Origin of the sequence: Chitinophaga niastensis (assembly GCF_003014755.1) — a bacterium.
GTDB lineage: Bacteria > Bacteroidota > Bacteroidia > Chitinophagales > Chitinophagaceae > Chitinophaga > Chitinophaga niastensis.
The window spans coordinates 576715-634385 of record NZ_PYAW01000004.1; the positions used below are offsets into that span (position 1 = coordinate 576715).

At 42.0% G+C, this 57671-nt stretch carries 47 protein-coding genes (1 of these 47 running past the window's edge); 19 read left to right on the forward strand and 28 right to left on the reverse strand.

All coding sequences use genetic code 11. The annotated features are described in order from the left end of the window. Window positions 1-57: 57 nt before the first annotated feature. The 8 genes from CLV51_RS20860 to CLV51_RS20895 form a co-directional block, all read right to left on the reverse strand. Window positions 58-2715 carry a hypothetical protein gene (locus tag CLV51_RS20860; RefSeq protein WP_106530014.1) on the reverse strand — a complete coding sequence of 886 codons (2658 nt, stop codon included), beginning with the start codon at window positions 2713-2715 and terminating at the stop codon, window positions 58-60. Between the two features lie 466 nt (window positions 2716-3181). Then, the gene (locus CLV51_RS20865; protein WP_106530015.1) at window positions 3182-3949 is read right to left on the reverse strand and encodes a M57 family metalloprotease; all 768 of its coding nucleotides are present in this window, start codon (window positions 3947-3949) and stop codon (window positions 3182-3184) included. A gap of 307 nt (window positions 3950-4256) precedes the next feature. Then, a complete protein-coding gene (locus tag CLV51_RS20870) occupies window positions 4257-5846 on the reverse strand; it encodes an amidase (RefSeq protein ID WP_106530076.1) in 1590 nt (529 codons plus the stop codon). Between the two features lie 96 nt (window positions 5847-5942). Continuing rightward, window positions 5943-6449 (reverse strand): molybdopterin-dependent oxidoreductase, encoded by a 507-nt coding sequence (locus CLV51_RS20875; RefSeq protein WP_245898865.1) that lies wholly within the window; start codon window positions 6447-6449, stop codon window positions 5943-5945. A 5-nt stretch (window positions 6450-6454) separates the two neighbouring features. Further along, window positions 6455-7531, reverse strand: coding sequence for a cytochrome-c peroxidase (locus CLV51_RS20880; RefSeq protein WP_106530017.1), 1077 nt, complete (start codon window positions 7529-7531; stop codon window positions 6455-6457). Window positions 7532-7615: 84 nt separating this feature from the next. Then, window positions 7616-7831 (reverse strand): GDCCVxC domain-containing (seleno)protein, encoded by a 216-nt coding sequence (locus CLV51_RS20885; protein WP_106530018.1) that lies wholly within the window; start codon window positions 7829-7831, stop codon window positions 7616-7618. A gap of 20 nt (window positions 7832-7851) precedes the next feature. After that, window positions 7852-8445, reverse strand: coding sequence for a mercuric transport protein MerTP (gene merTP, locus CLV51_RS20890; protein WP_106530019.1), 594 nt, complete (start codon window positions 8443-8445; stop codon window positions 7852-7854). Then, entirely contained in the window at window positions 8442-8822 is a 381-nt protein-coding gene (locus CLV51_RS20895) for an ArsR/SmtB family transcription factor (protein ID WP_106530020.1), read from the reverse strand. The genes merTP and CLV51_RS20895 overlap by 4 nt, the downstream gene beginning before the upstream one ends. A 232-nt stretch (window positions 8823-9054) precedes the next feature. Here CLV51_RS20895 and CLV51_RS20900 point away from each other — a divergent pair, with 232 nt between their 5' ends. Beyond that, window positions 9055-11226 (forward strand): TonB-dependent receptor family protein, encoded by a 2172-nt coding sequence (locus CLV51_RS20900; RefSeq protein WP_106530021.1) that lies wholly within the window; start codon window positions 9055-9057, stop codon window positions 11224-11226. A gap of 64 nt (window positions 11227-11290) precedes the next feature. On the opposite strand, the gene CLV51_RS20905 is transcribed toward CLV51_RS20900, so the two are convergent. The 6 genes from CLV51_RS20905 to CLV51_RS20930 form a co-directional block, all read right to left on the reverse strand. Next, window positions 11291-12718 carry a cation diffusion facilitator family transporter gene (locus CLV51_RS20905; RefSeq protein ID WP_106530022.1) on the reverse strand — a complete coding sequence of 476 codons (1428 nt, stop codon included), beginning with the start codon at window positions 12716-12718 and terminating at the stop codon, window positions 11291-11293. Window positions 12719-12801: 83 nt separating this feature from the next. Then, window positions 12802-13116: a hypothetical protein gene (locus CLV51_RS20910; protein WP_146151338.1), complete on the reverse strand. Its 315-nt coding sequence runs from the start codon at window positions 13114-13116 to the stop codon at window positions 12802-12804. 128 nt (window positions 13117-13244) lie between these two features. Continuing rightward, window positions 13245-14360 carry an efflux RND transporter periplasmic adaptor subunit gene (locus tag CLV51_RS20915; protein WP_158267086.1) on the reverse strand — a complete coding sequence of 372 codons (1116 nt, stop codon included), beginning with the start codon at window positions 14358-14360 and terminating at the stop codon, window positions 13245-13247. Further along, complete coding sequence (locus CLV51_RS20920; RefSeq protein ID WP_106530025.1) at window positions 14344-17493, reverse strand: efflux RND transporter permease subunit; 3150 nt, start codon at window positions 17491-17493, stop codon at window positions 14344-14346. The genes CLV51_RS20915 and CLV51_RS20920 overlap by 17 nt, the downstream gene beginning before the upstream one ends. Before the next feature lie 13 nt (window positions 17494-17506). Next, window positions 17507-18883, reverse strand: coding sequence for a TolC family protein (locus CLV51_RS20925; protein WP_106530026.1), 1377 nt, complete (start codon window positions 18881-18883; stop codon window positions 17507-17509). A 256-nt stretch (window positions 18884-19139) separates the two neighbouring features. Beyond that, window positions 19140-19655 (reverse strand): DUF6252 domain-containing protein, encoded by a 516-nt coding sequence (locus CLV51_RS20930; protein ID WP_146151339.1) that lies wholly within the window; start codon window positions 19653-19655, stop codon window positions 19140-19142. A gap of 345 nt (window positions 19656-20000) precedes the next feature. Between CLV51_RS20930 and CLV51_RS20935 the strand changes: the two genes are divergently transcribed. From CLV51_RS20935 to CLV51_RS20950, 4 genes are all read left to right on the forward strand, one after another. Next, on the forward strand, window positions 20001-20810 hold the full coding sequence (locus CLV51_RS20935) for a helix-turn-helix domain-containing protein (RefSeq protein ID WP_106530028.1): 810 nt from the start codon (window positions 20001-20003) through the stop codon (window positions 20808-20810). 44 nt (window positions 20811-20854) lie between these two features. Beyond that, window positions 20855-21646, forward strand: coding sequence for a helix-turn-helix domain-containing protein (locus CLV51_RS20940; RefSeq protein ID WP_106530029.1), 792 nt, complete (start codon window positions 20855-20857; stop codon window positions 21644-21646). Window positions 21647-21756: 110 nt separating this feature from the next. After that, window positions 21757-22212, forward strand: coding sequence for a carboxymuconolactone decarboxylase family protein (locus CLV51_RS20945; RefSeq protein ID WP_106530030.1), 456 nt, complete (start codon window positions 21757-21759; stop codon window positions 22210-22212). A gap of 160 nt (window positions 22213-22372) precedes the next feature. After that, window positions 22373-23707 carry an MBL fold metallo-hydrolase gene (locus CLV51_RS20950; RefSeq protein WP_106530031.1) on the forward strand — a complete coding sequence of 445 codons (1335 nt, stop codon included), beginning with the start codon at window positions 22373-22375 and terminating at the stop codon, window positions 23705-23707. Here CLV51_RS20950 and CLV51_RS20955 read toward each other — a convergent pair. The 9 genes from CLV51_RS20955 to CLV51_RS20995 all read right to left on the reverse strand — a co-directional run bounded on the left by CLV51_RS20955 (window position 23704) and on the right by CLV51_RS20995 (window position 33356). Beyond that, window positions 23704-24174, reverse strand: a complete 471-nt coding sequence (locus CLV51_RS20955) for a heme-binding domain-containing protein (RefSeq protein ID WP_106530032.1) — start codon at window positions 24172-24174, stop codon at window positions 23704-23706. The genes CLV51_RS20950 and CLV51_RS20955 overlap by 4 nt on opposite strands. A 151-nt stretch (window positions 24175-24325) precedes the next feature. Beyond that, window positions 24326-24955 carry a DUF3347 domain-containing protein gene (locus CLV51_RS20960; RefSeq protein WP_106530033.1) on the reverse strand — a complete coding sequence of 210 codons (630 nt, stop codon included), beginning with the start codon at window positions 24953-24955 and terminating at the stop codon, window positions 24326-24328. A gap of 38 nt (window positions 24956-24993) precedes the next feature. Next, on the reverse strand, window positions 24994-26217 hold the full coding sequence (locus tag CLV51_RS20965) for an efflux RND transporter periplasmic adaptor subunit (RefSeq protein ID WP_106530034.1): 1224 nt from the start codon (window positions 26215-26217) through the stop codon (window positions 24994-24996). A 4-nt stretch (window positions 26218-26221) separates the two neighbouring features. Next, window positions 26222-27529, reverse strand: coding sequence for a heavy metal-binding domain-containing protein (locus CLV51_RS20970; RefSeq protein WP_106530035.1), 1308 nt, complete (start codon window positions 27527-27529; stop codon window positions 26222-26224). Beyond that, window positions 27507-28760 (reverse strand): TolC family protein, encoded by a 1254-nt coding sequence (locus tag CLV51_RS20975; protein WP_106530036.1) that lies wholly within the window; start codon window positions 28758-28760, stop codon window positions 27507-27509. The genes CLV51_RS20970 and CLV51_RS20975 overlap by 23 nt, the downstream gene beginning before the upstream one ends. Then, window positions 28744-30678 carry an efflux RND transporter permease subunit gene (locus CLV51_RS20980; RefSeq protein WP_106530037.1) on the reverse strand — a complete coding sequence of 645 codons (1935 nt, stop codon included), beginning with the start codon at window positions 30676-30678 and terminating at the stop codon, window positions 28744-28746. The genes CLV51_RS20975 and CLV51_RS20980 overlap by 17 nt, the downstream gene beginning before the upstream one ends. Window positions 30679-30680: 2 nt before the next feature. Then, a complete protein-coding gene (locus tag CLV51_RS20985; protein ID WP_106530038.1) occupies window positions 30681-31970 on the reverse strand; it encodes an efflux RND transporter permease subunit in 1290 nt (429 codons plus the stop codon). 149 nt (window positions 31971-32119) lie between these two features. Further along, window positions 32120-32518, reverse strand: a complete 399-nt coding sequence (locus tag CLV51_RS20990; protein ID WP_106530039.1) for an HYC_CC_PP family protein — start codon at window positions 32516-32518, stop codon at window positions 32120-32122. Between the two features lie 121 nt (window positions 32519-32639). Beyond that, window positions 32640-33356 carry a Crp/Fnr family transcriptional regulator gene (locus CLV51_RS20995; protein WP_106530040.1) on the reverse strand — a complete coding sequence of 239 codons (717 nt, stop codon included), beginning with the start codon at window positions 33354-33356 and terminating at the stop codon, window positions 32640-32642. A 94-nt stretch (window positions 33357-33450) separates the two neighbouring features. Here CLV51_RS20995 and CLV51_RS21000 point away from each other — a divergent pair, with 94 nt between their 5' ends. After that, on the forward strand, window positions 33451-33855 hold the full coding sequence (locus CLV51_RS21000; RefSeq protein ID WP_106530041.1) for a glycine cleavage system H family protein: 405 nt from the start codon (window positions 33451-33453) through the stop codon (window positions 33853-33855). 132 nt (window positions 33856-33987) lie between these two features. After that, on the forward strand, window positions 33988-34308 hold the full coding sequence (locus tag CLV51_RS21005) for a hypothetical protein (RefSeq protein WP_245898867.1): 321 nt from the start codon (window positions 33988-33990) through the stop codon (window positions 34306-34308). Window positions 34309-34414: 106 nt separating this feature from the next. Here the strand turns inward: CLV51_RS21005 and CLV51_RS21010 are convergent, their stop codons facing one another. Further along, window positions 34415-35026, reverse strand: coding sequence for a methyltransferase domain-containing protein (locus CLV51_RS21010; protein WP_106530043.1), 612 nt, complete (start codon window positions 35024-35026; stop codon window positions 34415-34417). 121 nt (window positions 35027-35147) lie between these two features. Between CLV51_RS21010 and CLV51_RS21015 the strand changes: the two genes are divergently transcribed. Further along, window positions 35148-35894, forward strand: coding sequence for a Crp/Fnr family transcriptional regulator (locus tag CLV51_RS21015; protein ID WP_245898869.1), 747 nt, complete (start codon window positions 35148-35150; stop codon window positions 35892-35894). Here the strand turns inward: CLV51_RS21015 and CLV51_RS21020 are convergent. The 4 genes from CLV51_RS21020 to CLV51_RS21035 form a co-directional block, all read right to left on the reverse strand. After that, the gene (locus tag CLV51_RS21020) at window positions 35868-36659 is read right to left on the reverse strand and encodes a YoaK family protein (RefSeq protein WP_106530044.1); all 792 of its coding nucleotides are present in this window, start codon (window positions 36657-36659) and stop codon (window positions 35868-35870) included. The two genes, CLV51_RS21015 and CLV51_RS21020, sit on opposite strands and share 27 nt — an antisense overlap. A 40-nt stretch (window positions 36660-36699) precedes the next feature. Next, window positions 36700-36963, reverse strand: coding sequence for a hypothetical protein (locus tag CLV51_RS21025; RefSeq protein ID WP_146151340.1), 264 nt, complete (start codon window positions 36961-36963; stop codon window positions 36700-36702). A gap of 31 nt (window positions 36964-36994) precedes the next feature. Further along, entirely contained in the window at window positions 36995-37591 is a 597-nt protein-coding gene (locus tag CLV51_RS21030; RefSeq protein ID WP_106530046.1) for a class I SAM-dependent methyltransferase, read from the reverse strand. A 294-nt stretch (window positions 37592-37885) separates the two neighbouring features. Next, window positions 37886-38464, reverse strand: coding sequence for a hypothetical protein (locus CLV51_RS21035; RefSeq protein ID WP_211302070.1), 579 nt, complete (start codon window positions 38462-38464; stop codon window positions 37886-37888). Between the two features lie 12 nt (window positions 38465-38476). On the opposite strand from CLV51_RS21035, the gene CLV51_RS21040 reads away from it, so the two are divergent. From CLV51_RS21040 to CLV51_RS21090, 11 genes are all read left to right on the forward strand, one after another. Next, on the forward strand, window positions 38477-39229 hold the full coding sequence (locus CLV51_RS21040; RefSeq protein ID WP_158267087.1) for a DUF4382 domain-containing protein: 753 nt from the start codon (window positions 38477-38479) through the stop codon (window positions 39227-39229). 784 nt (window positions 39230-40013) lie between these two features. Then, window positions 40014-40685, forward strand: coding sequence for a hypothetical protein (locus tag CLV51_RS21045; RefSeq protein WP_106530048.1), 672 nt, complete (start codon window positions 40014-40016; stop codon window positions 40683-40685). A gap of 32 nt (window positions 40686-40717) precedes the next feature. After that, window positions 40718-42133: a coiled-coil domain-containing protein gene (locus tag CLV51_RS21050; protein WP_106530049.1), complete on the forward strand. Its 1416-nt coding sequence runs from the start codon at window positions 40718-40720 to the stop codon at window positions 42131-42133. A gap of 110 nt (window positions 42134-42243) precedes the next feature. Continuing rightward, the gene (locus CLV51_RS21055; RefSeq protein ID WP_106530050.1) at window positions 42244-46074 is read left to right on the forward strand and encodes a DUF5977 domain-containing protein; all 3831 of its coding nucleotides are present in this window, start codon (window positions 42244-42246) and stop codon (window positions 46072-46074) included. Window positions 46075-46138: 64 nt separating this feature from the next. Then, the gene (locus CLV51_RS29460; protein ID WP_106530051.1) at window positions 46139-50536 is read left to right on the forward strand and encodes a DUF6443 domain-containing protein; all 4398 of its coding nucleotides are present in this window, start codon (window positions 46139-46141) and stop codon (window positions 50534-50536) included. Between the two features lie 28 nt (window positions 50537-50564). Continuing rightward, a complete protein-coding gene (locus CLV51_RS21065; protein WP_211302071.1) occupies window positions 50565-50789 on the forward strand; it encodes a hypothetical protein in 225 nt (74 codons plus the stop codon). Between the two features lie 591 nt (window positions 50790-51380). Further along, a complete protein-coding gene (locus tag CLV51_RS21070) occupies window positions 51381-52241 on the forward strand; it encodes an RHS repeat-associated core domain-containing protein (RefSeq protein WP_106530052.1) in 861 nt (286 codons plus the stop codon). 4 nt (window positions 52242-52245) lie between these two features. Then, window positions 52246-52809 (forward strand): hypothetical protein, encoded by a 564-nt coding sequence (locus CLV51_RS21075; RefSeq protein ID WP_106530053.1) that lies wholly within the window; start codon window positions 52246-52248, stop codon window positions 52807-52809. Between the two features lie 121 nt (window positions 52810-52930). Next, window positions 52931-56428: a DUF5977 domain-containing protein gene (locus CLV51_RS21080; protein ID WP_106530054.1), complete on the forward strand. Its 3498-nt coding sequence runs from the start codon at window positions 52931-52933 to the stop codon at window positions 56426-56428. 104 nt (window positions 56429-56532) lie between these two features. After that, window positions 56533-56658, forward strand: a complete 126-nt coding sequence (locus CLV51_RS29800; protein ID WP_281261533.1) for a hypothetical protein — start codon at window positions 56533-56535, stop codon at window positions 56656-56658. Between the two features lie 58 nt (window positions 56659-56716). Continuing rightward, on the forward strand, window positions 56717-57671 hold part of the coding region annotated (locus CLV51_RS21090; protein WP_245898871.1) for a DUF6443 domain-containing protein (this coding region is incomplete at its 3' end). 648 nt of the annotated region lie beyond the right edge of the window; 955 of 1603 annotated nt are visible.

A 57671-nucleotide genomic window follows, 5' to 3' on the forward strand; every position in this document is an offset into this window, starting at 1 on the left:
TAGATTGGCTTTATCGTGATGCCAGTTATGCATTAAAGCGGGAGACTTCCCCGGGGATTATTTTATTATTGCACATTTTGCAGTATCCGCCAGTCGTACGCATGCTGCATTCAGCAGGAAAAATTTGTTAAGATCATTCACCTCCCTTTTTTTCCATTTATCTTCTATATCATTTTTAAGATTATTAAGACTGGTGGCAGATAATACCCAGTTCAGCGGCACCTGGCTACCGGATTTACTTAACGACAGCGTGATTAACCTGCCATGAAGCTCCTGCTCGGTGTATCTTTTAAGTTGCTCCATGGCCATCGTTGAACGCCCGGCCCTGGTATCATATATACCGTCAACAATTTCCATTACTTCATTACCAAGATTAATATTCTGGAATTCGTCATCTTTTTCATCACTGAACTTCAGGACAAATACAAACGGAACTACTTCATCATTTTTGAAATAACTGGATCTTGCCTTCAACGATTGTAATATTTCAAACATAGTGCCCGCGCCTGTATTTTCGGCATACCCTCCATCTATATAATGCAATTTCATATTTTCGTTTTGCCTGACGTTTGCTGCAGGAGAAAAAAGCGGGAACCTGGAACTAAAGTTAACCATCGTACTGTAGTTGATGCCACCCTTTAATTTTCTTAAAAACAGGTCGCGCTCATCTCCAAAATACATACCGCTATCCGGTTTTACATTACTTAACCAGCACTGTAAACCACTTTCTACTTCTGTTGTATTAACAAACATGGCAGGGTGAATATGTGTACTATCATATTGCCCCAGGTAGTCATCAGAGAAAATATCTGTTGCATTTGTAGTGATGGTTTTCAGGTATCCGTTTTCCCAACTTTGTTCCAATGCGATGGCCCGGTCGAAACGTTTAATATGAAAGGGAATAAAAAGATTCAGGAAATCTCCGTAAAACATTTTACCTATCACGGGCGACAAGTAATCCTGGTTAAAAAAGGTATTCGTCAATTGGGAGAGGGAATCGCTTTTGTGTTTGTTATCCGGCGTAAGATATGCAATCGCATTAAAGAAAGCCAGCCCCAAAGCACCTCCGGATACACCGGAGTAAGCATAAACGGCTTTTTTAAAAGTACTTCCAATATCTTTTCCCGCTATTTTCCGCTGATAATAGTCGGCCACATTGGTAGCGGGCTGATTATTATCAAGCGCTATTTTGTCATTCTCCACCGCCCTTTTATAGATAAAAGAATCCTTTTCCCTTACGAAATTATCTTCTAAAAAACTGAGTGTCTGCGCCGCAAAAGCGCCTGTCCTTAATGCACCTCCCTCGGCGCAAACAAATATAACAGGGTATCTTGTTTTCGTGTCTTTGATCCATTTGAATTGATACCTTGTATGAAAGGAGTCTCCCTTGTAGTTTTCAAACCATTTGTCGAAATGATTGGATAATACTGGCCGTCTGTCAACAAGACCATGCTCGTTATATCTTACCTGGTGATCATTATTCAGGAAAGAACTTGCGATCAGTAAAACAGTTAAAAAGAAACGCATGGAAAACTTTGCTTTCCGCAACACGGCGTAATCAAGGTACAGCAATCCTATATACATACCACTCCAACAAGTAAAGGCAATGATCACCAGTCCCGGCGCACCTATATATTCATAGGCATATACCGGCAGAAAGCAGATAACAGTAAAAATAAAAATGCTGGTAAGTACAATGACTTTTAGTTGCTTATGCAAACTGGCATAAAAGCTAAGCGGAATTTCATAGACCCACTTGTACAGCTCATCATTTTTGTTCTGATTGTAACTGGATACCTTAGGTATAAAGCTATCAGGCACAATGGTCTCAGCCGTCATATTCTCCGGTTGCTGCAGAAATCTATCCTGTCCTTCTTTATCCAGTTTTAAGAATGTCTCCGCAAATTCCTTTATAGGTTTATTTATTTGTGCGGAGAAACTGGAAGGCTTACGGAGCGTAAACAGGTATTCATTGTAAATACCTATCAATTTATTGCACCAGCGTTGTTCAGCAGGCAGCAGCTGCATAAAAGACATGAACCCTGATGGTTTCTTCTCCGTTGCTGTATATTCAGTTTCTTTTCCTGCACTGTCCTCATATAATGAGCTATCTACGCTCTTTTTTTTCAATGGTATACCACTGAAATAAGCCCTGGCCAGCACATTTAATACAAAATACAGGCAGGCAACCGGTATGCCGAAGCCCCAGTTTTTCTGTGTAGTTGTAAGTGTATTATCCCGTAGGTAATTGATCAGGAAACTGGCAAATACAATTAAAAAAGGCACGAGTAAAAACATATTTGCAACCGTTTCCTGTACGGCCTTCCTCCATCTAACCCTTTCTTCCGATAAACTTTTACCTGAATTATCCGTTACATAAATAGCGTACCTGCTGCCATATTCGGATACAACACTCCATAGGAATACACCGCCCAGCAACCAGAATAAATTGCCAATCCGGTGTTGAATGGCTATTTCTTCCACTATTATCAGCAGTACATCCCTGCCCTGAGGTAACATGGTGAAAACAAAAAATGCAAGAATATTCAATATGGAAAACATACCACAGCTTCTTAATACACTGAAAAAATCGGACACCAGGTAACGCAATGGGATTTGGTCCTTTGCACCCGAAAGCTTTTCAAAAATGACCTTGAAGTGGAAGAATAATAATGCGAACAAACTCTTCAACAAGTCTAATATCTTCGTTTGCATGCTGTCAGTTTTTATTGTTAAAGACGTTGATTATTTGAATTCGCCCACCTGTTGGGTGGAATAGTGGTGTTATTGTAAATGGTTTTGATAGTTGCCGGTGTTGGGGCATCGTATTGGTCGATACAGTGAAAATTAGTAATATGAAGTGTGCTCAATAAAAAAATTATGAAAACCAATCAGGATGTAACATAAGGGGACTTGACAAAACATTCTTTGGGGCCCGACAGCTGATACTTCAACTCATTAGATGGAAGTTAATATAAAATAATAACTCCTCCAAGCAATCCGATACCCTATTTTAGCCGGCATTTCTTATGTTGCGGGATCAATCATGTAAATTCTAAAAGAATTCAGAATTGCCCTGTATTTTTGAATCATGAAGGTATCAAATACAAAAGGCATTATACCATAAGATATAATGCCTTTTGTGTTTCATAGAAAGCTGTACCTATCCGGCTGTTTGTTATCAGGGGTATAATGCGGATGTAGCTTGTTTATCTTTTGTAGATAATACTGTAGCGCCACTACCACACTGACCACCATTCATAATAGAGGAAGCATCTGTTCCGCCTACACCTGGTACTGCGGCAGCAAAGGGCTCACCAATAGCTGCCCAGTTGGTGTGCCTGAATGATATGCAGTGCCCCATTTCATGTGTAATGGTTCTTTGGCGTTGTGCAAAACTGTTTCCGGCAATTTGTGCTATGTTTATTCTGATCAATCCGCCTGCAGCACCTCCGGATGGGAATGTACCCTGTCCGCAAATACCGGAGCCAAGGTTCGCATTCTGGATGTATACATCATAAGAGGTGCCGGTAACAATGGTCCAGTGGATAGACGTTGCGGGAACAGTGTTCCATTGGTTGATGGCCGAATTGATCTCAGCCATCATACTGTTCATAGAAGGGTCTACTTTCAAACGGATATTCATACTGTTGGCAAGAGTCAACAGGGTACTGGCACCGGTATAGTACTGTTCTGTTTTAGGCTTACCATCATCAACCGGTACCTTCATGTTTTTCGGGAAGAGGATATCTTCTTCAACAATGTATTCATTTTTGTTTTCCTGGATACTGGAAGCGGGGAATCCTAAATGCTGAATGTACGCCAGTACTTGTTTTGAATTATCCTGCTGAAGTTGAGGAACAACAGGTGTTTGGTTAGATTTAGAACACGCAGTAATCATAGTTACTGCGAGGGCCAGAATCGCGAGAGATTTGATGTTTTTGCTCATGCTAAGTTAATTTTGGTTAGATAGATTGATGGTAATAAGCAGGATAGTGCTACAGCTTTTTATGCACTTTAAATACGCGTGAACAGATTTTGGTATTACCTGCAATTTTACAATAAGTAAAACAGGAAAATATTTTTTTAGACAAAAGTGAAATTTCATTCGACCAATAAAAAACACGTATAACCAATACGCATAACGATCCGCCCCGGATACCAAAAGCGGGGGGAATGCTACTTTTACTAAGTTATAAAAGTACGCTGCGAAAAATAACCTGATTTTTATTTTAGACGATGATGATGATAAATTTTTAACCCGGCAGATCGGTTTTAAACGCGGGTATGGTACGTTTATGCGAAGCCTGTTCATACGCATAAGCCATGGAAATAAGTTGTGGCTCGGTGTAAGCAGTTGCAAAAAAGGATATACCGGCCGGTAATCCATGTACAAGACCCATGGGCACCGTAATGTGAGGGAAGCCGGAAATAGCGGCAGGAGTGGACAGGGAGGGGCCATTATCATAGTCCCCGTTTACAAGGTCAATACAACATGCAGGGCCATTAGTAATGCCCGACAAAGCATCCAGTTGATGCTGCGCCATCAGCTCAGCAATGATCTTCCGGGAACTGAGTGTCAGGGTTAATGCTACTGTATATTCAGGGCTGCTAAGATCGCCTTTATTGTTGCTGTCAGTCAATGTTTCCTGTTTGAAAAAAGGCATCACCTGTGCCGCATGCGCTTCATTAAAAGCAATGACATCTTTCAGTGAACGGATAGTCAAATCTGTACCGGATAAATAACGATTTACACCGTCTTTAAATTCATAGAGTAAAACAAGAAATTCTGAGCGGCGGCCGATGGGCTCCAGGGCTTTCAGTAAATCCACTTCTACTATCGTGGCGCCCTGTGCTTCCAGCACAGTCATGGCATCCCGTAAAAGTTGTACCAGATCGGGGTTGGCAGTGAAATGCGATTTTTCAATACCGATACGTTTTCCTTTCAGGCCATTTTTATCCAGGAACTTTGTATAATCTTTCAGCGCCTTGCCCTTACTTTCATTTGTTACGGGATCTGTTGCATCAACACCGGTAAGGGGACCTAACAAAATGGCGGCATCCTTTACACTACGGGCCATAGGGCCGGCGGTATCCTGTGTAGCTGAAATGGGAATGATACCGGAACGGCTCCACAAACCAACAGTAGGTTTGATACCCACTAATCCATTGATGGAAGCAGGAGATACAATGGAACCATCCGTTTCTGTACCAATGCTCACGGTACACAGATTGGCAGCAGTGGCTACAGCAGAACCTGCGCTGGAGCCGGAGGGGTTACGGTCTAATATGTATGGGCATTTGGTTTGCCCGCCGCGACTACTCCAGGCACTGGTAGCGTGTTCTGACCGGAAATTAGCCCATTCACTCAGGTTGGTTTTACCCAACAGTACGGCACCGGCTAAACGCAGTTGACGAATAATAAAGGCATCTGCCTTCGCTTTATTGCCGGACAATGCCAGCGAGCCGGCAGTGGTCATCATCTGATCGGCAGTATTAATATTGTCTTTTATCAGCACCGGAATGCCATGTAAAGGACCTCTGATACGGCCTTGTTGCCTTTCTTTGTCCAGGGCTGCTGCAATGGACAGGGCATCGGGATTCAGCTCTATCACTGCTTTCAGGGTGGGCCCTTTTTGATCAATGGCCAGGATCCGGTTGATATATGATTGGGTAATGGATACGGAGGTTTCCGATCCTTTTTGCATGTTTTCCTGTAACTGTGTAATGGTGGCTTCCTCCAGAGGATGCGATGTGCCGGTAGTTGCAGCCCAGCCTGAAAGTTTGGCGGCCATTATGCCCAGACTTGTTAGGGAACCTGCATGCAGGAAATTTCTCCGGTTCATATGGGGTGAGTTTGTAATGAAAATAAGGTTTTTTGCGCCAATAATTTGCGGCATTTGGCGAAAAACCTTTACAGCTTTCTTACAAAGCTGCTTTAATTACTCCTTCGCAAATTTTACCACAAATTCAGTTACCTGGAAACTGCTGCGGGCAGGTTTCTTTTCACCAGGTACTACCAACCTGAAAGGCCCTTTGCCATTGGGCAGCGGAGCCCCCTCCGTTTTATCTGCAAGGATCACTTTACGATCCGTAAAACTACTGTCCAGTTCCGCCAGGGAAAATAACACTTCATAGCCGTCAGCACATTTTACCATGAGGTATTTGGTGAGATTTTCTCCCCGTAGTTGTTTACCTGTAGTAACACCCGCCCGTTCCAGGATGTCCTGTATGGCAACACCTGTGTAACTGTGTTCTTTGCCGTCGCGGTCTTTCATGATAACAGTGCTGTGCTGCATTTTTGTAATATCATCCGCGTATAAAGTCAGCGGAGTAGTTACTTCTCCCGACACTTTTAAAAAAGGCTTCGCCGGATTTTCCTGTGCAGTAGCCTGCCGGGAGAGCATAAATAAAAGAAGTAAGGAGGTAGGAAAGGTAAATAGTTTCACAGCTGTTAATTTAAGAATGGATTTGAAAAACGTTTATCCCTAATAAAGGAGGAATCTGTAAGCATATGCAGAAAGGCAATAAGATCCCTTTTCTCCTGGCTGTTTAAATCCAGTGATGTACCATTAACTGAATTTGAATTGCCTTGTAAAAAAGGACTCAGCGTGTTGCTTTGCGCTACATGTTCATTATAATGTGCTACTACTTCTTCCAGTGTGGTAAAACGGCCATCGTGCATGTAAGGTGCAGTGAGTGCAATATTTCTTAGCAACACTACCCTGAACCTGCCGCTGTCGTAAGCCTGACCGGTAATTTTTTCACGACCCGCATCTTTCGGAATAATGTCAAGCCCATTGTTATGGAAAAGATCACTGAATGTTTTTGGTCCTCCGTGGCAGTGGCCGCAGCCGGCACCACGACTATGCCTGGTTGGTTCCGGGCTGCTATAAAAGAGCGCAATGCCATGTAGCTCCGATGCAGTAGGTTGATATTCGCCACGCAGATATTTATCATAGTTGGAATTGGCAGATACCAGTGTCCGTTCAAACTGTGCAAGGGCTTTCACGATTTTGTCTCCTGTGATACTGTCTGAGCCAAAAGCGTTGCGGAATAACGGTGTATAGCGCTTTTGCAGCTTATTGGCTGATACCTCCAGTGATTGCCCCATTTCATGGGTATTAGTGAGGGGAGTGGCCGCCTGCATTTCCAGGCTGGTTGCCCTGCCATCCCAAAAGAAATGACGCACCCACAAAAGATTGGCTAGCGACATGGTATTGCGCGGTTGCAAGGTTCCGTCTACGCCCGCACTGAATGCTTTACCATCTGTGAAAGCCAGCGACTGTTGATGACAAGTGGCGCAGGAGATCTTGTTATTGGCCGACAATGCTTTTTCATAAAAGAGCATTCTGCCTAAATAAACACCCTCGCTAGTAGTAGGATTATCCGCTGGTATCATTATCCGGTTGCCAAAATAATCAGGGTAAATGATCTTTAACGGCGTAGCGGTATGATAGACTTTCCCGCCCGCCGACAGGAGGCAGACCATTACGGCTATGAAACATATTATTTGCAGCATTCGGCTCATGACGATAGCCGGTTAATTGTAGTTGCCATCCGTTAAAAATAGAAATATACCTGGATATCTGCTCCATACGTTTTAATCTTTTTATCAGCAATGGCATGTGCCGTCCTGCATGGGAGGGCATTTTACGGTTCCATAACTGCAATACACACAACAGTCGCCCGCTTTAGGTTTCAGGCGTTCCTTACAATTGGTGCATACATAGAAATACTGACAGGCATCCGTTGGCATGACTTCCAGCTTTTGAAATCCGCAATGAGGGCAGATAATAACAGATTCAGTAATTATTTGTTTTGCAGACATTTGAATACGTAGTTTAGCTATTATGGTGTAATGATGTAACCTGTTTCCTTTTGAATGTTAGCAGATAACTGTTTCGCACTGATCCTGGTACTGTCAAATTCAAGCCAGGCGAGTTGTTGCTCGTAAGATGCATTGGCTTGCGTTACTCCGGGTAAAGAAACTGCTGCTGCGGTAATGTGACCTTCACAGTCTTTGCAGGACATTCCGCTTACATGAAATACAACTTGCTGCAGGTGGGTATTATTTATTGGCTGCACCGTTTGTTTCCTGTTTGCCGAAAAATACCCGGCATAATATGGAAATGTAGAGAGCAATACAGCTATAATGGCAATACTCCAAAGCACTTTTTTTGATTGAAAAAGACTTTTCTTATCCCCGCATCCGCAATCATTTTTTTTGGGTGGAGTATAGGCTTTGTAAAAAGAGAAACCTAATGTAACCACCATCAGTCCCAGGAGATAGGGCCTTAATGGAGCAATCCAGCCAAATGCAGCACCGGCTCCGCTGATGCCACCTATAATACTTAATACAGGTGCAATGCAACAAAGACTGGAAGAAGTAGCCAGCAATAACCCGGTTCCTAAAAGGAATTTGTTGTTTTTCCCTTTATTCATAGTGGAGTAGGGTTTAGATTAGTTTGATCTATCAACTTAAAAAACGGCCGCAGCAGCTTAATATGCTCATGCCGCAGGGAATAGAATATTGTTTGCCCGGATCTTCTAAAGGTGACCATCCCGCCATCTTTTAGTTTTCGTAAATGCTGTGATACCGCCGGAATGGTCATATTCAGCATATCACTCAGGTCGCAGGGACACAATTCTTTTTCTTCATCCAGCAGATATAGGATTTTAAGCCGTACCTCATTTCCGGCGAGTGATAACAAGGATGATAATTGAGACAATGCCGTTGCTGCAACTGTAATTTTCCTACGGCCTTCACTTATCTGAACAGGATTTGCATCTTCCCTGATGCAAACATTTTCGTTTCGCATATCTGGCAGTTTTATCAGGTATTATTCAAAGGTATCATTATTTAAGCAAATGCTTAAATAATAGTTATTGCAAAAATAAATAATGTGTTGAGTGCCAATACGGTCAATATTTAAGCCAATTTTAAGCTGGTTTTAATCTCAGGCACTATTTTTCCCGATTGCGTGTTTTTTTTTCCCGATTCGATCATTGGATTGCTTAGCACTGATCGAAATTTGGGGCATATTTAATTCTATGTATAAATTATTGTTCGGGCTGCCTTTTGTTTTGCTGCCCTTTGTCGCCAGTGCACAACGACCAGCCGACTCAATCAGGATTCATTATCTGAAGGATGTAAGAATCAATGCTATCCGCACCGTTCGCGGTACAGGCCATCTGCCTGAAGAGAAAGATGGGATCATTTATTCCGGAAAAAAGAATGAAGTAATCATTGTAGACAGTTTAGATGCCAATAAAGCTATCAACAATACCCGTCAGATATTAGGCCGCATTCCGGGACTGAATATTGCGGAAACCGAAAGTGGTGGCTTTACTGCCAACGGGATCGCTACCCGCGGATTAAACCCTACGCAGAGTATTGAAATGAATACCCGCCAGAACGGGTACAATATCGCTTCTGATATTTATGGTTATAATGAAGCATATTATCTTCCACCCATGGAAGCAGTGAGCCGTATAGAAATGGTAAGAGGAGCTTCCTCCCTCCAGTTCGGGCCTCAGTTTGGTGGTTTGGTAAACTATGTGTTGAATGAGCCTCCCAAAAACAAACCTTTTGAATTTTATACTTCTGAAACTGCCGGCAGCTTCGGTATGTTCAATACCTTTAATTCCTTTGCAGGTACTATAAAGAAATGGAGCTACTATGGTTTCCTCCAGTACCGCACATTACAGGGATACAGACCCAATAGCCAGCAGTGGCAGGTTTCCGGCTTCGGCAGAATACAGTATGATGCCTCCGAAAAACTGAAAGTAGGCGTGGAATATTCCTTATTACGTAACCGCATCAAGATGCCGGGCGGATTAAACGACAGCATGTTTAATGCGGATCCAAAATCCTCCTTTCGTGCACGCAACTGGCTCAAAAGCCCGTGGAATGTGGTAACAGGATATCTCAATTATGCCATTTCTCCTGCCACGGCTTTAAATATAAAAACTACTTACCTGTTTAGCAGCAGAGCATTGGTATGGCGCAATGAAAATGGCGGTCCTGAAGCATTAGACACAATAGACCCTGCCACCGGCCAATACGTTCCGCGCGAAGTGCAGAATGAGGCCATGCACAATTCCACTACAGAAATACGTTTGCTGCACAATTATAAAATGGGTAGCACTAACAATACACTGGCTGGCGGTCTGCGTTATAGTTACGCCTGGTTTAAAAGACAAGGTGGCGGCGAAGGCACTACTGCGGCAGATTTTGACCTGAGTGTTAAGGGTGAATATGAATATAACCTCGACTTTACTACCACCAACATTGCTCCATTTATTGAGAATATTTTCCGGATCAATAAAGCTTTTTCCATTACACCAGGATTCAGGTTTGAGTACCTGAGAAGTACTGCGAAAGGTTATATCACAGATAGCGCAAAAGTTTTCACGGATAATAGCAGAAGCCGTTCCATTCCTTTATTTGGTATTGGAGCCGAATATAAAACCAGTCCTTCTGCCAACCTGTATGCTAACATCAGCCAGGCTTACCGCCCGATTGATTACGCGCAAATTACGCCTATTGGCATCACTTCCAAAATTGATCCTAACCTGAAAGATGCAGCCGGTTTCAATGCTGACCTGGGTTACAGAGGCACGGTAAATAATTACCTGAATTTTGATATTGGCTTATTCTACCTGGCCTATAACCGCCGCATTGGTACTGTATTATTAACCGATGCCAAGGGACAGCCCTATACTTACAGAACCAATGTGGCTAACAGTGTACATAAAGGTTTAGAGAGTTATGTTGAGTTTAATATCTTAAAATACCTGCATCCTGAAAGCGCAAAAGGTATCAGCATATTCGATTCCTTTGGATACACGGATGCAAAATATACTTCAGGAGAATTTAAAAACAACAGGGTAGAGGCAGCCGTAAAATATATTAACCGTGTAGGAGTTATTTATAACAATACCCATTTTTCTGCCACTTTCCAGATGAATAATGTGGGAGATGCTTATGGAGATGCTACCAATGCAAAATTCAGTACAGACCCGGTAGCTGGATACATTCCGGCATACACGGTGTACGATGTAAGCGCTACTTATAAATTTGGCAGATATGCCTGCAAAGCGGGTATTAATAATTTAAGTAACAAAGCGTATTTCACACGCAGAACAGATGAATACCCGGGCCCCGGCATTATTCCTTCTGATGGAAGGAGTTTTTATGTGGGGATCTCCGGAAGATTCTAAAAATAATAATATAAAAAAGCGGCTTAACATGTTTACATGTTAAGCCGCTTTTTTATATATTATATCAGTACACCATTACTTTCGTTAATGGCTCGGGATCAATATGGACCCTGATGATATCTGTTATCTCCGCTCTGAGTACCCGTTCCAGGTTGTACATAACAACATGTGCATCAGCTAAAGGTGTTTGACCGGGTAGGGTCATGATAAGGGTAACCACTAATCCTTCGTCCGTTAATAAAACCTCATCTATTGTTACCTGCTTATAATCTTCCATGTTCTCCAGCGCTTGGCGCACCCTGTCAAATGATGACTGGTGGCGTATCGCCGGGCGGGGTATTTCATTTCTGGGTTCAATGTGCACCGCCACTTTTATCGGAAGTGCAAACTCATTAATCAATGCTTTCTCTAAAATTTCAGATTTCGCATGGGCTTCTGTTAACGAAAGATCGTCAGATACTTCCAGATCAAGTTCTATCCTTATCTCTCCCGAAACGAGGTAGAGATTTAGATTATGAATGCGGAGGTCCAGCAAAGCTGCTACAGACCTTACAGTGATACTGTAAGGCTCATCGGTGGTATGAATAGGCTCTGCATGTACGATCACTTCTGCATTGCTGCTTAATTCATGTTTAATGGCATGCTCTATTATTTCAGTCAGCTCATGGGCTTTCTCAAAAGTTAAGCTTCTTGGTGTACCTACAGTAGCTTCCACATAGGGCTTATTGCCTACAAACCTGGTTTTGATGCTGACTGCACCACTCACTACACCTGGTAATTGCTCCACCAGTTCCTGTAATCTTGGTGCTAAATCTTCCGGCACATCATCCATCAAAGACCGGATGGCCTCTGCGCCGATACTCCACACAGACTTAAAGGCAATCACCACCACACCTAATGCCGCCAGTGCATCGGCACGCTCTACCAGCCAAACAGGCAGGGGGAGGTACCTGGCCAGAAAAATAAAAACTAAACTCAGCAATACCGCTAATGATCCCAGCATGTCATTACCAAAATGTTCGGCATCAGAAGCAAGCGCCTGGCTCTGATAATGTTTGGCGGCTTTTTTAAGTGTCCTTACTCTTAAGAAGTCAATGATGATGCTGATAATAATAATGGAAAAGGACCAGATGCTTACTTCTGGTGCGCCCGGCTCCCAAACAATCTTAACAACAGCGTGATAAAGAATAATGAGCGCAGTAGCTCCCAGTAAGGTCATTCCCGCAAGTGCGCCCAGCGCCTCCGCGCGCTCATGCCCATAAGGATGATTGGCATCCGGTGGTTTAGCCGCCACTCTTACAGCTACAAATGTAACCAGTGTAGAAAGCAGATCGAGCAGGGAATGCATACCTTCCGCAATTAAACCGAGGCTACCTGTTAATATGCCTGCAATGAATTTAATTGCCGCCAGCCCACCACTGGCAAAAATGGAAATAGTCGTGATCTTACTTTTGCGCTGCACATTATTCTCTTCAGCTGCCGTATTATGCATATCGTCTGATTAAATTTTCAAATAGTTAGTATTACCTGTGAGACACTGACAGGCGGCGAAAAATAATAAATAATAAAAAAGCCTTACGCTTTAGGAGGGCGGAAAAGTGAGGACAGGGCTGGTTCCGGCAGGTAATTATCTTTGAGGACAGGATAATTAATGGCAACCGGACTATATAACTGTTGTTTTATGGAAATTACTTTTGCTAAAGGAATAAAGGAATGATAGAGCGTGCGGATATCTACCTGTTTATAGGGAAGCTGCATATCTCTGTCGTCATCATTATCATTAATATCATGGCCCCAGTAGTGCATGCATAAAAAATCCATTACACTAATATTGCCATTTCTCTCCTGATGCTCGTGGTAATGTGCTACCAGGGTAGGGAGCTTGAGCAACTGATCTAAAGCAGTATTGTGAAGTGTAAATAAAAGGATTAATATATAAACGCAGCTTTTTTTCACCAGTGGGCAAAGATAGAAAAAACCAACGGGTTTCTTACATTCCAGGCATTAGCACACTGTTATTATTTCATTATCCAAAAACCAGTACTACCCGGCTTTCTTTCATCCGTAGCTTTTTTCAGTAAAGTATCGCCGGCCGATATATTTCCAAATATTTCAACGCCTGCATCCACCGTCATACCTTGCCTAACGTCCACCCATTCAGCTTTACCCTTGTTTACCCGGATGACGAACTTTTTTTCCTGCGTAGTAGCAACGGCAGTAAAAGGAACGATGAAAGAAGAAGTACCTCTTTCCAGGTTAATCTTTACATAAGCAAAAGCACCTGCTTTCAGTAAGTGATCACTGTTATCTACCTGGAATTCCCAGAGTTCTGTGCGGGTAGCCGGATCAATGGTTTCCGATTTACGGGTCAACACCGCTTTGAAACGCTGTGTAGGGTAGGCATCTACCCGGAAATCAATATTTTTTGAAGTGCTGGCTGCTGCCGTATATATTTCCGGCACAGCGGCACGGAGGCGCAGTGTGTGGTTATTCTGAACAGTAAGCAGCATCGCGTTGGTACCTACAAGTGCACCCGGATCGGCCTTACGCGCTGTGATCACACCATCGAATGGTGCGGTGATATATAAATATCCGGAAATTGCTTTATAGGCCTGCGACTGTTTACTGGCGGCTATATAAGTAGCACTATCGGCCAGCATTGAGTTGCGGGTACGTTCCAGGTCAACAGGGGCTACAATGCCGGGTGTTTTTGCCTGAGATGCCCGGTACAGGCGTTCATAATTATCTTTGCTGGAAGCCCACTTAGCTTTAGCTGATTGTAAGGCTGCTGCTGATTCAGCAAACCTGCTGTCTACTTCCGGCGCTTCAATAACAGCCAGCGTCTGACCTTTCTTTACATGATCGCCCAGGTCTACTTTCATAGCGCGCACAAAGCCCTGCACTTTTGCAAAGAGTTCTGCACTTTCGTAAGGGATCAATTCAGCAGTTAGTTCCACTGTTTTTTTAACGGTGTCTTGTTTTAAGATGAATACCGGCACGGTATCCTGAGCGGTACTATTATTTACTTTCTCCTGCTCCTGCTGTGCGTTTCCGCAAGCTGCCAGTATGATAACCAAATTGATGAAAGCGATGGATCGCATATGATTGAACTTGTTTTTATGATTGTTTGTCATAGTATCTGCTATTAAAATCATCCGGATCTAAAGAAACATATTTGTAGGGTCTTCTTCCGATCATCAACTGATACACATGTGGTAAAAAAAATAACACGCTCACCGCCGAAAAAAGGAGCCCACCAATTACCGCAATGCCTAAAGGAGCTGTTTGATCACCGCCTTCAGATATACCTAATGCCATTGGGATCATGCCGGCAATCATGGCAGCGCTGGTCATTAAAATAGGCCGTAAACGCGCTGCTGCTGCCTGCATATGCCCCATTTGAATGTTATCTTTCCGGTTATGTTCTGCATTGGTAATAAATAATACCGCATTGGCAATGGCTACACCTACGGCCATAATAGTACCCATATATGACTGTATATTTAACGAGTTACCGGTAATAAAGAGGAATAACAATGATCCGGCTATTACTGCCGGTATGATAGATAAAGTAGCTACTGCAACACGGAACGACTGAAAGTAAACAGCCATTACGAGGAATATAACTATCACGGCTATCAGTAATCCAAACTGCAGACTTGTTAATGTTTGTTGCAGTAATTCCGGCTGACCGCGCAGCAGGATCTTAGCACCATTGGGGAGTTTACCCATGCCGGCAATGATCTTATTTACTTTATTAAATACCGTTCCCAGATCCTGTTGATGTGCATTGGCGGTAATCGTAATGTAACGTTGCTGATTAAGACGATCATATTCACCCGCTACAATTGTGCGTTTCCAGGTGGCCACTTCACTTAAATAATGGGTATTGCCAACACCGCCGGATATAGGAATGGCCTCCAGCTGAGCGGTGCTGTTCATACGGTATTCAGGATATTGCACCTGCACCTGGTAAGCCGTACCTGTTGTTTTATCCAGCCAGTAACTGGGTGTAGTAAAACGACTGGAAGAGGTAGCCGTTGCAATAGAACGGGCGGCCTGATCGCCGGAAATTCCCAGCTGTCCGGCTTTAACACGATCCACATCTAATCTGATAGCAGGATAATCCAGTGGCGTAGCAATCTGAAGATCACGCAAAGAAGGAATGGCAGCTAGTTTTTGTACCAGTTCCTGTGCGGTTTTCCTGCCTTCTGCGAGGTTACGGTTGACTACTGCTATTTCAATCGGATTGGTGCTGCCGAGGTTCAATACCTGCTCTACAATATCTCCCGGCTCAAATGATATTTTTGCGTTAGGGATTTCTTTTGTTATCGCTGCACGTAATTTTTCTCTAAAAACTGCCATCGGAATAACACCTCTTTTTAATTTTATTTTAGTAACAGATTCATGTGGCCCGCTGGTCCATAAATGAATATAGTTGACCGGATAACTGGAAGGCTGTGTACCAATAAAAGCAGACGTGATGAGGGTATTATTTTTACCGGAAATACTATCAGCCAGTGCTAAAAGCTTTCTGGTGGCATCTTCTGTACGTTCAAAGCGGGTGCCTACGGGCAAGCGTAAACGAACTTGTGTTTGTCCGCTGTCGGTTTGCGGAAACAGTTCTGTGCCTGTAAAAGAGAAGAACAATAATACAAGTCCTGTTGAGATAACGAGAAATAAAGCCGTTACCCATCCGAAGCCGGATTGTAAACGTTGTCCTGCTGCAATATATTTTTGTTTCAAGTGATGATAGAAGCCCTTTCCTTCCTGCATTTCCTTATTGCTTAAATGCGCTTTCAACAACCAGTTAGCTACCACCGGCACAAATGTTTGCGACAACAAAAAAGAAGCGATCATTGCAAAACCCACTGCCAGCGATAAAGGCATGAACATAGCTTTGGGTACACCATTCATAAACAGGGCAGGAACAAACACTGCCAGGATACTCAACAGGATTAATAATTTTGGTCCTGCTATTTCCCGGCAGGCATCTGCTATGGCGCGTGCTTTACTTTTGCCGGCTTCCTGGTGACGATGAATATTTTCAATGGTAACAGTGGCTTCATCTACCAGGATACCCACCGAGAGTGCCAGCCCTCCCAGTGTCATAATATTGATCGTTTGACCGGTGAGATATAGCAGCGTAGCAGAAGATAGTAACGCCAGCGGAATCGTCATTATTACGATCAGCGCACTACGGCGGTCGCCGAGGAACAGTAATACCATCAAACCCGTGAGAATGGCTCCCAGTCCGCCTTCAAACAGCAGGCTTTTCAGGGAGTTGATCACATACCCCGACTGATCAAATTCATAGGTTACTTTAATATCTGATGGTATAGCTGCCTGCATATCCTGCAATGCTGCCTTTACTCTTTGCACTACATCCCAGGTGGAGGCATCGGCGCGTTTGGTAACCGGAATATAAACGGATCGTTTGCCATTGATCAGCGCATAGCTGGTGGTAACATCCGAGCCCATTGTAACATTGGCAATGTCTTTTACATACACAACAGGACCGGCTCCTAATTGCAGCGGCGTATTCTGCAAATCCTGCAGGGATTCAATAACACTGTTTTGCGGAGTGATGTAAGTAGTATCACCAATGCGCACATTACCCGCAGGAGAAATGGTGTTAAACTTAGCAATTGTCTGTACCACCTGGTCAGGTGAAAGATTGTGCCCACGCAGCTTATCAGGATCTATGGTGATCAACACCGTTTTTTGATTGCCTCCAAACGGTGGTGGTGCCGAAACTCCCGGCAAAGTTGAAAACATAGGTCGCACACGAAACAATGCCAGATCGGATATCTCCCCTAATGATTTGCTGTCTGAGCTGAAAACCAGTTGTCCTACCGGTACACTACCCGCATCAAAGCGGGTAACGAATGGAGGCACCGTTCCTGGCGGCATAAAGGCCCTTGCACGATTCACATAACCTACTACTTCCGCCATTGCCTGGCTCATATCAGTGCCTTCATTAAATTCTATTTTGATGAGCGCTGCGCCCTGTATGCTTTTAGACTCTACATATTTAACACCGGTGATGTATAAAAAATGATATTCATAATAAGAAGTAACAAAACCTTCCACCTGTTCCGGCGACAAACCACCGTAAGGCTGTGCTACATATACTACCGGCAGGCCAAGGCGCGGGAATATATCCACCTTTGCATGGCGGATAGACAGGTATGAAAAAAAGAGGATGGCAATAACAGCTACCAGTATTGTAACAGGATGCCTTAATGCCGAAATGATTAGTTTCATAAATAGTGTATCGTTATTTCAGTTTATCTGTAAAAACTTTCAGGTCACCATTTGCGGCTGCTAATTCTAACAACGCATGCCATGTTTGTAAAAAAGCAGCAGCTTCACCTGTTTCCGCTTTCAACAGGTCGTATTGCCCCTGAATCAACCTGGTAAAATCTATTAATCCACTTTCATAACTAAGTTTCAGTCCATCAAAAGCATAGCGCGCTGCCTGTGACTGGATCAACGCCTGCTGTGCTATCAACAGATTCTGATCGTAATTAAACTGTGCTGTTTCTTTTTGTTTTTGCAGGTTCAGCTTTACCTGATCCAGCTGCGCTTCATCAGATTTAAGTAACAACCGGTATTGTTTTTTTTGCAGATTGACTTGTGAAAACTGAAGGATCGGGAAACTTAATTGTACACCGGCACCATAGTTTTTTCTTGTTAAGGACCAGCCATCTGCTTTATTTACGGTGCCATCTGCGGCTACACCTGAACCACGGGCAAACGCATTGGCCCAGAGATCCAGCTTAGGCCGCCATGCGCGTTGTATTTCTTTCAGCGCTGCTTCGCTCACTTCTTTTTTAGTCTGGTAGTATTGAAAAGCAGGATGCGCTGTAAAAGGAGCAGCGGTATCGGCGCCGGATGGTAATTGATTGATCAGTGATGTATCTGACAATAAAATATCATTTGGTTTATCTGGTAAACCAGCCAACCGGGTAAGTTCGGCCATCTGTGCATAGTATTGCCGTTGCACTATCAGCAGGTCTGTTTGCGCCTGTGCCAGTACCGATTGAAACTGGGTGGTATCAATACCGGGGCGCAGTCCTTGCTGTGCATATACGAGGGATTGTTGTAGTCCTGCTTTAGTACGTTCAATATTAGCCTGATAACTCAACAATAGTTTTTGAAGATACACTGCATCCAGGTAAGTGGATATAGCTAAAAACTGCTGACGGAAAAGCGCGTCATTATAATAACTACCAGCTAGTTTGTATTGTGCTGCTGCCTTTTCAACGGATGCCTGCCGCTGCCCGAAGGTGAGCGGGTTCCATTTTACCATGGCTGCTATAGCAGTACCAGGAACGGGATCATACACGTTTCCCGTAGATGGCGGGCCGGTCATAGGTGCAATCAGCCCCGGATAACTAATGCCGATGATATTGTTGTAAGTAGCATAACCTGCCTGATAACCTGCAGTTACTTCCGGCAGGAGTGAGTTTTTCGCAAGGCGGACATTGTACTGCGCTGCCTGGGATTGCTGCTCATATGCTTTCACTTGTGGCTGCGACTGGACCAGGGATAGTAATTCTTTAATGTGGATGGTCCTTTGCTGTGCTATAACAGATAATGATAGCAGGATGAAACAAGCGCATGTTAAAACCCTTTTATGGTAAACATTCATTAATCGACTATTTTAAAATATTGCTTATCCAATCTTTTGGCAGGCTTCCGGCGTTCAGCCATATTGCCCAAATTTACAATATTAAAAAGGGGGCCACAAGCTCCTGACATTATTTTTATGCTTCAGGGGTTAAATTCTTTTATGGCGGGAAAATTACCGGGATCTTTTTCTTTCTGAAACAACCACAAAAAAGCCGCTCTCAGAGCGGCCTTTTGTGCTTTATTGATCAGATTTCAGGAATGGATATGTTTGTAAATTATTTGGACGTAGCAGGCGTAAGTGGAATACGGAAGGTGCCATCTGTTACCTGTATCGTTTTATCAGCCTGGCTACTACTCGCGGTAAAATAAAACGTGCCTTCCATCCATTGGCCGTCCTGTTTTGTAATGACTATCTGGCCTTTGGTTTTATCAAGGAGCGCTTCACCACCGTTTACAATATAAAGATCAGCGGCATTTGTTTCGTTAATGTTTAATTTTCTACCTTGTGGTTCATCTTTATTCACACCTAATCCGATATAACCTCCGTCGTCGATATAGCCTATTACCCTGTCTATGCCTTGTATGGGCATCATAGCAACAGCCACCCAATCTTTGCCATTTATTTTAGCTTTCATGGAATAGCCGGTGGCGGAAGTGGCAATTGAACCGGGGCTATGTTCCTTCACAGCGCCTTGTATGCCTGCTGCCAGCTTTTTTGCATCGCTTTGCTGTTGGCTCTGACAGGCAGTCAGCAGGCATATGGATATCATTAGTAATGAGTACAGTTTCATGGGGATTTTTTTACAAAGTTTTTCTGACATTATAATTACTGAATACGTAGTTCGATTACTAAGCAATAGCCCGATAGTACTGTTAAAGGGATAAAATGCCCCCGTAAACGGATGGCCGGTACGGGAGCCTCGTGCAGTACAGCGTATATACGTTAAAGTGCCGCTGGATTGACAATCAACAGTATCGATAACATCACCGATAAAAAATCAATGTAGTTGACCAGGCGTAGGGGCATGGCTTTTTCCAAATAATTCTTCCATAACAAAGCTACATGCCGTGTTTTTCTTAAAATTGTAAAAAAGCGCAAATCTTGATACCTTACAGCAGGAATAAACCTTTGTCTTATGCCTTCTAAATGGTTTTATCCGGCTAGCCCTCTCCGCGAATACATCTCAACATATATCCTTAGCGATTATACGGATGGGTTTGTAGGCACTACTACCTATATGTATCCTACAGGTTCGGCCGTTTTATGTTTTAGTTTAGACAGACCGGCTATATTTAAAGAAATCAGTTCGGGGCAAATGATCAAACATGCCAGGTTTAACTTCATTCACCAGTTTAAGCAACCCCGGATTTACGAGGTGATCGCATTTCCTGCTAAAGTATTGCATGTTATATTTAAGCCCTATGGTGCATACAGGTTATTGGGCATCCCTCAGAATTGTTCATTTGACGAGCACGGAACATCGCTACCTGGTATCCTTGCAGATAAAATAATACCCCTGTTAAACCAGATTGAAGACGCCGGCGATAACAGCCACCATGTAATCAGATTAGTAAATCAATGGTTGGAAGACCAGCTTATTAAAAAAGAAAAACTGGATGTTGCCCGTGTCAGACATGCCTGTATGCTGATAGAAGCCAATCAGGGCAATTTATCTATTGAACAATTAGCGAAAAAGGTATGGCTTTCAAAAAGAGCATTACAATATCAGTTCCAGGAACAGGTGGGCCTGTCGCCTAAATTGTACAGCCGCATTACGCGGTTCAACGCCTTGCTGGCAGGGATAAAGAATAATCAACTTACAGACTGGCAGGAGATTGTGTCTAAATATAATTATTTTGATCAGTCACATTTTATCAAGGAGTTTAAATATTTTTCAGGAAATTCACCTGCACATTTACCGGATATCCGGGCTATTTTAAGCTGAGGACTATCTTTACATTTAATCACAACGAATTGCAGCATCACTCCATGATCAACATAAGTACTTTATCTGCATACGAGGAAGCCAACCAGCCCAGACGTTTGATGGAATACCTGCTGATATGGTGTTCAGAGGGCAGCATCACCATCGTAGTGGATGAAAAAGAATTGATACTGCATAAACATGAGGTGCTGACAATTACATCAGGGCAAATCCATTACTTCAAAAAACGTGTTAAAGCCGAAGGATATATAATGGGATTTACCCTTAACTTTTTTTGTAAAGATGATAATGATATTGAGCTTATTTTTCATAACGGCTTATTCTGTCATTTTGATCTGAACGAAGTTATTCCGGTGAAAAACCATACTGTCATTGAAAATCAGCTGAGCCTTATCAGTGAAGAGCTCCAGGCAAAACCATATCAATACCTTATCTCCATTCATTCCAGGATTGAGCTGATGTTAATTACTATCAACAGAGAAAAAGTGGAGAGGGGAGATGAAATCTGGAAACCCGATGCCTTGTTTTTGAAGTTCCTGGATTTAGTAAGATCCAACTTCGATAAAAACTATACGGTAAAAGACTGTGCCCGGCTATTAAACACCACGGAAGCAAAGCTCAACGAACAGTCAAAAATACATGCCGGAAAAACTGCCCAGAATGTTATTTATCAATTGATCATTTCTGAGGCCAAACGTTTACTTACCTATCAAAACCTATCTGTAAAGGAGGTGGCCTATAAGTTAGGCTTCAACGATCCTTTCTATTTCTCCAATTTCTTTAAAAAATCGGCCAGCATCTCTCCCAAATCTTACCAAAGTAAAAACAATCTATAGATCTTACATGCTTTTCTGAGGATTGTCTATTTTTTGAGGTATAGGTGTGTGCTACTTTTGTTTCATCAAAACGAAACGAAGCACAGATAACTATTTCTTAAAAAAAAAGTATGAAAAAGAGAATAGATTTTAATGTTGTACAGCCTAAGGCTTACGATGCGATGGATGCACTGGACAGATATGTAAATGAATCATCCATCGGTAAACTGCATAAAGAGCTGATTAAAATAAAGGCTTCCCAGCTAAATGGATGTGCCTATTGCGTAGACGCTCATACTGCTGATGCTCAAAAGCTGGGGGAATCGCTGCAACGGATTTTTCTGATCAGCGCCTGGAGGGAATCAGGAAACATTTTCACCGAAGCCGAAAGATTACTGTTTCAGATAACAGAAGAAATTACATTGATTAGTCAGCATGGATTAAGCGAAGCTACCTATGAGCAGGCTATCGCGATTTTTGGAGAGGAAAAAACAGCAGAAATTATTATGTCTGTAGTCACTATTAATTCCTGGAACAGAATTGGGGTGGCTACGCAGCTGCGGCCGCTGAAAAGAGTGCAGCACTAAAAATATTATGTAGCAGTAAATAGCAATATGAAAGAGTGGGCACCTGGATAAATACTTCAAGGTGCTTTTTTGTACCTTGCCTTAAATAGCCTCTTGCCGGTACCTGGGTGTATGGGAAATTCCATGAAAAATTGCCTCATTAAAAGTTAAACACACAGCAATGGATATAAAACAATTCGAAGATAAAGGCCTGGCTCATTATTCTTACGCTGTTTACAGTAGTAGTACCAGTGAAATGGTGTTAATTGATCCCTCCCGGAACATTACCCCTTACCTTGATTATGCTAAGTCGCTGCAGGCAAAGATTACAGGGGTAATAGAAACACATCCGCATGCCGATTTCATCAGCGGACACCTGGAGCTGCACCATACCACCGGCGCAACATTGTATTGTTCCAAACTGCTGGGCGCTGCATATCCGCATACAGGTTTTGATGAAGGAGATGAAATAAATATGGGCGCCATAAAGCTCAAAGCCCTCCATACGCCCGGGCATTCACCAGACAGCATCAGCATCGTACTTGTGCGTGATGGCAGGGATAAAGCCGTGTTTACCGGCGATACTTTATTTATTGGTGATTGTGGAAGACCTGACCTGCGCGAAGATGCCGGAAACATCAGCACCACAAAGGAAGTACTGGCAAAAAATATGTATCACACGCTCCGTGAAAAATTAATGGTATTGGCAGATGATGTTATCATTTATCCTGCCCACGGCGCCGGTACTTTGTGTGGAAAGTCATTGAGCACAGCTAACTACAGCACTATGGGAGCGGAAAAGCTAAGCAACTGGAGTTTACAGCAATATACAGAAGCGGAGTTTGTGGGCATACTGATAGCAGAGCAGCCCTTTGTGCCAAAATATTTCCCCTATAATGTATCGCTCAACAAAAAAGGAGCACCCGACAGGGACATCTCTTTAAAAAATATTCCGGTACATTCCGGCAACTTTATCTTTGATAAAAATATAATCATTGTTGATGCCCGTCCGGCGCATATTTTTAAACAGGGATTTTTACCCAATGCTATCAATCTGCAGGATGGTGATAAGTTTGAAACATGGCTGGGTAGCATTATTGCGCCCGATGAAGCTTTTTACCTGGTAGCTGAAGATGAAGCACACCTGCAAACAGTTATGGAGAAAACAACAAAAATCGGCTACGAGCCGTTCATCGCCGCAGCGGTTGTTTTCAGTGAAGGAACAGAAAAGATGATACCTGTTCCCTTATCCGATTTCAAAGCACATCGGGAGAATTATGTTATTGTAGATGTTCGGAATACCTCCGAAGTACAGGACCATCCTATCTTTGATAATGCCATTTCCATTCCGCTGCATCAGCTACGGGAACGCATATCCGAAATACCTGTACACAAACCTGTTGTAGTACATTGTGCCGGTGGATACCGTAGTGCCGCCGGAAGTAGTATTGTAGCAAATGCGCTCAGGGGAAAAACAAATACGTTTGATCTGGGCGAAGCGATAAATGAATTCTAATGGCTTTTAGTGGTATCAATTTTATTTAATGTGCTGTCAATCCAATTCGTGATGGTTTCCTGCTGGGTTGTAGTCAATTTTGCGTCTGTATGAATCAGGGTATATGATGTGAGCGGCATATCTCCCTTTGTTATCTCTTCTTTCATTCGTTTTAATTTATTGCGTTGTCTTTTGGGAGAATAAGTACCGTATTCATTAAAATTCAGTTCCTCTTTTCCGTTGTTGATATGGCTGGCCATAAACCAGCCCACTGGCTGAATGTTCACATACCAGGGGTACCTGGTGTTGTTGCTATGACAGTCATAACAAGCGGTTTTCAGCATCGTTTGTACATCCTCAGGCATTGGATGTAACCGTGCGATATCATTTGGGGAATCGTGGCTGCTTTTATTTCTGGCCGGGCGTAAAAACTGGGCCAATACTAAAATGACTAAGAGTGAAAGTAATACGATGCTGCTTTTGCGCATACTGGATTTTTTAAATATTGATTAATAAGGGACTGATTAAAAGAGTTCACTTTCAACAGCTATGTCTGCACGCTGGGAAATCACCACCCCCGGGCTCTTGTAATCACCACCCTTCCTGACAAGGAGGGGTAGTGATTACAAGAGAATGAAATTACTGAATTACTTCTTCTACTATACCACAGGCAGGCATTTTGTTGCCGAAATAAGGGTTTTTAACCGCCCTCACTTCACTTAACCACAATGCACCTTTGTTATCATTGTACATAGGGCAATGGTCGTGATACAATGTTTGTCCGCCACCGAATGCCTTCACCAGCGCATACACATCTTCACTCATCTGGGCGAAGTGTTCACGTTGATGCGCAATATTACCTTCGTTTTTGCCGATATGCGCTGCATGTTCTTTCAGATCATCTTCATTTTCCTTGTACACTTTTTGCTGCTCGGGTGTTAATAGGGATTTGTCAACCTTTAACATAGCCGCTGCCATGGCTTTACCACCGTTGGCTGTTGCTGCTGAATTATCATCCGCCAGGCCATTTTTAATCTGAAGATAATCATCTATAACGGATTTCAAAGAAGCCACTACTTTGGCATCCACATTTGTAAACTGAGGTTTTAAGGTTGCTACAGGTTTTTCATCTGTTACTTGTTTTACGGCCTGATCGGCCATGGTAGCGGTGTCATGGTCATGTCCTTCATGGGATGTTTTGTTACTGTTATTGCAGGCGGCAAAGGTAACGGTGGCAATGGCTAAGGCACCGAGGATGATTGTTTTCATTTTTCTGTTTTTTGATTTTTATAAAAAAGATAAAAGATTTAATGTTGATGCTTTGACATATTTGCCATCGGATCAGCTCCTTTTTTAAGCATGTATTCAGCGTATAATAAATACGCGCCTGTAATTACTACATTATCTCCTGCTGTTAATCCGTCCGTAATTTCTACAGCATCAAAATTTTCCAGGCCGGTGGTTACCATGCGGGGTTCAAATTTACCCTGGGCTTTTTCAATCCATACATGTGTGCCTTTACCATCCCTGATAACTGCATCTACGGGCAGGCTCAGTACATTTCCCTTACTTTTAACAGGCAATAATATGTTTGCCTGAAGTCCGGGTTGCCAGCGGTTATCAGGGTTGGCGATACTACCACGTACCTGCATCAACTGACTGCCGCTTTGCAGTGCAGGATTAATAAACTGTACCGTCATGGTTTGCGGCTCGCTTTCCCAGCCGGCAACAATCACTTTCACGGATTGCCCTACCTGGATGGCAGAAGCTTCTGCCGGGTAAATATCTGCTTCCACCCATAACTGATGATAAGCTTCCAGGCGCATAATGGCGCCACCTTCCGTTATATATTGTCCTTCAGACACAGACAGCTCCGATATCACCCCGCTGGCAGTAGCAGGATAAACGACGTAAGGATTTACTTTTTGCAATTGCAATAGCTGATTGATTTGTGCATCGGATTGATCATACAACACCAGCTTTTGCCTGGCGGCCTTTTCAATTTGCTGAAACCGCGTATCATCCGGGAATTGTTTTACCTGTGCGGCAGCTAAAAGGTATTCCTGCTGAAGAGCAGCCAGCTGCTCAGAATAGATCTTATATAAAGGCTGACCTTTATTCACTTTCACACCGGTTTCCTTTACATATAACACTTCTATCCGACCAGGTACCCTGCTGGAAATAACAGTCGTTTTTTCAGGATCTGTTACCAGTCTGCCATTCAGCTGCTTATAATCAGATAATGCACTGATGCCTACCGTCATTGTAGTGATGTTAGCCAGGGCGATCTGGCTTTCACCTAAAGTGAGGGTGGCATCTTTGGCATTTTTGTTAAATGGCACCAGGTCCATGCCGCATATGGGACAGGTACCGGGTTTGTTCTGCACAATTTGCGGATGCATAGAACAGGTGTAGGTTTGCTGGTTTTCAGCTGTTATCTTTTTCTTCTCTGCCTCTTTACAAGCCGTCAGTAATACTGCCGGCGCCAGTAAAACAAACGCAACTGTTTTTACAAAATTTTTTCTTTTCATATGATTATTGTTGCATTTTATTATTTGTTTTAATGAAGCTTTCACTATCCACCAGGTAGGCCGCATTAGCAGCTACTTTCCAATCACCAATGTTGGTATTTACCTGTATCATATCCTTCGCTTCGATACCTGTTTCTACTTCAACAGGAACATAGGCATCGCCTTCCTTTTTAAACACAATGGATTTATTTCCTAAGCGCCACACGGCCTTTTTAGGTAACCACCAGCCATCTGTATAAACAATAGGAATGGTGGCGTTCAATAGCTGTCCTACCTGGAAATTATTATCCCGCAGGTATACCCGCGCTACTGTAAAGTTTTCGTTATTACGAAAAAGTGGTTCTATCAAATCAATACTGCCTGATTGTATGGCATTGCTGTTATTAGTAGGATAGAATGACAATTGCTGACCGCGTTTTATCCTCGCCGCCAGCTGTGGTGGAAAAGCAAATGCAGCTACCAGCGTTTTGGCCTGGTATATTGTAAACAGCGACTGACCCGCACTTACATATTGCCCTTCCCGGAGTAATACCGGTGTGGCGGCAGGTGCGGCAGGAGCGGGGCTTGCCGTTGCAGGGGAAGCGCTGCTTCCCATAGTGCCCATGCCATCAGCAGCGGCTGTAGCCACAGGAGCTACCACCGTAGCGGCGGCAGATTGCTCTAAAATATAACCATCACTGTTGCTGTATACCGGAACCCGGTACAAAATATTACCCGTTTTCAGTACCTGGTCAATCTGGCCGGGTTGCATGCCCAGCAGCTGTAGCCGCTGTTTTGCGCTGGCCAGCATTTCACTGCTGTTATGTGCTATGTACAATAATTCACGCTGGGCTGCGGCCAGGTCGGGAGAATATACTTCCATGATCAGCTGCCCTTTTCTGACTGGCTGGTAATTATATTTCACCAGCAATCGTTCAATACGTCCGCCAACCCTGCTGGAAATACCCGTTTGATTGCGGGTATCATAGGTAATAACGCCATTTACTTCAGATGAATAGGTACGGGTACCGCTCTCCGGAGCAATGGCAGGAATAGAAGCTATCACCTGCGCATTGACGGGCTTGGTTAACCTGGCAATACTACTGTCCATTATCAGCTCCTTATTGGCATCTTTCAATACCAGGTCCATGCCGCATATCGGACATTTGCCGGGCTTCTCACTTAGTATCTGCGGATGCATCGGACAGGTATATTGCTGCGCGGCTGTATGTTCCGCATGGGGGGCTTTACCGGCTTTGCCTTTGCAGGCTACCAGTCCTGATAACACAAGCAATGCCCCCAATAATATTTTAACGATATAATTGTTTCTCATAATCCACTATCATTTCGTAGAGATTTAATTTTTCATCCAGTATGTCAGACTGCATCATCGTGAGTGCTTCCCAGGAATCGATCACGTTAGTCAATGCCAGTTTGTTTTCCTGGTAATTCAGGAAATTAACATCCAGGGTTTGCTGTAAAGCGGGGATGATTTTTTCTTCCATAGCGGCAATATGATTTTGCATAGATTGTATCTCATACTGCATACCATATAACATCCCCTGTGTTTCCTGTAACATGGCAGCTCTTTCCTTTTGCATCGCCTGCACATTGTATTGGATGGCTTTGATTCCAGACTTGTACATTTTGGACGACCATGGCGCAATAGGAATACTGATCATGCCCATCGCGCTGAAAGCTCTTGGCATCATGCCATCCAGCGGTTGCATATGATCAAAACGTACTTTAAAATCTGGCTTCTTTTCCTGCTTTATACTTTCTGCATCCAATTGCATCGAACGGATACTTTCCTCCATTTTAAACACATCTTTTCTGACTGCTGCCAGTGAAGCCGTATCATAAGAGGATGCCACTTCAAACACAGGCTGATAAGAAGTATCTATTTCAAATTCCTGGTTACCCGGCGCATTCATCAGGCTGTTGAGCCATGATCTTGCCTTAGCAATCACGCCTTCCTGTAAATGGATCTTGTTATGGTTCTCTTCAATCTTCGCAGTAGCTTTATACACACCGCTTAACTGCGATTGATTATATGGGTATCTGACTTCCTCAATTTTTTTCATCATCACCATGATCTTTGCATTCTCCTGCAATACAGTAATACGCTGTTTAGCGATCAGCCAGTTAAAATAAAGCCGCTTTGCCTGTGCTTTAAAATCATTCAGAGTGATGTCCCTGGTAGCCCGTTCTATATTACCTTGCGAGGCGATGTATTTTTTCTTAGCAGTTAATTTGGCAGGATTAGGAATGTCCTGTTCCAGCTGCAACATCAGGCTGCCTTTGTCGCGGTTATCCATGATTTTTTGTCCCGGATAAGGCGTCATAAATGTTCCCACGCCTACCATGGGAGCCATCCAGGCGGTGGCTGCATCAGCGCTGTATTTGTAGCTTTCAGCTTTTAAGCCATACGACTGTAACAAGATATTGTTCCTGTCTATTCGTTGCAGGATGCTGTCCAGCGGCAATGGGGTTGCCTGTTGCGCAAACAGGTGCAAAGGCCCCCAAAGCAGTATCCATAGCATATATTTAGTGATGTACTTCATGCATTTGTAATTTTCCGTACTTACGTAATTCGTATTCTTTCGACATTAAAAAGATGAGTGGTGTAACCAGCAAAATATGTGTGGAAGAAGTGAGTACACCACCAATCATTGGTAACACAATTGGCTTCATTACATCCGTGCCTACACCACTGGCCCAGAGCACGGGTACCAGTCCGAATAAGGATACACATACCGTCATCAGTTTGGGGCGTAAACGTTTAGCCGCCCCGTAAATCACATGTATCCGCAGGTCTTCTTTAGTAATGGTTGCAGCGGAGTTGCCTTTCTGTTTGATCAGTTGCTGCATGGCATCATTCAGGTAGATCACCATTACAATACCTGTTTCCACCGCTATACCAAATAAGGCGATAAAGCCCACGGCCACTGCAACAGAGAGGTTCACGCCCCAGAAATAGATCATATAGGCGCCACCGATCAATGCAAAGGGCACTGTAATCAGACTAAGGAATGCTTCTCTGATAGAATTAAATGCGAAATACAGGGAGAAGAAAATGATCACCAGTACTATCGGAGCAATCCACATCAGGGTTTGCTGGCCACGGATCAGGTTTTCGTATTGTCCGCTCCATTCCAGGTAATAACCTTGTGGTAGTATACCTTTGGCCCGGCTCATTTTATCGATGGCTTCCTTTACGGTACCACCAAGGTCGCGGCCACGTACATTAAATAAAACAGCGCCGCGCAGCATCGCATTTTCAGAGGTGATCATCGGCGGGCCATCTACAAATTTCACATCTGCCACAGCAGATAAGGGTACTTCACCAAAGGAGGGCGACATAACAGGAATACGGTTAATACGCGCTACACTGTTACGGTAGTCCTGCGCTAGTCGTACACTGATAGAAAACCGCTGCCGGCCTTCAACGGTGTTGCCGATAGGAGCCCCGCCCAGTGCTGTTTCCACGGTTTGATTGACATCATCCACATGGAGGTTGTAGCGTGCCAGATCGGGCCTGCGAACATCAATATTGAGGTACTTACCACCGGTAACAGGTTCCACATATAAGTCCATGATGCCCGGGGTGCCTTCCAGCGCCTGCTTTACCCGCTCAGACACCGACGCAATGGTATCCAGGTTTTGGCCGTACACCTTCACGCCAACGTCTGTACGAATACCCGTTGACAGCATGTTAATACGATTAATGATGGGTTGTGTCCATCCATTTACCACGCCGGGAATCTGTAGTTTGGCATCCAGTTCATTGATGATATCTTTTTTTGTTTTGCCTTCCCGCCATTGTGCTTTTGGTTTCAGCATGATGATGGTTTCAACCATACTGATGGGAGAGTTATCGGTAGCTGTACTGGCGCGCCCGGCCTTACCCAGCACCTTATCCACTTCAGGAACAGATTTGATGATCTTGTCCTGCACCTGCAAAATGCGCTTGGCTTCTGCATTGGAAATATCGGGTAGTGTTACTGGCATAAACAATATACTTTGTTCATCCAGCGGAGGCATAAATTCGCTTCCAAGGCTTTTCAGCAGCGGGATCGTAATTACCAGCGCAATTACGTTGATAGCGATAGTGATTTTGCGCCATTTAAGTACACCTTTTATGATCGGTTCATATATCTTTTCCAAAATCCGGTTTACCGGATTGGCATGATCCGGTCTGAATTTACCTTTCATAAAAAAAGAGATCAGCACCGGCGCCAGTGTTATAACCAGGAGTGCATCCACAATCATGATAAAGGTTTTCGTATATGCGAGCGGGTGAAACAGTTTGCCTTCCTGGCCCGTGAGCATGAACACCGGCAGAAAAGAGGTAATGATAATGATGGTAGCAAAAAATACCCCACGGGATACCTGTTTGCTGGATTGTTCTATTATCTTTAACCGCTCTTCTTCAGATATCCATTGCGGCGATTTTTTAAATTTATTCTTCAGCCAGTTCATAGTTAACTATTTTTTTGTTCTTCCTGCCACTGCGCATACCGCTCTGACAGATGTTTATAGGCATTTTCACTCATGATGATCCCATTGTCAACAATAACGCCGATGGCTAGTGCTATACCGGTAAGAGACATGATGTTGGAAGAAATCCCGAAAGCATTCAGCAGGATAAAACTGGCAGCCAGTGTAACCGGAATTTGTATGATGATGCTCAGCGCACTGCGCCAGTGGAAGAGGAAAATAATTACAACAATAGATACCACCGCCATTTCCTCTATCAGCGTGTGTTTGATAGAATCGACGGATTCTTTGATCAATGCGCCGCGATCATACACAATATCAAACTTTACGCCGGGTGGAAAACCTTTGGCCACTTCTTTCATTTTGGCCTTCACCTTATCAATTACTGCTGCTGCATTTTCTCCATAACGCATCACAACGATGCCGCCTACACGCTCTCCTTGTCCGTCCTGATCAAAAATACCCAGCCGGGTTTCGCCGGTCATTTGTACTGTTGCTACATCTGCAATACGAATAGGGATACTGTTCTGCGTCTTAACAGGAATGTTCTCTATTTCCCCGATTGATTTTAAATAACCGGATGTTTTGATGATATAACCGATGTCGCTTAACTCAAATTTTCGTCCACCGGATTCATTGTTATTGGTGCGGACAGCATTAATTACCTCCGCCACAGAGAGGCGATAGTACAGTAGCTTGTTAGGATCAACTGTTACCTGGTATTGTTTCTGAAAACCGCCGAAAGACGCAATTTCACTAACGCCTTCCACATTTTGCAAGGCAAATTTTACGTACCAGTCCTGCAATGCGCGTTGCTCCCCGAGGTCCATATTGGGTGCATCCAAAGTGTACCATAACACATGCCCAACGCCGGTGCCATCCGGCCCCAGCTGTGGTGTAACGCCTGTAGGTAAGGTTTTGGATACGGTACTTAATCTTTCCAGTACCCTTTCTCTTGCCCAATAAATATCTACATTATCATTAAAGATGATGTAGATGAAACTCATACCGAACATGGATGTACCGCGTACATACCTGATCTTAGGGAGCCCTTGCAGGTTAGTCACCAGTGGGTAAGTAATCTGGTCTTCTATCAGCTGTGGCCCGCGGCCCATCCATTCCGTAAATACAATTACCTGGTTTTCCGATAGATCGGGGATGGCATCAATGGGGTTTTTCTTTACAGCAAAAATCCCCCAGGCAAACAAAGCTGCTGCCATTACCAGCACAATAAACCGGTTGCGTAATGACCATTCAATAATGCGATGTACCATATCTGTTTTTTCAAATGCGACAATTATACAGCTGTAGCCATACAGTATAAATGATAGTGTTGTGCGGATAATTATAATGGGAAGCCGGGCGTACGTTGGCTAACAGCGGAATTGTAATAAAGGAATGTAAGCCCTGAAAGATAAGGGGATCAGATACGGAAGGAGCAGTTTAATATATAGGGATGTACTTTATAACTTCGTGGCGGTGCGTTGCTGATAGGATACTCCGCTAACAGTGACAAGGCCTGAACTGCAGGAAGCGATAGGTTAGCAGCAGGAGTAGCTACTGCTGCTATTTGCTGGAAATGAAAGGCATGCTCAACCGCTTTCTGGTCTTTGTCCAGCTTCACTGTTTTATGTGCATCCTTGCAGCATTTTTTTGCGCATGCAGTACACTGGTCAGGTCCGCATTTGCTGCATTTTTTAGTTTCCTCATGCCATAATTGTACTTCCACCAGCTTTCCCATGCAGTAGTGCATGTGGAAGGTAGCGCCGGTAGATGAACCCATGTAAAGGACGGCCAATAAGAGTGTGAGGACCTTCTTCATTTCGTTACGAAAATAGAAGTAGTTGCCGGGTTAATTGTTATATAATTATGAGTTTCTTTTATATTTTAATGAGGAAACTATGTTGCGCGTTAATTTCAGGAAGTGGAAATAGCGGATTATTTTATCGTTCGTTGCCGCAGCCTGATACTTTAATTAATTTCTTTACATCACTAATGCAGATTTTTTTGCCCTGAGTAACTAATATACCTGCGAGTTTGAACTCTGTAAGAAACCGTACTATATTCTCAATACCGGTTCCCACCATATTCGCCAGATCGCTTCGGGAAACGTTGATCATAATTTCCGTACCAGGAGCTGTTTCCTCTTTAAATTTCTCGCGTAATACGATAAGTGTAATTGCCAGTCTTTCTTTTACAGATCGTTGCGCAAATACGGAGATGCTATTTGATAATACAGCAAATTCGTGACTGAGCGCTTTAAGTAGCCTGCGTGGCAGAACGGCAGATCTTTCCAATGCAGTTAAAAAATCTTCTTTGGGGATAAATGCAATGACACATTCTTCTAATGTAGCAGAGGAATCCGGATAACGTTCGTCAGCTAAAATAGCGTGGTAGCCTATTAACTCACCCGCATTGGCAACGTATATAATTTGTTCCTTTCCGACATGATCAACCTGGTATTTTTTTACCTTCCCTTTTTTAATAAAGAAGATACCCGAAGCAACAGCACCCTCCCTGAATATAATTTCCCCTTTACTATATCGCTGCTCTAACATATTGGCACAGAGATAAGCCTGTTCGTCTTCCGGTAAATTGCTTAAAATTGACTGAGATTTGAAGTTCCATTTATCAATAGGAAACAGACCCGCTAAACTCATAAATTGACCCAATTGATAAAAAAAGTGACTTTTTTCAATTTTTTAATTGAAAAGTATCAGTTAAACCTAACACCTCCAAAGGTACCTTTGCAAGATGAAAATATCAACTATTTCTCGTCCCAGGATCAATTTCACTAACAATCATGAGTGGATTGATATCAATGGGACAGTTGGGTTTGTAGGTATTTCTGCCTATAAACTTAAAGAAATTAAAAACATTACTAATATAAAGTGGCACGTTAATAAGGGCATTATTGAAAAAGGCAGCCTGATTGCCGAGATTCATACAGCCGACCAGATTATCCCGGTTCATGCCCCTGTTAATTGTAAATTCCTGGGGCAAAACCAAAAATTAGCCGGAAACCTGAACCTGATTATTGAAAGCCCACAGGACAAAGGCTGGGTATTTTTTGTAACCCCTTTGAAATTTAATAATCAGGATACGCTTCTTTCACCTGAAAGTTATCAGAAATTGATACGCGTTAAAGTTGTTAGTTAAGACCAGGAGAAAAATATTGTGATGGGAAAATCCAATTTTATTACCAGCATTTTAAGGAATAAATGCCCACGGTGCAGAAAAGGGAAATTATTTAGAAATGAGAACCCTTATCAGCTGAAGAAAGTTCTTGACATGTATGACTACTGTCCTGAATGTGCGCAGCGAACAGAATTGGAAATAGGTTTTTGGTATGGAACAGGATATGTGAGCTATGTACTGTCTGTGCTATTTTCTATATTCACTTTAATATTGTACTGGCTGATCTTTGGTATAACATGGAGAGATAACAGCATCTTCCACTGGCTTATTGTTAATGGCATCATACTCACACTGGCGATGCCTGTATTGATGCGTTTGTCCCGGACCGTATACCTGAATTTTTATGTGGGATATGATCCTGAAGCCGAAAGTATTATCAAACAACAGGAAACTAAAAAACCATTAACAGTGTAAAATCTTCAAAGGCATATTATATTGAAGACGCACGTTATGTTTTAAATGTTTTATCACTTGATGCCCGGGCAAAAAATGCAGTATACGATCAAACAGTTTATTTTGATTACACTTTGATCCAGAACTTCAGCAAATGATCTATTGCTGTATCTACCAAAAGATACCCTTCCGGACCTTCTTCCTCTGCACAATGATAGGTAGCAAGCCTTGTGCCTGCCGGCATTTTTTCCAGCTGACGGTATAAGTGCCTGTTATATTGATTATACAAATACCTGGAATAAGTAAGCTTATTATCTATTTTATAAGTACCTGGAAGATTTTCGTAAAAAGAGTTGAAAAAATAAAAATGATCATACTGACTGAAATCGAGGTCTATTAAATTACCATGAATGAAAGTAACATTATTAAAGCCTAACATTTCTTTCGCAATAGTGGCGTAAAAAACCATATCATGGCGTTGTTCAATGCCATAGAAGAAGGCTTCCGGGTTATAGTGAGATCCTCCCAGGCAAAATTTACCCGGTCCGCTGCCGATATCCAATATCCTTGCGCCGGGTACTGCTGCCAGAAATTTGGATGCCTTTTGTACCACTTTTAACGGAGTCCAGTGCTTTTGCGCTAATGCCTGTATATAAAGAGGGTAGAGGTGGTGAAAATTAAGGTCGGAATCAAACCATTTGTCCGGGTGTCCGGGTAAAGCAGGTGTTGTTAATGACATGTATTATGCTGAAATTTCTGATTTACAATTAAGCGGTATTCCATGCGGGTACTAGCTGTGTTCACATCACAAAGGTATTCCTCTATTGATCTTCCCGCGGTGAACTTTATCAGCTTAAAAAGTGAGTTTTATCAATTTAAAAGATGTTACTTTTGAAGTTATGAGTATCAAGGGGATTTTTCCAATCGATAAATGGGATTTCAAAAGTGAATCTATCCTTGTAGATCTGCCAGGGGAAGATTATGAGCTATTGACCGCCCATCAAAGCGAACAGATATATAAGAAAGGTGAAATTCTTTTTAAAGAGGGAGCTTATCCATCCGGTATATTTTATATTACTAAGGGCAAGGTTAAAAAGTATAAAGTTGATAATGAAGGTAGAGAGCAAATAGTTTACTTAGCTAATACCGGGCAACTTATAGGATATCATGCCATTCTTTCGGAAGACCGTTATCCTGATTCAGCTGCGGTGATAGAAGAAAGTACCATCGCCTTTATTCCCAAAGAAGATTTTTTGAATACGCTGGAACATTCTCCAGTATTGAACACCAGGTTGCTTAAAACTTTAAGTCATGAATTTGCGGTATTGGCAAACAGTTTGACCATGTTTGCTCAAAGAACTGTGCGTGAGCGGCTGGCGCTTCAATTAATTGTTATCAGAGAAAAATACAAAGTGAATTTAATGGAAGGAATGCCTATAGAAATAAACATTAGCCGGGAAGACTTAGCCAGCCTCGTAGGTACCGCCAGAGAAAATGTGGTAAGGACTTTAACAGAATTTAAGGAAGCCGGGATTTTGGAAACGAAAGGCAGAAAAATTATTATTGGGAACGTTAATAAGCTAATTGAAATTGCCAATTATAAATAAACTAAAGAAGGCTCCTGCTATCACTTTCCGTAATCTTACTCTTCCGGATTTTATGCGGTGTACCATTTTAGCGAACCTTACACGGAAAGCATCATAAAACATAGCAACAACCAATATGGCTGCCGGCAAATAAAATGTATAATATTTCAATTGCAGGAAAACATAGCCACCAACGATGCCTCCGCCAAGAAAAAAGAAGATGACAACCAGCCGCAACATAATTTTTTTTCTCACTTCGATGATGTTTTTACCCGCTCCTGAGATCCAAGTATACAGATCAATTCCAAGGTCCGTAAACATGCCGGTAAGATGAGTGGTTCTGACAACATATCCTGATACTGTAGATACCAGCGCATTTTGCATACCCATAGCAAACAGCAGGCTACCGGCAAAATATTCTGTCTTAATGATAGACTGATCATAGGTCTGGCCAAAGCTGCCTACCAGTATAAGGATCATAATCTCAAATATTATGGGCAATGCATAGGCATATCTTTTGTTTTGTCCTGTTTTTCCAATACAAAAACTGGAGAAAAATGCTCCGGCAAGAAAAAGCAACAGCCATAAACCAACCATTCGGGCAGCGCGTAGGTCACCTGTTGCCAGCTTATGCGCCAATAATGCTGCGTGTCCCGTTACATTGGTGGTAAGGACCGCAAACGCGAAGAAACCGGCAGCATTTACCATCCCTGCTGTAAAGCATAACAGCACTGCTAATCGTAAATTGTGTTTATAATTCCTTTTTCGTCCTATATGACGCAGCATATATTACCTCCTTTAAACAGTTACGCTCAGGCAATCCTTTTTAAACAAGTTCCATCTTCGAATACTTCCGGAGATAAATAGAAGCATAGCGTAAACAGCCCCATTGTGTGCTATTCCAATCAAGTGGCGATAAATTTTCCAGCCAGGCCAGTAGTTTTGTAAGAACAGGTGAAATCAAATCTGCTCCTTCCTTTTGCTCAATATTTGCTATTGCCCCCAAAATAATAGATTCTACCTGGCTATTAAGTACTGCCGTCTTTAATTGTTCTGCTATCAACAATACATATTTATCTGCTTTCATCATTCGTTTTTTATATCCGTGCTTTGACTATATTTTATCTTTTGATCCACATTTTTAAGAGGAAATCAACGGTAGCATCCACCATCTGATAACTGGGTGGTACTTCATCTTCCAAACTATGATATGTAACCAACCTGGTACCACTTGGTTTATCTTCCAGACCTTTGAACATATAGCGCACATAATATTGATAGAGACTTGTTGAATATTCCATCTGCTGATCAATATGCCCGTCGCTGGCCAGGTTTTCAAAGAACGCATTATAAAAATAAAAGTGATCAAAGTCCTCAAGATCAATCTGCGTAAAATTCCCGTGAATAAAATCTACATTCTTAGCTTCAGTTAATTCTTTGGCGGCAAGCGAAAAATGATATAATTCTTTTCTTTGCTCTATGCCATAAAAAGTAACATCGGGGAAATGATAGCCTCCAACAAGACAAAATTTGCCAACACCACTACCGATATCAAGAATTTTCTTTCCGGGTTCGGAAGCGAGGAACCTGGCGGATTTCTTTGCTACTTCCATTGGAGTCCAATGCCTCCTGGACAATTGTTGTATCCTTTCGGGGTATAACCAGTCAAATGCTGCATCATTTGCATACCATGTTGGTTTTGGTGTAATTTTTTCCATTTTTGTAGCTGAGTACTTTTAGAAAGGATACATTGCTGTTTGTATTTAGCAAATAATCCGGGTTAACCGGGAGATAATGCATCATTTCGCGCCACAAAGTTAACAGTAGATCCCTTCCGTTTAATTGATACATTTCAATTAAAAAGCTGCAAAAAATCACTTTTTAATTGAAATGATTATTCAATGCAGGTGTTGCATCACATGCATGCTGAGGGCAAAAAATTTAAAAAGGGAAGGATCGAAATATACCTGCTAAAAAGACCAATACTTTGAATACTGGTCTTTTTTATAATGTTAATCCTTATTATGTCCATGCCCCTGACCGTTATCATTGCCATTTCCGTGTCCATTTCCATGCCCATTATTTCCATGCCCCTGACTGTTATCATTACCATTTCCGTGGCCCTGGTTATTATCTCCATTATATTTTCTCTGGTTACCTCTTCCATTCATGGGATGACCTTTTACCGCATAATATTTCTCATCTCTGCTATCCCGGATGATTTGCTGTTGGTCATATTGCCCCTTATATCTACCATACTTATTCCTGTATATATCCGGATGCAGATAAGGTTTCGGATCATTTACAACTACCTTATAGCTCCTGTAGGGATCGTAATTATATCTTCCCGGTAATGCTGATGCAAACACCCACCTTCCTCCATTCTGATAAATGTATTGATGATTGGGTATAGAATAGTAAGCATCTGCATCCGGTAAATAATAATATTGTGCATAATCATATCCAACAGGCCCCCATACCGGCTGACTTCCAATATTTACATTCACATTTAGTTTCACCTGTGCATTCACCAGGCTTCCGTAAAAGAAGCCACTGATGAGTAAACAGATGACCAACAGTAGTTTTTTCATATAATCTTATTAGTGGCAATACTATTTGTTGCAGCCTGCAGCAAAAGTGATAATAACACTTCCGGGGATTCCCGCCTCAGTGTTTACCTTACAGATGCTCCATCCAATTACGACGCCGTTTTAATCGATATACAGGATACCCAGGTAAATAATTCAACGGATCCTGACAATGGATGGCAATCATTACACTTATTACGCCCTGGTGTATATGACCTGCTAAAATTTAAAAATGGTGTGGATACGGTACTGGCTTCAGTAGATATACCAGCAGGAAAAATTTCACAGATCAGATTGATACTGGGTGCTAATAACAGTGTTGTTATCGGGGGGGGTGCCTATCCGCTGAAAACGCCTTCTGCACAGCAATCCGGATTAAAGCTGAATATTCAGGCGCAACTGGTTGCAGGTATAGAATATAAGCTATGGATCGATTTTGATACAAAACGCTCTATCGTAGTTACCGGCAACAATAATTATATTTTAAAACCGGTTATCCGCACCTTTGCGCAGGCCACCAGTGGTTCTGTGAGAGGGATTATACTTCCGCCGTCAGGTGTTAACTGGGTGTATGCGATACAAAATATGGACACCATTGCTACTGCAAAACCGGACCTGGTAACAGGTGCCTTCCTGATCAGTGGCCTCAGCAGCGGATCTTATACTATTGCTGTAGATGCTGTGGCACCGTTGAACAGCAGAACTATTACCGGCGTAAATGTTACTATAGGTCAGGTATCAGATGTTGGTACTGTCCAGTTACATTAATTTACGGAACGGAAATAACATAAAGCCATGAAGAACTTTTAAAAGAGTTTTTCATGGCTTTGTTATTTGTCGCCCTAACCTTTATGCAGTTACCGTAACACTATCTATAAATGAGCTGACAACGCTGATAGACTGCGCACCGTTCCTTTAATTTTGAATCTTTCGATCATGATTATCCTTGATAAAAGAGGAATACTATAATTGATTTTTTTAAGCGTAAGCCAGTGGCAGTTGCGTATAAATACTTTTTTTTGAATTGTTTATATTTTATATTGCACCACTTTTATTTCTGTAACTGATCAATAGTAAAAAATAATTTAATATACTTATATCAATTGTTATGTTAGCGCAATGTTCTGTCAGATAGCATCCTTATGCCCGAATTTTGGTGAGAATGATAAGCATAGCTTATTACCGGATTCGGTTTAAGTTTTATTCCTTTTCCTGCTCCTATATTTAAGTATACCTTATACTAAAGGAGATTGCTTGCTCTTCGATATACTGTATCTTATTTATTATAACAGGATTAATGCTATTCATTTTTGATTTTAATAATGAATGTTACAAGTGACATCAGTAAGCCTTTTTCATGAAAATTGGAAAGAGATGAATGTATATGCAACCTATTCATTCAACAAGAAATATAATCAGTCAATTTGAATAAGAACAGTGGCATGCTACGCTAAAAAATAATTGATGCATATTCACCAGAAAGAATGAATAATTAGAATTGAGTAAAAAATTAAAAAATAACATAATTATCCTTGTAGCTTAAAAAGAACTAATGAAAAAATTATTATCTGTACTGTTTGTTTTAGGAAATATTGCTGTTAATGCCCAAACCAATCAATTAGGAAGCACTGGCAATGCAGGTATCGGGACCACAACACCGACAGAAAAACTGGAAATATCTTCCCTTGGCTTATCCAATATAAAACTTACCCATACCAGTGATGTACTGGGTATAGTAGGTACCCTGAAATTTAATATGTCCGGTACGGATGTAGGAAGGATCGAAGTGGAAAGGACGATTGCTTCAAATAGAATGAGCGTTATGAAGTTTTTTGTAAAAGGTGACAGTTTATCGGAGGCGATGAGAATTAACTATAATGGGAGTGTAGGCATCGGTACAACAGATACAAAAGGGTACAAACTCGCTGTAAATGGCAGTGGCATTTTTACGAGGTTAAAAGTGAAGGCGTATGGTGCCTGGCCTGACTATGTATTCCACGAAGATTATTTACTTCCAACTTTATCTTCCGTAGAGAAATTTATAACAGAAAATAAACATCTCCCGGATATGCCATCTGAAAAAGAGGTAATGGCAGACGGACAGGATGTGGGAGATATGAATCGTTTGCTGTTGAAAAAGGTAGAAGAGCTGACCCTTTATATTATACAACTGAATAAGAAAATGGATGCGCAACAAGCCGTGATTTCAGCACTGCAGAAATAAATAGACCCCTTTACCTCATTCTCTATACTTATATGAAAAATCTCTTTTTACTGTTACTTGTATCCCTTGTGTTTTGCTGTCGTGCATTTGCGCAGGATAGTGCAGTGAATAAAATACCGGATAAGTATCTTTCCCAGGCAAAGAAGAAATCTGATAAGTTGGAGAAACAGGTAACCCGGAGAACTGATAAGGCGTTACGTCGTTTTATGAAAGAGGAAGGCCGGTTGAAGAATAAACTGGCGCGTATTGATTCGACCAAAGCTAAACAACTGTTTTCCGGTTCCATTGATTCTTTAGGCAATATGAAAGCCCGCATACAAAACAAACTAACCAGGGTGAGTCGTCCTTTATCGCAGGCTGGTGGCCCATATCTGGATAGCCTGCAAAATTCACTGGCCTTCCTTAAACAATCCAAAGATCTGTTGAATCAAACTAAAGGAGCCACAGATAAATTAAATGGTTCGCTTAAATCTGTGGAACAACTAAAGGATAAACTGCAACAAGCGGAAGAGGTAAAGGCGTTTATACGGGAACGCAGACAATTACTGAATGAACAGTTAAAGCAATACACCGGTTTCTCTAAAGACCTGCAGAAAATGAATAAGGAAGCTTATTACTATGCTCAGCAGTTGAAAGAATACAAAGAAGTATTTAAAGATAAAAAGAAAGCAGAGCAGAAAGCGATGGAGCTGATGCAAAAAGTTCCTGCTTTTAATGATTTTATGCAAAAGCATTCGCAGCTGGCCAGCTTATTTAATATACAGGGTGCTGCTGCTTCCGCTCAAAGCCTGGAAGGATTACAAACACGTAACCAGGTGGAGCAACTGATCCAACAACGTTTAGGCAGTGGCGGCCCCAGTGCCAGTGCAGCAGTAAGTCAGCAAATGGCAGAAGCGCGGAGTAAGATGGATGAATTGAAAAGTAAATTCCCGGATCTCGACAATGCTGCAGACATGCCCAACTTTAGGCCGAATCAAATGAAGACAAAAAGTTTTCTGCAAAGACTTGAGTTTGGCAGCAACATCCAGTTTCAGCGTAGCAATAAATTTTTCCCTACTACTGGAGATCTGGCAGGACAGGTAGCTTACAAGTTCCATAAGAATGGGAGTACAGGTGTAGGGCTTTCCTATAAACTGGGCATGGGTACCGGCTTTGATAATATCCACTTCTCCAATCAGGGAGTAGGTATACGTTCCTTCATCGACTGGAAGTTAAAAGGCACCTTTTTTCTTAATGGTGGTTATGAACAAAACTATCAGCCCAATTATGCAGCGCTACCGGATGGAGTAGGGCAGAAATGGACACAAAGTGGGTTGATAGGGATCAGTAAAAAGTATAAGATCAATAGTAAGATGAAAGGCAATATTATTTTGTTGTTTGATTTTTTATATAATCAGCATGTACCGAAGACGGATCCTATAAAGCTAAGGACGGGTTATACTTTTTAGTGCTTACCGTAACATTAAATATTTCCTAATAAATATCTATGAATAAGACCCAAAATATTTTTTATGGGCACAGTCATACATTTTAAATGTTACAAAAAAGAAGTTAAAATATGAAAAGTAACCTGCTAATGTGGTTAAATAGAATATTAATTACATTGTTTATTAGCTGTAGCGGTATTAATTTTTCTTTTGCTCAATCAGATCAGTTAAATACTGTTATACCACCTTCTCCCCGTTCAAGAGAGTTTGAAAAATTCATTAATTACAAAGTGTCCCTATATAATGGCTTGCCCGAAATGAATATTAACTTTTATACCATTGACCTGGATGGTGTTAAAATTCCTATCGGTATATCTTACCATGCTTCGGGTATAAAATGTGGCCAAACAAGTGGCGATGTTGGGATCGGGTGGGCTTTAAGCTCGGACTATCGTGTATCAAGAACTATGCATGGGAGACTGGATGAAGCTTATAGTATGCCGGATATGAACAATTTCCCCAATGGTCAAACAATAAATGGTTATTTGAGTGGGTTTACCTCGGCATACGACCGCGACAGGTATATCGCAAGGTACATAAACCTGCGACCGGGAGGAGATGTGCCTGCTATTGCAGCGTTTCAAAATGATTACCTGGATGGACAGTATGATATGTTCACTATTGGGCTACCTGCCAATAGTGGTAATTTTATTATTACAGACAGGCAAAATCGCATTACCACTATGCTTGACAATGCGGCTTTGCAAAAAGTAAATTATACAACAAATGATATTGGTATTAACGAGTTTGATGTAACAGATGGTAATGGAGTACAATATAAGCTTGGAGAAACTGATGCCAATAATGAAAATTTCCAGGTATATATGAATGGTGCATTAAGGAAATACAATTCTGCATGGCTGCTTGGCAAAATTACGACTCCTTTCAATGACTCCATCAATTTTCAATACCTGCCATTTACAGAATCAAGTGAGGGTATGCCCGCCTATAGCAGAACCATGATAGAAGGATATTCTGGTGATAATCTTCATCGGGCTGATGGGAGCTCCTGTTACCCTACTTCATATGATTACGGTACAACCCAGCCGGCATCTGTTAATAATTATAACACTAAAATCCTTTCAGGTATCACTACACCGAATGAACAGGTTGTAGTTAGTCGCAATAGCAACGGCACTGTAGCTGCTATTTCAATTACAAATAAAAATGGAGTGCTCATAAAAAAAGCAACCTTTTTTTATAGTCAACCAGGTAGCCGTATTTTTTTGGATTCAATTCAGGTAGTTGGCAACGATAGTGTAGCTATTGAAAAATACAGTTTTGAGTATACTTCTAAGGAGGTAGATTTTCGCAATTATGACTGCTTTGGTTATGGGATTTATGATCAGGGAGGAGACTACAAGTATGCAACCTATTACGGAAGATTTGATTTTCAAAGAATAGGTAAAAATCACTATGATAATATGCAAAATCCATCTGGCAATCCGGATTACTGTTCTGGGTTAGCCATACCTGATTATATAACTTTGAATGGTCTTGATAAAAGAAATTTCCCAACTTCCGATGCCGGTATGTTGAAGACAATTACTTATCCAACCGGAGGCACACAGCAATTTGTGTATGAACCAAATCAATATGAGGCCATCGTTAATGGTAATCCTTATACAATTTCTAAAGGTGGGTTTAGGATTGCCAGCATATATAGTAATGACATCGTGAAAGGAATTGCATTAAGGAGAAATTACTATTACGGGAAGGGGATTCGCGTGTTTGATCCAACTGATCCTAAATTGTATTTAAGTGAAAAAGTTGTCTTAGGTCTTTTTTTCGGTGGTAGTAATATTCCCAATATAAAAAGCTTGCGTAAAACAACCCAATCTTCAGGATTGAATGAAGAAATAACAGCAGCTAATATGCAACCAAATAATGGTTGGTATAATGAGGTAACAGAAGATTATGGAGAAGGAAAGATAGTATATAAATTCGATATACCGTATGCGAACAAAGGGTTTAGCGCTTACCCAACAAATTCGAGTTATGTTTACTTTAATCATGAAGGTTCGCCTCAATTTCCTGCACAATATTTATCATCTTATAATTGCTGGAATAAGCCCTATTTACAGGAGAAAACTGTTTATGAAGGAAAACTAGGGGTCTATACCGCGCGGCAAAAGGAAAATTATGAATACAGTATTCCTGTTCCCAGCCCTGTAAGCGATGAATTTACAGGGTTTAAAGTAGCTGCCTTTGCTTTAGGAGATGATATAGGGGTGCAAACATTAACTACTTCTCCCTATGATCTATATACAAATTCAGGTATTCAATCAGTTTTTAATTATGCTACTTACACCATTACAAGGGGAGATGTATTACTAAAAAAGAAAATTACCACGGACTATGATGTTTTATCAGGCAGTGAATTAATAACAACCTCGGGATACAGTTATACTTCAGCCAATTTAATTGCAAGCGAACAAATAACGAATAGCAAGGGAGAGGTATTTTTGACAAATTATAAGTATCCTTTCAACTATGCGGGAGTCTCTGCTTCTGATAATATTTCAGCCGGCGTAAAAAGAATGCTGGATATAAACATGATTTACCCGGTTATTGAAAAAAGCACTTATAAATCGAATACAGATGGCACGAATAAACGGCTGCTTTCTTCTGCTTTCTTTGGCTATAAGCCTACTTTGCCACTACCGGATAAAGTTTTCAAAACTGAAACAGCTATGCCTGTTACTAACTTCTCTGAATCATCTGTTCAGGGAGGGGTTGTTACAATAGATAATGGATACAAAGAACAAATCAGTTTTGATTTATATGATACGAAAGGGAATATTTTGCAACAATCCAAAACCAACAATATAAAGGAAGTTTATATCTGGGGTTACAATTCCAGGTATCCGGTAGCCAAAATTATTGGCAGTGATTATAACACTGCGAAACAATATATTGATCAAACATTATTAGATAATGCTTCCAATTACACGGATGCAGCGGTTAGAGCAGAGCTGAATAAGCTAAGAAATAACTTACCCAATGCATTCGTATCCACTTATACCTATTCGCCCTTAATTGGTGTAACCAGTGAAACTGATGCAACGGGAAAAACTGTTTATTACGAATACGATGGCTTCAATCGCCTTAAACTTGTCCGCGACAAGGATAATAACATCCTCAAACTCTTCGATTATCAATATCAAACAGCTGTAACACCTTTATATTATAATGTTTATAAGAGCAAGAATTTTGCACGTAACAATTGCGGTTTTGGGAATGGAACCACAGTAAATTATATAGTAAATGAGCGGACATATTCTTCTTTGATAAGTCAGTCTGATGCTGATAAAAAAGCTGATGATGATGTGAATGCAAACGGGCAGGCTTATGCAAATAAATATGGGTATTGTACCTCTTATTATAATGTTACGAATAGTAAATTGTTTACCCGTAGTAATTGTACTGGTGATTTCATGGGGGAGAATGTATGGTATACAGTGGAGGCTGGAAAATATACTTCTGATATCAGTCAGGCAGATGCTGACCAAAAAGCAACAGATGATATGACTTTGAATGGTCCGGGTTATGCAAACGCAAATGGTCAATGTCTTGCCCCTATATATGCTAAAATGAAATTTGAAAATATTGTTCCAACACCTACAACAACAACAGGAGATGTTGTGATAAAGTTTTATAGTAATTCGGATTGCACCATTCCTGTTACAGTAGCAAATATTCTTATAAGGGTGAAAATCACAAAGATGACCACGCCAGATAATACATCTGTAGAAACCTATGAATGGTTTAATTGTGCTGGTTCAAGCCAGGTACTTAAGCCAGGTTTTCTTTTATCTGAACGGCAATCACAGGCCCCCGGAGCACCCGCTACCAATTACACATTCACTTTGCAAAGTGAATACGGATACATTGTTCGTTAAGCGTAGTGAGGTACGGGAAAAATGGATTTGAATAACAATTACAATAAACTTATTTAAAGTAAATATGCGCAGAAATTTAGTGCCTATACAGCTGCTTTTATTTGTGATAGCCTTGTTTATACTGCCAATAAATATATATGCGCAGATAAAGCCTGATGGTAGTCAGCAGTTAGTTTTACCGGTGCAAACACCACCAGGTTCTTATAACAATACCACTGTAAATTATATCCGTACCTGGGAACCTAGCATGCCTACCTTTGACCCGACTGCCGTCATCTCTTCTACAGATATAACGGCAGTGAAACAAACCACCCAATATTTTGATGGTTTGGGCCGGTTGCTGCAAACAGTTATAAAGGGCATAAGTAAAAGTGGGCAGGATATGGTAACACCTGTCATTTACGATACTTTTGGCCGGGAACAATATAAATATCTGCCTTATGTTTCACCTGTAAATGACGGCAAATTCCGAACCAATCCATTTGTTGAGCAACAAACTTTTGCAGGCACGCAATATCCCGGGGAACAGGTGTATTACGGCGAAACGCAATTTGAAGCCTCTCCCTTAAACCGGGTGTTGAAAACGCTGGCCCCTGGCAATAGCTGGGAGGGCAGCGGGCGCGGAGTTGAAAATAGTTACCAGGTGAATACCACCGCGGATGCTGTTGTGATCTGGAATATGACGGCAGGAGCAACTATTCCCACACAAAATGGTGTTTATGCTTCAGGGCAGCTTTTTAAAAATGTGGTAAAAGATGAAGCCGGCAACCGCGTGGCGGAATTTAAAGATAAGGAAGGGAAAGTTATATTAAAGCGCGTAGAAATCACTCCGGGGGCAGCAGACGGATACATCGGCTGGTTATGTACTTATTATGTGTATGATGATCTGAGCAACCTACGTTTTGTAATTTCCCCCAAAGCAGTGCAAGCCCTTTTAACCAGCTGGGTTATTTCCCAGCAAGTAGCAGATGAGCTATGTTATCAATATCAGTATGATGGCCGTAACAGGATGATCGTAAAAAAGATCCCGGGCACTACTGCTCCTACAGAAATGGTGTATGATGTAAGGGATCGGTTAGTATTTACACGTGATGGTAATTTACTGAGCAAGAACCAGTGGATGGTCACGTTCTACGATGCACTTAACCGGCCTACTATGTCTGCCTTGTACAATGGCATTGCCACCGATACCAGGGATGCGCTGCAAACCCGTATGAATGCTGCCACTTCCAATACGCAAAGTATTCCTTATATTTTTCCGGGGGTAGTTGATTTATCGGTGAATAATTATGATAGTCGCCCGCAGTATATTGCTACCCAAAGCGTTACCCTTGAAATGGGTTTTGATACTGGCGCCGGTGCAGCAACAGAGGTCTTGATTGATCCAGCTTTTACTCCGGGAGCTACCACCCTCGCGGCTACCAATCCATTGCCAGGACTGGACCCATCAACATTAACACCCCTTACCTATACCTTTTATGATGATTATAGTTATACCGGTGTGTTGGCTCCTCAAACAGGGGATTTCAATAAACCTCAGGCAGGCAGTAATCCTTATGCAGAGCCTGTAACTGCCGTGAGTGCCATGACCAAAGGATTGGTAACCGGTGCCAAAGTAAGAGTAGTGGGCACTAATACCTGGTTAACTACTTCTACTTATTATAATGACAAGGGTCGCGTTATACAGCTGCTATCGGAGAATATAAACAATGGTGTGGATGTAGTGACATCTCTGTATGATTTTAATGGGAAACAGCTCAGCACCTACCAGCATCATAACAACCCGCATAGCAAGGCTACGCCGGATATGCGGCTGCTGACCAACATGAGCTATGATGCTGTGGGAAGATTAACCAGCATCAGCAAGCAGGTGAACGATGATGCTGCCAAAGTGATTGTGCAGAACAGTTACAATGAGCTGGGACAACTGATGACCAAAACACTGGGAGCCAACCTGGAGAGCCTGACCTATGATTACAATATCCGCGGATGGCTGAAAGGAATCAACAAAAGCTATGCACAAAGCGGGAGTGCGGGACATTATTTTGGAACAGAGCTGCATTACGATTACGGCTATACGCAATCACAGTACAATGGTAATATAGCCGGTATTACCTGGCGCAGTAAGAGCGATAATCAGTGGCGTTCCTATGGGTATAATTATGATGCCGCCAATCGTTTGCTGAAGGGAGACTTCACCCAAAACAACAGTGGTTGGAATAATACAGCAGGCGTGAATTTCAGCATGCAGATGGGAGACGGACTTAATTACAGTACCGCATATGATGCCAATGGTAACATTCTTGGCATGACCCAACAGGGGTTAAAAGGTACCAGCAGTGCTCCTATTGACAAACTCAGTTATGTTTATTTGGCTAACAGCAACAAACTGCAGGGGGTAACGGATGCTGCAAATGATCCCAGCTCTACCCTCGGGGATTTTAAAGAAGTAAATGGTACCGGCACGAATGATTATGCGTATGATGCCAATGGTAACCTTACACAAGACGCCAATAAAAATATACCGGCATCAGGAATAAGCTATAATCATTTAAACCTTCCCACAGGGATAACGATTACGGGTAAAGGCAATATCCAGTACCTGTATGATGCAGCTGGTAACAAGCTACGCAAAACAGTAACAGATAATACAGTAACTCCGGCTAAGACAACAGTTACTGATTATATAGGTGGCGTGGTATATCAGAATGATACTATGCAGTTTTTAGCCCATGAAGAAGGACGGGTACGGCCGGTATTGAAATCGGGGCTGCCTATCAGCTATGTATACGACTATTTTGTAAAAGACCACCTGGGAGATGTGCGGATGGTGCTTACAGAACAAAGTGATTTTAGTATGTATGCTGCTACTATGGAAACAGCACCCGCAGCAACAGAAACGGCTTTGTTCAGCAATATCGACAATACCCGCACAGCTAAACCTGTAGGTTATCCCCAGGATAACACCACACAAAAAAATGAGTTTGTTGCCAAACTGAATGCCAAAGCAGGCGGTCAAAAGATTGGTCCTTCCCTGGTATTACGGGTAATGGCCGGTGATACTATTAAAATAGATGGTAAAGCATTTTATAAATCTGATGGTCCTAAAAACTCCGATAACCCTCCCCATGTAGAGGATATGGTCGCTGATTTAGTGCGGGCATTTAATGGCGCTGATAATAACACCGGCGCACATGGTGAAGGGAGCGCGAATCAGTCTACTCCATTTACAAACAATTTCTATAGCAATGACTACAAACGTTTAAAAGAAAAAGACCCGGAACAAAATAAATCAGATAAACCGAAAGCGTACTTAAATTTTGCGTTGTTCGATGATCAGTTTAAATTAGTGGAAGAGAATAGTGGAGTACGGCAAGTGAAAGGAGAACCTGATCAATTACAATCATTAGGTACAGAGAAGATGGCTATTAAGAAGAGTGGCTTCCTATATGTATATACCAGTAATGAAAGTCAGCAGGATGTGTTCTTTGATAATGTTATATTGGGCGTAACGTCAGGGCCGGTATTAGAGGAAACGCATTATTATCCGTTTGGATTGACGATGGCGGGGATTAGTTCGAGTGCGTTGAAGGGGAGTAATTATCCGGAGAACAGAAAGAAGTATAACGGGATAGAGTATACGAATGAATTGGATCTGGATATATATGATGCACAGTTAAGGAATCTTGATCCCCAGATAGGCAGGTGGAATCAGATAGATCCGAAGACAGAGAATATGGAGATGTGGAGTCCGTATGTGTCTAACTACGATAATCCCATTAGGTATAATGACTTTTTAGGCGATGAACCTGGTCCTGGGGATGGGCTATGGAATAGAATAGTTCAGGTTGCAGGAATAGCAGTGGATAACTTCAAACGCAATACTACTGCTGAAGTAAATTTTGTACGTGATTTAGGGAAACAGGGCATTGACAATTTTAAGAATCGTATTGCTACCGGAACAACAACACCTCAATTAATTCTTAATGATTTTTCAAAAAATCCATTAGCGGCGATAACAGGCATAGGAAGCATAGAGGTAAGAGCAGCGGCGGTAGTGGGTGAAGAAATGGCGGCTGGTGCTAAAGTAGCAGAAGTAGCTAATGGAGGTGTTCAAGAAGTAGTTGGTGCAGGGAAAGTGCCGTTGCCAGATAATGCACTGGTTGTTCGAGGAGGTGTAAATACTCCTGAATCCGTAGCGAAAGGAATAGGAAATCATCCTGAAGGTGTTACTGGGGTTTCAGTTGAATGTGGAACTTGTTCTGTAGAAAAGCTAGCAGAAAATATTCCACATAATCAAGTAGGTGTAACAACAGTTGGTGAAGTTCGGGCTGCAGGCGGTGATGTAATTAAGACTTCTGGAAAGAGTCCCAATCATGCTACCTTAACCAATCTAACTCCTAAAACAATTAGTGAGTTATTAAACCCACCAATAAAAAATCCGGCTAAAAAAACGCCATAATATTTAATACGAACAAATTTTGATAGCAATGATGCAAAAAGTTTATGTAGATTTTAATAATTGTGATCGTCAGGGAAGGGTTCGTTTGAATACAAGAGGAACTTTCGATGATTTAGAACGTTTAAATATTAAACTCGTTCCAGGACTTGAGTTATTGTTAGATGATGATGAAGAGTTAGCGGCGGTTGGAATAGTTCAATTCTCAGAAGAAGAGAATATTTGGGTTGCAACCTTCACGTGGGTAAATACATAAGGTTGTATTTCTGTATGAGGCGAAGGAAATTTAAGAGCCTATTAGTAACCAAAAGAGCCGCGGGGCAATGCCCGCGGCTCTTTATGAGTTAAAAACTTTTTTAGCTTTAGTATTTTGAATAATGTTGTCAATGAGGAAATACACCTTCTCTTTGGTATCCTCGTCCAGCTTCTCAATGTCCTGGCTGCCGCCGCAGCGGCCAGGGGGGAATGGCGGTGTGGGGCGGAAGACGTTTTGTTGGGGCGATAGAATATAGCCATCAGCGTTATACCGCTGACCCGGCGGCGGAAGAATAAGCTGCGCGAACACCAGCGTTAGTACCCTGATCAGCGTTAGTACTATCGCGCTTCCGTCCGGGGATAGATGATGTGATCAGCAGCAGAATATAGGCTGAGCGATAAATCTATGATCAACATGAGAATGTAAATCAGCAGCAGTAACACATCATCTATCCCCGGACGGTGACCGCGTTTTATGACCGATCAGATTTTTTTCTTTCATATGAAAAAATAAAATCCGTTATTTTTAGTGGTAGAAGTTCTTTGAGACCGTTGTTGGAGGAGACGCTATTATTATCCGTTTGGATTGACGATGGCGGGGATTAGTTCCAATGCGTTGAAGGGGAGTAACTACCCGGAAAATCGCAAGAAATACAATGGTAATGAGTTACAGTCAAAAGAGTTCAATGATGGAAGTGGGTTGGAATGGTTTGACTTCAATGCAAGAACTTACGATCAACAAATAGGAAGGTTCTTACAAAAAGATGATAGGGTTGAGAATCACTATGACCTTACACCATATCATTTTGCAATGAATAATCCATTATTATTCGCCGATCCTTCAGGTATGGATACAACAAGAGGTACAACTGCTGCAAATAATCCTCAGCAAGGTGATGTATTGGTTGTACCTGGACAAAAGGGTCAGGAATCCTTTTACACTTATAATAAAGATGGGGGCTGGACAGGAACAGGAATGAATGGGGGAACGTTAAATGGAGTGACTATAACTGGACGTGGGGATACCAATGGAGACAATAATAATGCTGCTAGGTCTTCTGGAGGTAGTGTTGCATTAACGGGTGTGCCGATGCCTATAGGTTTCCCCGGGTATAGTCCGCCATCTGGTATAACTTTACCTCCGGTAGTTATTCCGGCGCCTAACCCAATATTGTTGGTTATTGCACTTATATTATTACCAGCGAATTATGGAGAGCGGAGTAGTGATTATATACCTCCTGGTTATTTAGGTAAACCTTATACTTATTCCAAAGGTGGTCCAAAGAATGTTTGGCCTGATGGACAATATACCAAACCGAATCCTAATACGATTGATTGGAATAAAGGAGATCAACAATTGGCGGATGAAATTACAGGGACTGGGGTACCTAAAGGCCCCAAAACACCTAATAATCTTATAAAGAAATGGTTTAGAGATAAACGACCTAATTAAAAATATGAAGGACATTAATTATATCTCAGAAAAGTATCGCAAATATTTATTAGAAGTTATATTTGAAGAGCAGAAATACTATACAGTGTTTGGTGCAGATTTTTCAGATAATGAAATAGATAAATTGTTAGTTGGTATTGACAAAAATATACTTCTCTTCTCAACACCAGAAGATTTATTAGCCGTAATTCAAAAGAGTACTTGTCACTTTGATAATAAAGTATTAGGTGAATGGGCCAAAGAAAGTTTTGGTATTAAAAGCCCATATGCGATAATCAATTTTGATGTTTTATCACTAAGCAGCATTGATTTAAAGGATAGCCAACTATTTAAGACAATCTATGACACGTTGGGAATTGTAGAAGATTACTCAAATCAAGTAAGTAATGAAGGATTACTTAATCTTCTGGGAAAAGATGTTTTGTCGCAGTTTAAAGATGAGCTTTCAGACTATTTTATCTGGTCAGAAAGTAAAGAGTTCAAAATATCAGTTGATGTTGATATGTTGCTTTTTTATTTAAATAATATTTATAAAAAGGTGAAAGAAAAAATAACTATACATCAATAAGGACAGATAGGGCCGCAGGCAACGCTTGCGGCTCTATCTATTTTAGTATTCGGGGAAATATTGCCATTAAAAATCCTATTATTAACTTTATGCCTTGTTCAATTAATTATTAAGTAGAATTATGACTTTACGTTTAACCCTGTACCTGTTGTTAACTGGCTTAGCCACTGTTAGTTTAGCTCAAACCGAAAAAAAGTATTCCAATTACATTCCGCCTTCTCCAAATGTTGCATCCATCCAGCAATATGGTAATTATCCGGTTTCTGGTGCCACAGGTTTACCTACGATAGGTTTCCCTTTATTTTCTGTTGATTTGAATAAATATTCGCTGCCGGTAAATATAAATTATCATGCCTCTGGCAGAAAGACTTCCCTAAATTACTCTAGTCTTGGCCTTGGATGGAACCTAAATGCAACAGCTGTGATATCGAGAACGGTTAAGGGAAGAGCCGATTTGTTGCCATTCCAGAAAGCGCCATACCCGATTGCGGAAATTGCGAATCTACCTGCAAATTATGACAAGGTATGGCAAATGACCAGCGGTTACGCTTTTGCATCGGCTCAAACGCCTGACAGTCAGCATGACCTGTATACCTATACCCTGAATGGGAAATCCGGTAAATTTATTTTGCAGGAAGGTCAGCCAGTAATTCTTTCCGGGGAACCAATCGGGATACGGCCTATTTCAGAAAACTATTTTGAATTGACAGATGACGATGGGGTAACATATCTGTTTGGCTCACAACCGGGAGATGCCTATGGAGGCGTGGAATTTTTTGACAGCGAAGGAGCTCGCGCTAATGATTCTTGGTTTGTTAATAGCATAACAACACCTTATGGAGAGCAAATAAAGTTTAAGTATGGCAGTGTTTACAGTAACTCAGTATCCGGTTCACACATTTGGGGCAACATGAGCCTTTTTGATCAATATGAAGCGCGAGATGCCATCTACAACCTTAATGATGTGCCATTTACTGGGGCTATCAGGTCATTCCAGGAATATTTTATGAACTACGTTACTGCCATCGAGTTCCCAACAGGAAAGATATCGTTTGGATATGATACCGATTATAAATTAACGAATGCAACGTTAACAGATTATAACGGGAACACAGCCCAAAAATATACGTTTATTTATAAGCAGATACCGGGCGAAAATTTACCAAACAATAACTCCATGTTGCTTTCGGAATTGAACCTGGTAAATGCGCAGGGCGCAGTCAAACAAAAATATGCATTCGACTACAACTTATCTGACGGCTTTCAGGTTACCTGGGATTTTCCTAAGCAACATGATTGGTGGGGGTATTATAATGGTAATTCGGGTGAAAACGGGAGCAATATCCCGGAATTTCTTGTAAAAATGGTTTTCGGCGGAGGTAGTTTCTCTCAAACTATCGGCTCTCCAGGTGGTCTTGCGCCCTCATTTGCTCATAAATCATATGGAATGCTCCGTAAAATTACTTTCCCAACGGGTGGTAACACGCAATTTGTCTATGAGCCTAACAGGTATTTAGATAGGGCGGGCGCATTGCAGCAAGGGCCAGGGATAAGAGTTCAACAGGTTGTATCAACAGACGGTAATGGAAATGTGATGCTAAAACTTTACAAGTATGGTGAAAATGAAAATGGGGCCGGAGCGCTTTTGTATCAGCCGCGTAAATATGATTTTGCGTCGGAACAAACTAATATTACGGTACCGCCGGCTGGAGAAGTAATATCCGTTGGAAATGGAGGCATTCTAGGAGCAGCGAGAGTAAGGCGATATCAATCTTCACCTAATCCGGAAGTAGCCGAAGCATACGGGTACCCCGTATATTATTCAAAGGTGACAGAATATGCTACGGATAAGAACCTGAATGCGATTAATGGAAAAATAGAATATACCTATAGTATTCCTGGACTTGAGTTGTACCAGCGAACAATTCCAAATTGGGGTGAGTATGAGACGGGCTTCTGGTATCAGCCGGTGTATATGCCTCCATACGGTGAATCTAAACTGACTTCAAAAAAAATTTATAAGTCCCAGGGAGCAGATCTGGTCTTGCAATCCAGCAACGAGTTTACCTATGCCACTTTTAAAGAAGTTTCAATACCTGAAATATTTCTGGCGCAATTTATTTTCGTATTACTTGACGACGGAAAGGTAATGGAACGAAAATTTGCCGAGGCACCTAGTAACTTGCCAATTTATGTTTACCGGGAAGTGCCAGTGAAAGGTGGCGCAAGCTTAAAAACTGCAGAGAGTCATACAGTTTATGAAAATGGTCAGTCGCTCACTACCACCACCCAATACACCTATAATAACCTTGCTCATCTTTATCCATCAATAGTTGGCACTACCCATAGCGATGGGAGGATTGAGGAAAAACAGTCAAAATATCCGTTGGATTATTCCGGCATTTCGGCAACCGATCCTATTTCCGCTGGGGTTAAGAATTTGCTGCAGCAACATATTTATACCCCTGTATTGGAATCAAGTACTTTTAAAAGCAATAGCGATGGAAGTAATAAACAACTTATTAAAACAACGTTTGCTTCTTATAAATCAGACATTGGGCTGCAGGATAAGTTATATGTAGTAGAAAATAATCAGCCGCTAAGCGGCTTCGCGGCATCATATGTAGCTAATGGGGCAGTAAAAACTGACCCTGGATACAAGGTAATGATGCAGTTTAACAAATACAACGGGCAGGGCCGGTTGCTTGAGCAGGAAGCGCCGGGAAATGTGAAAGAATCCTATATATGGGGATACAAAAGCTCTTTTCCTGTTGCAAAGATTACTGGCGCAGACTATCAAAGCGCCAGTCAACTGATCACCCAATCTGTTTTGGATAATCCTTCGACAGATAACGCAGTATCGACAGAAACAACGAAGCTCCGCAACGGTTTGCCCAGTGCACTTGTCAACTCTTACACCTTTGCTCCGCTTATTGGCATGACCAGTCAGACCAATGAAAGGGGATTGACGACCTATTATAACTATGACGATATAGGAAGGCTTTCCGTTATTAAAGATCATAATAAGCAAGTCCTTAAACAGTATGATTATCAATTTACCAGTACCATTCCGGCGGCTACAGATATTACTGTTTATAGAAGCGCATCATCTTCACTGGTCTATACGAAAAGCGATTGCCCCGCCGGTATGGAAGGAACGGAAGTTCGATACGGATTACCTGCAGGTATGTTCGTGTCGACCTTAAGTATTGCGGATGCGGAGCAACAATCGGCAGCGGCTTCGGCTCTGTATGGACCTTTATATGCAAATTTATTGGGAGAATGTAAGACGCCGGTAGTAAAAGCTAAAGTGCAGTTGAATTTTAATGTGACAGGTGTGACACCAACATCGTCGATTTCCATCAAGTTTATGCAGGGATCTAATACTGTGGCAACAGCCAGTTTCCCGAGATCTCCAAGCGGACCTTTTACAGTAGATGTACCGGTAGGCACCTATTACCTGGCAGTAACGATACCGTCAATCTATCAGAATATGAACTTAATGCTTTCAGTAACAGAAACTGGGCAGTCGTGGTTTAGCAATGGAGGACTAGGCATTAACTCAGATGCAGTAAGCTTAAGCACAGCAGGAACCTATAATATTACGATATCGAATTAGTAGAGAGGGATCTATCAATAAGTTGCTGCCAAAAGGTCAATAAACAGTTGCCGGAGATACCTTCGGAGAGAGACGTGGAGAAAGAGGGATTAGATATTGGGGAGATGAATAAGAAACTCTTGCAGAAGATAGAAAAGCCGCCCCTGTATATTATTGAAGTGAAGAAAGAGAGTACAGCACAGCGTACAGAGTTAGAGATATTAAAAAAAGCGATCAAGAAGAAAAACTAACTGCTTGCCTGAAATCTTAGTTACAGTGGTCATTAGTAAACCTGTTGAAATAAATATCATGTATAGATTTTGTCTGTTTATAATGCTGCTGGGTTTTGCAGTAAAGCTGCAGGCGCAGAATAAACCGGATGTCACCGTCCAGCCAGTAGCCACACCTGTTGCCCTGCCGGGAGCTTATACAAATACTACAATTAATTATATCCGTACCTGGGAGCCCAGCATACCTACCTCTGACCCGGCTGCCGTCACCTCTTCTACAGATATAACGGCAGTGAAACAAACCACCCAATATTTTGATGGTCTGGGCCGGCCGTTACAAACAGTTAGCAAAGGGATCAGCGGAATAAACAACAGGGACCTGGTAGCCCCTGTTATATATGATCAGTATGGAAGGGAAGGACTTAAATATCTTCCTTATGTATCCCCCACCAGTGATGGCAAGTTTAAGCTCAACCCCTTTGGTGAACAGCAAACTTTTTCAGGCACACAATATCCCGGAGAACAGGTGTATTATGGTGAAACGCAGTTTGAAGCCTCTCCCTTAAACCGGGTGTTGAAAACACTGGCCCCTGGCAATAGCTGGGAGGGCAGTGGACGTGGAGTAGAAAATAGTTACCAGGTGAATACCGCTGCGGATGCCGTTGTGGTTTGGAATATGGCGGCAGGAGCTACTATTCCCACACAAAATGGTGTTTATGCTTCAGGACAGCTGTTTAAAAATGTGGTAAAAGATGAAGCGGGCAACCGCGTGGCGGAGTTTAAAGATAAGGAAGGGAAAGTTATATTAAAGCGCGTAGAAATCACTCCGGGGGCAGCAGACGGATACATCGGCTGGTTATGTACTTATTATGTGTATGATGATCTGAGCAACCTACGTTTTGTTATTTCCCCCAAAGCAGTGCAGGCCCTTTTAACCAGCTGGGTTATTTCCCAGCAAGTAGCAGATGAGCTATGTTATCAATATCAGTACGATGGCCGTAACAGGATGATCGTAAAAAAGATTCCGGGCACTA

Excerpts from the sequence above, each read along its gene's own strand:
- CLV51_RS21035 (WP_211302070.1), bottom strand. The coding sequence starts at position 38,464 with ATGAAAAAACTACTGTTGGTCATCTGTTTACTCATCAGTGGCTTCTTT.
- CLV51_RS21050 (WP_106530049.1), top strand. The coding sequence starts at position 40,718 with ATGAAAAATCTCTTTTTACTGTTACTTGTATCCCTTGTGTTTTGCTGT.
- CLV51_RS20860 (WP_106530014.1), bottom strand. The coding sequence starts at position 2,715 with ATGCAAACGAAGATATTAGACTTGTTGAAGAGTTTGTTCGCATTATTA.
- CLV51_RS20915 (WP_158267086.1), bottom strand. The coding sequence starts at position 14,360 with ATGACAAACAATCATAAAAACAAGTTCAATCATATGCGATCCATCGCT.
- CLV51_RS20895 (WP_106530020.1), bottom strand. The coding sequence starts at position 8,822 with ATGCGAAACGAAAATGTTTGCATCAGGGAAGATGCAAATCCTGTTCAG.
- CLV51_RS20905 (WP_106530022.1), bottom strand. The coding sequence starts at position 12,718 with ATGCATAATACGGCAGCTGAAGAGAATAATGTGCAGCGCAAAAGTAAG.
- CLV51_RS29460 (WP_106530051.1), top strand. The coding sequence starts at position 46,139 with ATGCGCAGAAATTTAGTGCCTATACAGCTGCTTTTATTTGTGATAGCC.
- CLV51_RS20995 (WP_106530040.1), bottom strand. The coding sequence starts at position 33,356 with ATGAGTTTAGCGGGTCTGTTTCCTATTGATAAATGGAACTTCAAATCT.
- CLV51_RS21065 (WP_211302071.1), top strand. The coding sequence starts at position 50,565 with ATGATGCAAAAAGTTTATGTAGATTTTAATAATTGTGATCGTCAGGGA.
- CLV51_RS20920 (WP_106530025.1), bottom strand. The coding sequence starts at position 17,493 with ATGAAACTAATCATTTCGGCATTAAGGCATCCTGTTACAATACTGGTA.
- CLV51_RS20990 (WP_106530039.1), bottom strand. The coding sequence starts at position 32,518 with ATGAAGAAGGTCCTCACACTCTTATTGGCCGTCCTTTACATGGGTTCA.
- CLV51_RS20975 (WP_106530036.1), bottom strand. The coding sequence starts at position 28,760 with ATGAAGTACATCACTAAATATATGCTATGGATACTGCTTTGGGGGCCT.
- CLV51_RS20945 (WP_106530030.1), top strand. The coding sequence starts at position 21,757 with ATGAAAAAGAGAATAGATTTTAATGTTGTACAGCCTAAGGCTTACGAT.
- CLV51_RS21005 (WP_245898867.1), top strand. The coding sequence starts at position 33,988 with ATGTATGACTACTGTCCTGAATGTGCGCAGCGAACAGAATTGGAAATA.
- CLV51_RS20925 (WP_106530026.1), bottom strand. The coding sequence starts at position 18,883 with ATGAATGTTTACCATAAAAGGGTTTTAACATGCGCTTGTTTCATCCTG.
- CLV51_RS21025 (WP_146151340.1), bottom strand. The coding sequence starts at position 36,963 with ATGATGAAAGCAGATAAATATGTATTGTTGATAGCAGAACAATTAAAG.
- CLV51_RS21020 (WP_106530044.1), bottom strand. The coding sequence starts at position 36,659 with ATGCTGCGTCATATAGGACGAAAAAGGAATTATAAACACAATTTACGA.
- CLV51_RS21010 (WP_106530043.1), bottom strand. The coding sequence starts at position 35,026 with ATGTCATTAACAACACCTGCTTTACCCGGACACCCGGACAAATGGTTT.
- CLV51_RS20985 (WP_106530038.1), bottom strand. The coding sequence starts at position 31,970 with ATGGTACATCGCATTATTGAATGGTCATTACGCAACCGGTTTATTGTG.
- CLV51_RS20970 (WP_106530035.1), bottom strand. The coding sequence starts at position 27,529 with ATGAGAAACAATTATATCGTTAAAATATTATTGGGGGCATTGCTTGTG.
- CLV51_RS29800 (WP_281261533.1), top strand. The coding sequence starts at position 56,533 with ATGAATAAGAAACTCTTGCAGAAGATAGAAAAGCCGCCCCTGTATATT.
- merTP (WP_106530019.1), bottom strand. The coding sequence starts at position 8,445 with ATGAATAAAGGGAAAAACAACAAATTCCTTTTAGGAACCGGGTTATTG.
- CLV51_RS21055 (WP_106530050.1), top strand. The coding sequence starts at position 42,244 with ATGAAAAGTAACCTGCTAATGTGGTTAAATAGAATATTAATTACATTG.
- CLV51_RS21075 (WP_106530053.1), top strand. The coding sequence starts at position 52,246 with ATGAAGGACATTAATTATATCTCAGAAAAGTATCGCAAATATTTATTA.
- CLV51_RS21045 (WP_106530048.1), top strand. The coding sequence starts at position 40,014 with ATGAAAAAATTATTATCTGTACTGTTTGTTTTAGGAAATATTGCTGTT.
- CLV51_RS20960 (WP_106530033.1), bottom strand. The coding sequence starts at position 24,955 with ATGAAAACAATCATCCTCGGTGCCTTAGCCATTGCCACCGTTACCTTT.
- CLV51_RS20965 (WP_106530034.1), bottom strand. The coding sequence starts at position 26,217 with ATGAAAAGAAAAAATTTTGTAAAAACAGTTGCGTTTGTTTTACTGGCG.
- CLV51_RS21080 (WP_106530054.1), top strand. The coding sequence starts at position 52,931 with ATGACTTTACGTTTAACCCTGTACCTGTTGTTAACTGGCTTAGCCACT.
- CLV51_RS20930 (WP_146151339.1), bottom strand. The coding sequence starts at position 19,655 with ATGAAACTGTACTCATTACTAATGATATCCATATGCCTGCTGACTGCC.
- CLV51_RS20870 (WP_106530076.1), bottom strand. The coding sequence starts at position 5,846 with ATGAACCGGAGAAATTTCCTGCATGCAGGTTCCCTAACAAGTCTGGGC.
- CLV51_RS20940 (WP_106530029.1), top strand. The coding sequence starts at position 20,855 with ATGATCAACATAAGTACTTTATCTGCATACGAGGAAGCCAACCAGCCC.
- CLV51_RS21030 (WP_106530046.1), bottom strand. The coding sequence starts at position 37,591 with ATGGAAAAAATTACACCAAAACCAACATGGTATGCAAATGATGCAGCA.
- CLV51_RS20880 (WP_106530017.1), bottom strand. The coding sequence starts at position 7,531 with ATGAGCCGAATGCTGCAAATAATATGTTTCATAGCCGTAATGGTCTGC.
- CLV51_RS20900 (WP_106530021.1), top strand. The coding sequence starts at position 9,055 with ATGTATAAATTATTGTTCGGGCTGCCTTTTGTTTTGCTGCCCTTTGTC.
- CLV51_RS20885 (WP_106530018.1), bottom strand. The coding sequence starts at position 7,831 with ATGTCTGCAAAACAAATAATTACTGAATCTGTTATTATCTGCCCTCAT.
- CLV51_RS20980 (WP_106530037.1), bottom strand. The coding sequence starts at position 30,678 with ATGAACTGGCTGAAGAATAAATTTAAAAAATCGCCGCAATGGATATCT.
- CLV51_RS20865 (WP_106530015.1), bottom strand. The coding sequence starts at position 3,949 with ATGAGCAAAAACATCAAATCTCTCGCGATTCTGGCCCTCGCAGTAACT.
- CLV51_RS20955 (WP_106530032.1), bottom strand. The coding sequence starts at position 24,174 with ATGCGCAAAAGCAGCATCGTATTACTTTCACTCTTAGTCATTTTAGTA.
- CLV51_RS20935 (WP_106530028.1), top strand. The coding sequence starts at position 20,001 with ATGCCTTCTAAATGGTTTTATCCGGCTAGCCCTCTCCGCGAATACATC.
- CLV51_RS20950 (WP_106530031.1), top strand. The coding sequence starts at position 22,373 with ATGGATATAAAACAATTCGAAGATAAAGGCCTGGCTCATTATTCTTAC.
- CLV51_RS21000 (WP_106530041.1), top strand. The coding sequence starts at position 33,451 with ATGAAAATATCAACTATTTCTCGTCCCAGGATCAATTTCACTAACAAT.
- CLV51_RS21070 (WP_106530052.1), top strand. The coding sequence starts at position 51,381 with ATGGCGGGGATTAGTTCCAATGCGTTGAAGGGGAGTAACTACCCGGAA.